General features: G+C 66.3%; 54 protein-coding genes and 2 pseudogenes (1 of these 56 only partly in view). 39 read left to right on the top strand and 17 right to left on the bottom strand.

The window, feature by feature from the left end; genetic code table 11:
• On the top strand, positions 1-634 hold the final stretch of the coding sequence (locus tag ACK41U_RS07950) for a Glu/Leu/Phe/Val family dehydrogenase (RefSeq protein WP_409678061.1). The gene continues 794 nt to the left of window position 1, outside the view; the window shows 634 of its 1,428 coding nt (coding positions 795-1,428); its start codon lies off the left edge, out of view; the stop codon is at positions 632-634.
• An 83-nt stretch (positions 635-717) separates the two neighbouring features.
• On the opposite strand, the gene ACK41U_RS07945 is transcribed toward ACK41U_RS07950, so the two are convergent.
• Entirely contained in the window at positions 718-1,680 is a 963-nt protein-coding gene (locus ACK41U_RS07945) for an L-threonylcarbamoyladenylate synthase (RefSeq protein ID WP_409678058.1), read from the bottom strand.
• Positions 1,681-1,792: 112 nt separating this feature from the next.
• On the opposite strand from ACK41U_RS07945, the gene ACK41U_RS07940 reads away from it, so the two are divergent.
• From ACK41U_RS07940 to ACK41U_RS07910, 7 genes and pseudogenes are all read left to right on the top strand, one after another.
• Entirely contained in the window at positions 1,793-3,490 is a 1,698-nt protein-coding gene (locus ACK41U_RS07940; protein WP_409678055.1) for an acyl-CoA dehydrogenase, read from the top strand.
• Complete coding sequence (locus ACK41U_RS07935; RefSeq protein WP_409678052.1) at positions 3,487-4,506, top strand: MBL fold metallo-hydrolase; 1,020 nt, start codon at positions 3,487-3,489, stop codon at positions 4,504-4,506. The genes ACK41U_RS07940 and ACK41U_RS07935 overlap by 4 nt, the downstream gene beginning before the upstream one ends.
• Before the next feature lie 52 nt (positions 4,507-4,558).
• Positions 4,559-4,711, top strand: a complete 153-nt coding sequence (locus ACK41U_RS07930; protein WP_409678049.1) for an aa3-type cytochrome c oxidase subunit IV — start codon at positions 4,559-4,561, stop codon at positions 4,709-4,711.
• A gap of 13 nt (positions 4,712-4,724) precedes the next feature.
• Positions 4,725-5,339 carry a hypothetical protein gene (locus ACK41U_RS07925; protein ID WP_409678047.1) on the top strand — a complete coding sequence of 205 codons (615 nt, stop codon included), beginning with the start codon at positions 4,725-4,727 and terminating at the stop codon, positions 5,337-5,339.
• 106 nt (positions 5,340-5,445) lie between these two features.
• Positions 5,446-5,781, top strand: a pseudogene (locus ACK41U_RS07920) (IS481 family transposase); the annotation flags it as partial.
• Between the two features lie 95 nt (positions 5,782-5,876).
• Positions 5,877-6,313 (top strand): annotated as a pseudogene (locus ACK41U_RS07915) (transposase); the annotation flags it as partial.
• A 10-nt stretch (positions 6,314-6,323) separates the two neighbouring features.
• Positions 6,324-6,710 carry a transposase gene (locus tag ACK41U_RS07910; protein ID WP_409678044.1) on the top strand — a complete coding sequence of 129 codons (387 nt, stop codon included), beginning with the start codon at positions 6,324-6,326 and terminating at the stop codon, positions 6,708-6,710.
• Between the two features lie 18 nt (positions 6,711-6,728).
• Here the strand turns inward: ACK41U_RS07910 and ACK41U_RS07905 are convergent, their stop codons facing one another.
• Positions 6,729-7,061 carry an AzlD domain-containing protein gene (locus tag ACK41U_RS07905; protein WP_409678042.1) on the bottom strand — a complete coding sequence of 111 codons (333 nt, stop codon included), beginning with the start codon at positions 7,059-7,061 and terminating at the stop codon, positions 6,729-6,731.
• Entirely contained in the window at positions 7,058-7,834 is a 777-nt protein-coding gene (locus ACK41U_RS07900; protein ID WP_409678039.1) for an AzlC family ABC transporter permease, read from the bottom strand. Before ACK41U_RS07900 ends, ACK41U_RS07905 begins: the two co-directional genes overlap by 4 nt.
• 69 nt (positions 7,835-7,903) lie before the next feature.
• On the opposite strand from ACK41U_RS07900, the gene ACK41U_RS07895 reads away from it, so the two are divergent.
• A complete protein-coding gene (locus ACK41U_RS07895; RefSeq protein ID WP_409678036.1) occupies positions 7,904-8,392 on the top strand; it encodes a GNAT family N-acetyltransferase in 489 nt (162 codons plus the stop codon).
• Here the strand turns inward: ACK41U_RS07895 and ACK41U_RS07890 are convergent.
• Positions 8,389-9,336, bottom strand: a complete 948-nt coding sequence (locus tag ACK41U_RS07890; protein ID WP_409678033.1) for a hypothetical protein — start codon at positions 9,334-9,336, stop codon at positions 8,389-8,391. The two genes, ACK41U_RS07895 and ACK41U_RS07890, sit on opposite strands and share 4 nt — an antisense overlap.
• Before the next feature lie 4 nt (positions 9,337-9,340).
• Positions 9,341-9,811 carry a transcription elongation factor GreA gene (greA, locus tag ACK41U_RS07885; RefSeq protein WP_409678030.1) on the bottom strand — a complete coding sequence of 157 codons (471 nt, stop codon included), beginning with the start codon at positions 9,809-9,811 and terminating at the stop codon, positions 9,341-9,343.
• A gap of 266 nt (positions 9,812-10,077) precedes the next feature.
• On the opposite strand from greA, the gene ACK41U_RS07880 reads away from it, so the two are divergent.
• From ACK41U_RS07880 to rarD, 10 genes are all read left to right on the top strand, one after another.
• Positions 10,078-11,748: a 4Fe-4S dicluster domain-containing protein gene (locus ACK41U_RS07880; protein WP_409678027.1), complete on the top strand. Its 1,671-nt coding sequence runs from the start codon at positions 10,078-10,080 to the stop codon at positions 11,746-11,748.
• Positions 11,749-11,840: 92 nt separating this feature from the next.
• A complete protein-coding gene (locus ACK41U_RS07875) occupies positions 11,841-13,721 on the top strand; it encodes a tetratricopeptide repeat protein (protein WP_409678104.1) in 1,881 nt (626 codons plus the stop codon).
• Positions 13,718-14,557, top strand: a complete 840-nt coding sequence (locus tag ACK41U_RS07870) for a 4-(cytidine 5'-diphospho)-2-C-methyl-D-erythritol kinase (RefSeq protein ID WP_409678024.1) — start codon at positions 13,718-13,720, stop codon at positions 14,555-14,557. The genes ACK41U_RS07875 and ACK41U_RS07870 overlap by 4 nt, the downstream gene beginning before the upstream one ends.
• Before the next feature lie 28 nt (positions 14,558-14,585).
• Positions 14,586-15,320, top strand: a complete 735-nt coding sequence (locus ACK41U_RS07865; protein ID WP_409678021.1) for a pyridoxine 5'-phosphate synthase — start codon at positions 14,586-14,588, stop codon at positions 15,318-15,320.
• A gap of 48 nt (positions 15,321-15,368) precedes the next feature.
• Positions 15,369-15,791 (top strand): holo-ACP synthase, encoded by a 423-nt coding sequence (acpS, locus tag ACK41U_RS07860; RefSeq protein WP_409678018.1) that lies wholly within the window; start codon positions 15,369-15,371, stop codon positions 15,789-15,791.
• A 75-nt stretch (positions 15,792-15,866) separates the two neighbouring features.
• Positions 15,867-16,661, top strand: coding sequence for a signal peptidase I (lepB, locus tag ACK41U_RS07855; RefSeq protein ID WP_409678015.1), 795 nt, complete (start codon positions 15,867-15,869; stop codon positions 16,659-16,661).
• Positions 16,658-17,347 (top strand): ribonuclease III, encoded by a 690-nt coding sequence (gene rnc, locus ACK41U_RS07850; RefSeq protein WP_409678012.1) that lies wholly within the window; start codon positions 16,658-16,660, stop codon positions 17,345-17,347. The genes lepB and rnc overlap by 4 nt, the downstream gene beginning before the upstream one ends.
• Positions 17,344-18,306: a GTPase Era gene (gene era / locus ACK41U_RS07845; RefSeq protein WP_409678009.1), complete on the top strand. Its 963-nt coding sequence runs from the start codon at positions 17,344-17,346 to the stop codon at positions 18,304-18,306. The genes rnc and era overlap by 4 nt, the downstream gene beginning before the upstream one ends.
• Positions 18,299-18,634 carry a DUF1491 family protein gene (locus tag ACK41U_RS07840; RefSeq protein WP_409678007.1) on the top strand — a complete coding sequence of 112 codons (336 nt, stop codon included), beginning with the start codon at positions 18,299-18,301 and terminating at the stop codon, positions 18,632-18,634. Before era ends, ACK41U_RS07840 begins: the two co-directional genes overlap by 8 nt.
• 39 nt (positions 18,635-18,673) lie before the next feature.
• Complete coding sequence (gene rarD, locus ACK41U_RS07835; RefSeq protein ID WP_409678004.1) at positions 18,674-19,630, top strand: EamA family transporter RarD; 957 nt, start codon at positions 18,674-18,676, stop codon at positions 19,628-19,630.
• Positions 19,631-19,680: 50 nt separating this feature from the next.
• Here rarD and ACK41U_RS07830 read toward each other — a convergent pair whose 3' ends face one another.
• Together ACK41U_RS07830 and ACK41U_RS07825 are read right to left on the bottom strand one after the other, a co-directional pair.
• Positions 19,681-21,237 carry an alanine/glycine:cation symporter family protein gene (locus tag ACK41U_RS07830; RefSeq protein WP_409678001.1) on the bottom strand — a complete coding sequence of 519 codons (1,557 nt, stop codon included), beginning with the start codon at positions 21,235-21,237 and terminating at the stop codon, positions 19,681-19,683.
• Between the two features lie 26 nt (positions 21,238-21,263).
• Positions 21,264-21,698 (bottom strand): universal stress protein, encoded by a 435-nt coding sequence (locus ACK41U_RS07825; RefSeq protein WP_409677998.1) that lies wholly within the window; start codon positions 21,696-21,698, stop codon positions 21,264-21,266.
• Between the two features lie 389 nt (positions 21,699-22,087).
• On the opposite strand from ACK41U_RS07825, the gene ACK41U_RS07820 reads away from it, so the two are divergent.
• The 7 genes from ACK41U_RS07820 (at position 22,088) to ACK41U_RS07790 (ending at position 30,358) form a co-directional block, all read left to right on the top strand.
• A complete protein-coding gene (locus ACK41U_RS07820) occupies positions 22,088-23,650 on the top strand; it encodes a 2-isopropylmalate synthase (protein ID WP_409677995.1) in 1,563 nt (520 codons plus the stop codon).
• Between the two features lie 192 nt (positions 23,651-23,842).
• A complete protein-coding gene (locus ACK41U_RS07815; protein WP_409677993.1) occupies positions 23,843-24,877 on the top strand; it encodes a rod shape-determining protein in 1,035 nt (344 codons plus the stop codon).
• A 24-nt stretch (positions 24,878-24,901) separates the two neighbouring features.
• The gene (mreC, locus tag ACK41U_RS07810) at positions 24,902-25,831 is read left to right on the top strand and encodes a rod shape-determining protein MreC (protein ID WP_409677990.1); all 930 of its coding nucleotides are present in this window, start codon (positions 24,902-24,904) and stop codon (positions 25,829-25,831) included.
• Positions 25,828-26,340, top strand: a complete 513-nt coding sequence (locus ACK41U_RS07805; protein ID WP_409677987.1) for a rod shape-determining protein MreD — start codon at positions 25,828-25,830, stop codon at positions 26,338-26,340. The genes mreC and ACK41U_RS07805 overlap by 4 nt, the downstream gene beginning before the upstream one ends.
• A gap of 20 nt (positions 26,341-26,360) precedes the next feature.
• Positions 26,361-28,310, top strand: a complete 1,950-nt coding sequence (gene mrdA / locus ACK41U_RS07800; RefSeq protein WP_409677984.1) for a penicillin-binding protein 2 — start codon at positions 26,361-26,363, stop codon at positions 28,308-28,310.
• A gap of 3 nt (positions 28,311-28,313) precedes the next feature.
• Positions 28,314-29,453, top strand: a complete 1,140-nt coding sequence (gene rodA, locus ACK41U_RS07795) for a rod shape-determining protein RodA (RefSeq protein WP_409677982.1) — start codon at positions 28,314-28,316, stop codon at positions 29,451-29,453.
• A gap of 2 nt (positions 29,454-29,455) precedes the next feature.
• Positions 29,456-30,358, top strand: coding sequence for a 2-hydroxyacid dehydrogenase (locus tag ACK41U_RS07790; RefSeq protein ID WP_409677979.1), 903 nt, complete (start codon positions 29,456-29,458; stop codon positions 30,356-30,358).
• On the opposite strand, the gene ACK41U_RS07785 is transcribed toward ACK41U_RS07790, so the two are convergent.
• From ACK41U_RS07785 to folK, 4 genes are all read right to left on the bottom strand, one after another.
• Complete coding sequence (locus ACK41U_RS07785) at positions 30,352-30,981, bottom strand: DUF2062 domain-containing protein (RefSeq protein WP_409677976.1); 630 nt, start codon at positions 30,979-30,981, stop codon at positions 30,352-30,354. The two genes, ACK41U_RS07790 and ACK41U_RS07785, sit on opposite strands and share 7 nt — an antisense overlap.
• Positions 30,982-31,075: 94 nt before the next feature.
• Positions 31,076-33,190, bottom strand: coding sequence for a RelA/SpoT family protein (locus ACK41U_RS07780; protein WP_409677974.1), 2,115 nt, complete (start codon positions 33,188-33,190; stop codon positions 31,076-31,078).
• Between the two features lie 41 nt (positions 33,191-33,231).
• Positions 33,232-33,588, bottom strand: a complete 357-nt coding sequence (rpoZ, locus tag ACK41U_RS07775) for a DNA-directed RNA polymerase subunit omega (protein WP_409677971.1) — start codon at positions 33,586-33,588, stop codon at positions 33,232-33,234.
• 72 nt (positions 33,589-33,660) lie between these two features.
• On the bottom strand, positions 33,661-34,260 hold the full coding sequence (folK, locus tag ACK41U_RS07770; RefSeq protein WP_409677968.1) for a 2-amino-4-hydroxy-6-hydroxymethyldihydropteridine diphosphokinase: 600 nt from the start codon (positions 34,258-34,260) through the stop codon (positions 33,661-33,663).
• 108 nt (positions 34,261-34,368) lie between these two features.
• On the opposite strand from folK, the gene ACK41U_RS07765 reads away from it, so the two are divergent.
• Together ACK41U_RS07765 and ACK41U_RS07760 are read left to right on the top strand one after the other, a co-directional pair.
• Entirely contained in the window at positions 34,369-34,920 is a 552-nt protein-coding gene (locus tag ACK41U_RS07765; protein WP_409677965.1) for an NYN domain-containing protein, read from the top strand.
• A gap of 524 nt (positions 34,921-35,444) precedes the next feature.
• On the top strand, positions 35,445-37,469 hold the full coding sequence (locus ACK41U_RS07760; RefSeq protein WP_409677962.1) for a catalase: 2,025 nt from the start codon (positions 35,445-35,447) through the stop codon (positions 37,467-37,469).
• 136 nt (positions 37,470-37,605) lie between these two features.
• On the opposite strand, the gene rocF is transcribed toward ACK41U_RS07760, so the two are convergent.
• The 3 genes from rocF to metG form a co-directional block, all read right to left on the bottom strand.
• On the bottom strand, positions 37,606-38,529 hold the full coding sequence (gene rocF / locus ACK41U_RS07755) for an arginase (protein WP_409677959.1): 924 nt from the start codon (positions 38,527-38,529) through the stop codon (positions 37,606-37,608).
• Positions 38,530-38,601: 72 nt separating this feature from the next.
• Positions 38,602-40,683: a TonB-dependent receptor domain-containing protein gene (locus tag ACK41U_RS07750; RefSeq protein WP_409677956.1), complete on the bottom strand. Its 2,082-nt coding sequence runs from the start codon at positions 40,681-40,683 to the stop codon at positions 38,602-38,604.
• Positions 40,684-40,948: 265 nt separating this feature from the next.
• Positions 40,949-42,667 carry a methionine--tRNA ligase gene (gene metG / locus ACK41U_RS07745; protein ID WP_409677953.1) on the bottom strand — a complete coding sequence of 573 codons (1,719 nt, stop codon included), beginning with the start codon at positions 42,665-42,667 and terminating at the stop codon, positions 40,949-40,951.
• A gap of 423 nt (positions 42,668-43,090) precedes the next feature.
• Between metG and ACK41U_RS07740 the strand changes: the two genes are divergently transcribed.
• Entirely contained in the window at positions 43,091-44,521 is a 1,431-nt protein-coding gene (locus ACK41U_RS07740) for an NCS1 family nucleobase:cation symporter-1 (RefSeq protein ID WP_409677950.1), read from the top strand.
• A gap of 71 nt (positions 44,522-44,592) precedes the next feature.
• Here ACK41U_RS07740 and ACK41U_RS07735 read toward each other — a convergent pair whose 3' ends face one another.
• Positions 44,593-45,237 (bottom strand): GcrA family cell cycle regulator, encoded by a 645-nt coding sequence (locus ACK41U_RS07735; RefSeq protein ID WP_409677947.1) that lies wholly within the window; start codon positions 45,235-45,237, stop codon positions 44,593-44,595.
• Positions 45,238-45,423: 186 nt separating this feature from the next.
• Here ACK41U_RS07735 and ACK41U_RS07730 point away from each other — a divergent pair, with 186 nt between their 5' ends.
• The 4 genes from ACK41U_RS07730 to argF all read left to right on the top strand — a co-directional run bounded on the left by ACK41U_RS07730 (position 45,424) and on the right by argF (position 49,117).
• Positions 45,424-46,209 carry an ABC transporter permease gene (locus ACK41U_RS07730; protein ID WP_409678101.1) on the top strand — a complete coding sequence of 262 codons (786 nt, stop codon included), beginning with the start codon at positions 45,424-45,426 and terminating at the stop codon, positions 46,207-46,209.
• 152 nt (positions 46,210-46,361) lie between these two features.
• On the top strand, positions 46,362-47,570 hold the full coding sequence (locus ACK41U_RS07725; protein WP_409677944.1) for an aspartate aminotransferase family protein: 1,209 nt from the start codon (positions 46,362-46,364) through the stop codon (positions 47,568-47,570).
• Positions 47,563-48,039, top strand: coding sequence for a GNAT family N-acetyltransferase (locus ACK41U_RS07720; protein ID WP_409677941.1), 477 nt, complete (start codon positions 47,563-47,565; stop codon positions 48,037-48,039). The genes ACK41U_RS07725 and ACK41U_RS07720 overlap by 8 nt, the downstream gene beginning before the upstream one ends.
• Positions 48,040-48,190: 151 nt before the next feature.
• A complete protein-coding gene (gene argF / locus ACK41U_RS07715) occupies positions 48,191-49,117 on the top strand; it encodes an ornithine carbamoyltransferase (protein ID WP_409677938.1) in 927 nt (308 codons plus the stop codon).
• Between the two features lie 89 nt (positions 49,118-49,206).
• On the opposite strand, the gene ACK41U_RS07710 is transcribed toward argF, so the two are convergent.
• Positions 49,207-50,802 (bottom strand): phosphoenolpyruvate carboxykinase, encoded by a 1,596-nt coding sequence (locus ACK41U_RS07710; RefSeq protein ID WP_409677935.1) that lies wholly within the window; start codon positions 50,800-50,802, stop codon positions 49,207-49,209.
• Positions 50,803-51,020: 218 nt separating this feature from the next.
• On the opposite strand from ACK41U_RS07710, the gene ACK41U_RS07705 reads away from it, so the two are divergent.
• The 6 genes from ACK41U_RS07705 (at position 51,021) to ACK41U_RS07680 (ending at position 54,362) form a co-directional block, all read left to right on the top strand.
• Positions 51,021-51,434: an HPr kinase/phosphorylase gene (locus tag ACK41U_RS07705; RefSeq protein ID WP_409677932.1), complete on the top strand. Its 414-nt coding sequence runs from the start codon at positions 51,021-51,023 to the stop codon at positions 51,432-51,434.
• 40 nt (positions 51,435-51,474) lie between these two features.
• Complete coding sequence (gene rapZ, locus ACK41U_RS07700) at positions 51,475-52,512, top strand: RNase adapter RapZ (protein ID WP_409677930.1); 1,038 nt, start codon at positions 51,475-51,477, stop codon at positions 52,510-52,512.
• A 28-nt stretch (positions 52,513-52,540) separates the two neighbouring features.
• Positions 52,541-52,963 (top strand): PTS sugar transporter subunit IIA, encoded by a 423-nt coding sequence (locus ACK41U_RS07695; protein WP_409677927.1) that lies wholly within the window; start codon positions 52,541-52,543, stop codon positions 52,961-52,963.
• Positions 52,960-53,238, top strand: coding sequence for an HPr family phosphocarrier protein (locus ACK41U_RS07690; RefSeq protein WP_409677925.1), 279 nt, complete (start codon positions 52,960-52,962; stop codon positions 53,236-53,238). Before ACK41U_RS07695 ends, ACK41U_RS07690 begins: the two co-directional genes overlap by 4 nt.
• A complete protein-coding gene (locus ACK41U_RS07685) occupies positions 53,238-53,867 on the top strand; it encodes a TetR/AcrR family transcriptional regulator (RefSeq protein WP_409677923.1) in 630 nt (209 codons plus the stop codon). The genes ACK41U_RS07690 and ACK41U_RS07685 overlap by 1 nt, the downstream gene beginning before the upstream one ends.
• An 84-nt stretch (positions 53,868-53,951) precedes the next feature.
• Entirely contained in the window at positions 53,952-54,362 is a 411-nt protein-coding gene (locus tag ACK41U_RS07680) for a DUF2852 domain-containing protein (RefSeq protein WP_409677920.1), read from the top strand.
• A 65-nt stretch (positions 54,363-54,427) separates the two neighbouring features.
• Here ACK41U_RS07680 and ACK41U_RS07675 read toward each other — a convergent pair whose 3' ends face one another.
• Positions 54,428-55,303, bottom strand: a complete 876-nt coding sequence (locus ACK41U_RS07675) for a 3-hydroxybutyryl-CoA dehydrogenase (protein ID WP_409677917.1) — start codon at positions 55,301-55,303, stop codon at positions 54,428-54,430.
• Between the last annotated feature and the right edge of the window lie 218 nt (positions 55,304-55,521).

Genomic DNA, 55,521 nt, shown 5'->3' with positions numbered 1-55,521 from the left:
CATCAATATCGACGCTTTGCGCGGCCATATCCGCGCGACCGGCGGCGTCAAGGGCTTTGCGGGCGGCGATTTCACCGAGGACGGGCTGCGCGCGCTGGAGGATGACTGCGACATCCTGATCCCGGCCGCCGTGGAAAGCGTCATTGATGCCGACAACGCCGCCCGCATCCGCTGCAAGCTGATCATCGAGGCCGCGAACGGTCCGGTGACGGCGGATGCGGATGAGATCCTGCGCGAGAACGGCATCGTGATTATTCCCGACATGTATGCCAACGCCGGCGGTGTGACCGTGTCCTATTTCGAATGGGTCAAGAACCTGTCGCAGATCAGTCTGGGCCGCCTGGAGCGCCGCCACGAAGAGGCACGCGCCCGCATGATCGTCGAGGAGCTGGAGCGTCTGTCGGCGGATACGGGTCTGAACTGGACCCTGTCCAAGGGTTTCAAGGAGAGTTTCCTGACCGGGGCGGACGAGCTGGAGCTGGTGCGCTCGGGTCTGGATGACACGATGCGGACCTCGTTCCAGAAGATGAAGGAGGTGTGGATGAACAATTCCAGGGTTCATGACATGCGTACTGCCGCCTATGTGGTGGCAATCCGGCGGATCTCGAACGTCTATAACTCGCTGGGGTTGTGAGGACGTCACCGGCGCAAAGAGGGGGGCGCTGCCCCCCATCCCGTGCCGGGATTCCCCCCGGGATATTTATGTGAAGAAGATGGTCAGGGCCGGGGGGCGGCGGCGCGGCGCAGGCGGTCGTTGATGGCGGCGCCGAGGCCGTGATCGGGGATCGGCGCCACCGAAATGGGGCGGTGTCGGGCATCGGCGCGGCGCAGGAGGTCAAAGAGGCGGGCGGCGGCCTGGGTCAGGTCGCCCGTGTCGGACAGGCTGAACGGGCCGGGCTGACCGAAGGTCAGATGTGTTTCGCCCGGCTGCGGGTCGGTCGCGTTCAGTCGCAAGGGGGCCGCGGGGGCGTAATGGCTGGTCAGCTGGCCCGGCGCATCGGGGGCTGAGGGGTCGGCCTGATGGTGCGCGAGGGGCTGGCCCAGGGCGGTCTCGATCGCCTCGGCGGGCAGGCCGCCGGGGCGCAGCAGGCAGGGCTGGCCGTCCTGCCAGCCGATGATGGTCGATTCGAGGCCGACGGCGCAGGGGCCCGCGTCGAGCACGGCGGCGATGCGGCCATTCAACCCGCCATCGGGCGACAGGACGTGATCGGCGCTGGTCGGGCTGATCCGGCCCGAGGCATTGGCCGAGGGCGCGGCCAGCGGGCCGCCAAAGCGGGTCAGCAGCGCGCGGGCCACCGGGTGGGCGGGCAGGCGCAGCGCGATCGTGGGCAGGCCCGCCGTCACCAGCGAGGCGATCCCCGCATCGGGTCTGAGCGGCAGCACCAGTGTCAGCGGCCCCGGCCAGAAGGCGCGCGCCAGCAGCAGGGCCTGATCCGAAAAGCGGGCGATGGTCTGCGCCGCGGCAAGGTCCGCGAGATGCACGATCAGCGGGTTGAAGCTGGGCCGCCCCTTGGCCTGATAGATCCGCGCCACCGCCTGACCGTTGCAGGCGTCAGCCGCGAGGCCATAGACCGTCTCGGTCGGCATTGCCACGCATTCGCCCTGCGCCAGCAGGTCGGCGGCGCGGGCCAGTCCGGGGGCATCGGGGGGGGCATCGGGTGTGAGGCGCAGGGTCTGCATTCGTGACGCGGGGTTTCGGTTGAGCCGGAGGGGGTTGCGGCCCAAGATGCCGCCTGAGACGGGTTGATAGTCGCGCCGGGCCCGGATGCCAAGGCGCATGGAGGAGGAACAGATGAGCTTCAGGGCGCCGGTCGCGCAGATCGACTTTATCCTTAATCACGTCGTGCCCTTCCGCGAGGTCTCGGCCACCGACCGCTTTGCCGAGGCCACGCCCGAGACGGCGGCGGCGATTCTGGACGAGGCGGGTAAGCTGACCCAGAACGTGCTGGCGCCGCTGAACGGGGCGGGGGACCGGACGCCCGCGCGGCTGGAAAACGGCGTGCTGCGGTCGTCGCCCGGCTTTGCCGAAGGGTTCCGGGCGATTGCCGATGGCGGCTGGGTCGGCGTCTCGGCCGATCCCGAATATGGCGGGATGGGGCTGCCGCAGGCGCTGAACATGGCCGTGGCCGAGATGATGTCGGGCGCCTGCCTGTCGCTGCAGCTGAACCCGCTGCTGACGCAGGGCCAGATCGAGGCGCTGGAGCATCATGCCAGCGACGCGCTGAAGGCGCTGTATCTGCCCCGGCTGATCAGCGGCGAATGGTCGGGCACGATGAACCTGACCGAACCGGGCGCGGGCAGCGATGTGGGCGCGTTGACCACCAAGGCCGAGCCGGTCGGCGATGGCACCTACAGGGTCAGCGGCCAGAAGATCTATATCACCTGGGGCGACAGCGACGTGACCTCGAACGTGTGCCATCTGGTGCTGGCGCGGTTGCCGGGTGCGCCCAGGGGCACGCGGGGGATCAGCCTGTTCATGGTGCCCAAGCTGATCCCCGACGATCAGGGCGAGCCGGGGGTGGCCAACGCCCTCAAGGTGGTCAGTCTGGAACACAAGCTGGGCATCCATGGCAGCCCGACCTGCGTCATGTCCTATGACGGCGCCACCGGCTGGCTGGTGGGCGAGGAACACAAGGGCATGGCCGCCATGTTCACCATGATGAACGTGGCCCGGCTGGGCGTCGGCATGCAGGGTGTCGGCGTGGCCGAGGCGGCGCTGCAAAAGGCGGTGGCCTATGCGGTGGACCGCAACCAGATGGGGCCGATCATCCAGCACCCCGATGTGCGCCGCATGCTGGCCACGGGCCGGGCCGAGGTGTTCGCCGCCCGCGCCATCGGGCTGGCCTGCGCCGTGGCCATCGACATGGAGCGCGCGACGGGCGATGCGGAACATGCGGCCCGCGCGGCTTTTCTGACGCCGATCGCCAAGGCTTACGGCACCGATGTCGGCATCCGGGTCGCGGATATGGGCGTGCAGGTCCATGGCGGCATGGGCTATGTCGAGGAAACCGGCGCGGCGCAGTATCTGCGCGATGTGCGTATCACCTCGATCTATGAGGGGACGAACGGCATTCAGGCAATGGATCTGGTCGGCCGCAAGCTGTCGGATGGTGGCGAGGCCGCGATGCGGCTGCTGGACGAGGTGCTGGACGGCGCCAAATCGGCGCAATCTGCGCATCCCGATCTGGCCCATGATCTGTGGCAGGCCGCCGAGACGCTGCGCGAGGCGACGCTGGCCCTGCTGGATCGCGCGATGCCGGAGCGGTTCGCGGGTGCCGTGCCTTACCTCACCGCCTTCGCGCGGGTGCTGGGCGGACATTTCCATCTGCGCGCCGCGATGGCGGGGGGCGCCTCGCATCAGGCGCTGGCGCGGGTCTTCATGCTGCGGGTGCTGCCCCATAACGCGGGCGATCTGGCCGAGGCGCTGGCGGGGCTGGACGATCTGACGGGGATCAGCGACGCGGCCCTTGCCGGCGATTTCGCCGCGTGATCCGCACCCCGTTCGACACCCCGCCTGCCGAGGGCGCGGCCATCACGGTCGCGCCGGGCATTCTGTGGCTGCGGCTGCCGCTGCCGATGAAGCTGGACCACGTCAATGTCTATGCGCTTGAGGATGGCGACGGCTGGACGCTGATCGACACCGGCATGGACAGCCGCCGCACCCGCGCCATCTGGGACGCGCTGCGGGCCGGGCCGTTGCAGGGGCGCCCGATCCGGCGCGTGATCGGCACCCATCACCACCCCGACCATATCGGGCTGGCGGGCTGGTTCATGGCCGAAGGCGCCACATTGGCGATGAGCCGCACGGCCTGGCTGATGGCGCGGATGCTGGTGCTGGACGAACAGGACCGCCCCTCACCCGAGGCGCTGGCCTTCTGGCGCCGCGCGGGCATGCCGCCCGAGCTGATGGACCGGCGCGCGTCTGAACGGCCGTTCAACTTTGCCGATACGGTGCACCCGCTGCCGCCCGGCTATACCCGCCTGACCGAGGGGCAGGTGCTGGCCATCGGGCCGCGCCGCTGGCGGGTCGCCATGGGGCACGGGCATGCGCCCTGTCATGTGACCCTGTGGTCGCTGGATGATCATCTTGTCATCGGGGGCGATCAGCTGCTGCCCTCGATCTCGCCCAATCTGGGGGTCTACCCGACCGAGCCCGAGGCCGATCCGGTGGGCGAGTGGCTGGAAAGCTGCACCCGGCTGGCGGCGCTGGCGCAGGGTGACCAGCTTGTCCTGCCGGGCCACAAGCTGCCCTTTACCGGCCTGCCCATGCGGCTGAACCAGCTGATCCAGAACCACCATTCCGCGCTGGAGCGACTGACGCAGGCCCTGCACGAGGCGCCGCGCACGGCGGTCGGCTGTTTCGACATTCTCTATCGCCGCCAGATCGGGGACGGCGAATTCGGGCTGGCGCTGGTCGAGGCGGTGGCGCATCTGAATCACCTCGCCCGCGCGGATGTGATCCGCCCGGTCGGCGAAACCGACGGTGCGGTACTGTGGGGGGCGTGACAGGCCCGGCGCTATGGGCTATCGCAATGCAAACATCTTCAGGAGGGCAGACATGGCCGATCTCGACAACAAACCCGGCGCCACTCAGGGCACGATGGACCTGACCGAGCACAAGAAGACTTTTTCCGGGTTCATCAGGGCGGCCACATGGGTGATCGGCCTGTCGCTGGCCGCGCTGATCTTTATGGCTCTGGCCAACGCATAAGGCGGGTTTGCTCATGAAGCGTCGTGTCTTTCTGGCCGCCTCGTTGCCGGTGGCGCTGGCCGCTTGCGGCGCGGACAATATCTGGGCTTCGGACGAAGAGGTCCGGCGCGCGCGCTATGTCTCGACCGAGCCTCCTTCGGTCACGCTGCTGACGGTGATCGGCATTCCGCGCGGCGAGGGCGGGCATTCAGCGCTGATGTTCAATGGCAGCCAGCGGGCGATTTATGATCCTGCGGGCAGCTGGCGGCATCCCCATATTCCCGAACGCCACGACGTGCTTTACGGTATTACCGACAATTTCAAGGCGTTCTACATAGATTACCACGCCCGCTCAACCTATTGGGTGGCCGAGGACCGGGTGCCGGTGACCAGGCAGGTCGCCGATCTGGCGCTGCGCAGCGCCGAGCAGAACGGCGCCGCCAAAAAGAGCTTTTGCGCGGTGGAATCAGGCAAGGTTCTGCGGCGCGTGCCGGGGTTCGAACAGGCGCCGGTCGGCTTTTCGCCGCTGCGGCTGCGCAACTGGTTCCTGACGCTGCCGGGTGTGCAGTCCAGGCGCCACCTGGACGGCGATCCGGCCAACAACCACGATGTGCTGATCCGTCAGAGCGCGCGTGCGATCGCCGAATAGGGCGTGTCGATCGAACTCTGGCTCCGTCATTTGTCAACGTGACTTAGGGGTGTTTGATCCCAGGTTTTGATGGTGCGATCCTTTCTCAGGAATGGAGGGAAGCATTATGGGCCAGTTTTGTCATGGGAGCGCCCTGACCACGCAGGCCGTCAGCGCTGCAATACAACGATCGCAAGCTTCGCTCGCAACGATGAGCCGGGAGCTTGGGATCAACCCAAAGACGGTGGCGAAATGGCGCAAGCGCCAGTCTGTCGGGGATCTCAAGGCCGGGCCGACGAAACCGCGATCAACGGTTTTAGCCGTGGTCGAGGCGGCGATGATCGTCGCCTTTAGGCGGCACACATAGCTGCTGCTGGACGACTGCCTTTACGCTCTGCAACCGACGATCCCGCATCTGAAGCGCTCGGCATTGCATCGGCGCCTACGGCGTCATGGTATCTCTCTGAGCTACCCCCCGAAAATCGGACAGTGACGGAAGCTACGATCTGAAGTTTGCTGGTCTCCGAGCACGAGGAGAACAGAGATGACGAAACGCAGGAATCGCCCCACACAAGCAAACCCGCGAAGGGGCACAAGACCTACCCCTATCTGCTGGGTGGGCTGCGGATCGACCGACCAAATCAGGTGTGGTGTGCGGACATCACCTACCTGCCGATGCGGAAAGGGTTTCTCTATCTGGTCGCCATCATGGACGGGTTCACCCGCAAGGTGCTGGCCTGGCGCATCTCGAACACGCTGGAGGCCGAGTTCTGCCTCGAGGCGTTGAACGAGGCCATCCACAAGTTCGGCGCACCCGAGATCATGAACACGAATCAGGGATCGCAGTTCACGTCCTTCGACTGGACCGACCGGCTGAAGCGGGCCAAAACAAGATCTCCATGGGCGGCAAAGCCCGCTATCCCGACAACATCTTTATCGAGCGTCTCTGGCGGTCGCTGAAGTATGAGTGCGTCTATCTGCGCGCTTGGGGGACACAGACGCTGATTGATTGCAGGGCTGACAGCGGATGCGCTGATAGCATCATGGGTCATCAAAGGCGCGATGGCTGATCCTGCTTTTGCCGCCTATATCGGCGAAGTGCTGGCTCCCGAGATCGCGCCCGGCACCGTCGTCATCCTCGACAACCTGGCCACATATCGTAACATCGAAGCAGCCCGGGCACTGCGTGGTCACGGCGGTTGGTTCCTCTATCTGCCGCTATGCCCGCCGGACCTGAACCCCATTGAGCAGGCCTTCTTAAAGCTCAGGTCCCATCTGCGGAGGATCGGCGCGAGGACCTTTCCCGCCGTGTTCACAGCTATCAGCGAAATCTGCGATCTCTATGACCCAAGCGAATGCTGGAATTACTTCAATGCTGTCGGGAATGTCTAAGGTTAAAAGCGAAACGCTCTACCGCAAAAGGTAAAGCAGCCCGAACAGGGTCAGCCCCCCGGCCAGAATCGCCAGCATCACATTGCGGGTCAGCACGCCCACGCCAAGCGTCGCCAGTGCGGCGGCCATGCGCGCGGGATCAAGCTGCCCGTCGGTGGCCGCGGGCCAGACGACCAGCGGCGCGACCAGCGCGGGCAGCACCGCCACCGGCGTATAGCGCAGCATCCGCAGCACCCATCCGGGCATGGGGCGGTTGCCAAGCGCGCCCAGAAACGACCAGCGAATCAGATAGGTGCCGATCCCCAGCACCGCGATCACTGTCCAGATCGCCAGATCCGATGCGCCGCTCATGCCGCTTTCCTTTCCGTCAGGGTCTCGACCACCGCGCCGGTCACCATGCCAAGCGGCGCCGCAATCAGCAGCCCCAGCCCCGAGGGCATCCCGGCCAGCAGCAGCGCCGCCAGCACCGCCACGAAACAGGCCGCCAGATGCGCCGCCGTGCGCAGCATCGGCGCGATCATCGCGATAAAGGTGATGGGCATGGCGAAATCCAGCGCGATGTCATCGGGGATGGCCTGACCGACCGTCGCGCCGATCCAGCTGCCCAGCATCCAGGGCAGGCACAGCACCAGCGCCGTGCCCCCGAAATAGGCGATCCGCTGCTGCATCGACAAGGCGGGGTGACGCTCGTAATGCTGGATGGACAGGGCATAGGTCTGGTCAATCAGCACATAGGCCAGACCGGCGCGTTGCGCGGGTGTTGCCCGGCCAAGCCATGGCACCAGCGAGGCCGAATACATCGCCATCCGCAGATTGACCGCCAGCCCCGACAGGATCACGATGATCACCGGCGCGTTGTCCGACAGCAGCTGCACGGCGGTAAACTGCGAGGCGCCCGCCAGAACCAGCACGGAAAAGCCCATGACCTGCGCGACATCCATCCCCGCCTCCAGCGCGACGACGCCGAACAGGACCGCAAAGGGCAGGATCACGATCAGGAAGGGCAGCGACTGCACCACGCCATGCCAGAAACATTGTGCCGGGCTGCGCGCCAGTGCGCGGCGCGATGCCGCATCGGCGGCCGCCTGCCGTGGCTCGGGCCGGGGTTCGGGAGAGGGTGACATATCGCTTTCGCCTGCACTGACGTTCGGGCATCTAGCTTGCATGATGCGCAACTGATGGCAAGCCGACCGATGCAGACTCTGACGCCGGTACCCGCGACCCTGATGCCCGACGCCGCGCGGCTGTGGTGCCGTCATTTCCGCCCGCCGGGCCGCGGGCAGATATGCGCCGCGCAGGGGGTCGTGGCGCTGGACACGGCGGGGCGGCTGGTCGGGGTGATGGGCCTGCGCGACGCGACGGGCGGGTTCTGGCAGCCTGCGCGCGCCTCGGGACTGATGTTGCTTTATCGTGCCTGCCCGCCGACATCGGATCTGGTGATCGACGGGATCGCGGCCCTGCAACCCCGGCGTGGGACCGGGCGCCGCCTGATCGCGGCCGGGCTGTCCGAGGCGCTGCGGCGCGGTCATCCAGGCCTGCGGGCCGAACTGCGGGCGGGCAACCACGCGGCGCTGGCCTTTTACAGCAGCCTGGGGTTTTGCGAGGTCACGCGGGGCCGCTATGGCTGGCCATGGGGTGGGCAGGTCATCGTCATGCGCCTGCCCGTGGCGATGGCAGCCTAGCCAAAGCTGCCCGCAAGCCGCCCCAGCACCATGAACGCACGGGCCGAGCGGCTGTCGGCCAGCACGGCAATCTGGGTGTCGTCCAGTTCCGGCACCAGCCGCGTCAGCAGCCCGTCGAAATGGCGCAGGAAGTGATGCGCGGTGTCGCGGAAAATCTCGTCCTGACGCAGCATTTCGGCCACGACGTCCAGGGTCGCGTCGTCATCAATGCCGCCCAGTGCGGCCACGGCGCTGCCGCGCTGGCCGTCGGCAAAGCGGCGCCAGACAGCCGCCGGGGCGGGCGAGGGGGGCAGCATATCCATATAGATGTCGCGCCCGGCCAGCAGCGTGACGACATCCTGCGCGGCCCGCAGCACGCGCGAGTTCTCGTGATCCTTCAGCGCCGCCCGCAGCGCCTCGATCGCGTCGTGATCGTCAGGGCCGTCGGGAAAATTCAGCGCCCGGACCAGCGTGGCCGCATCGACCGGGACCGAGCCGGGGGCGTCGAACCGCAAGGCCGCCTGACGCTGATCGCCCGGTGTGCGGGGCCGGGCCGGGGGTGGCGCGGTCGGTGGCAGCGGGCGGGGGGCTGCAGCCTCTGTCCGGTCGCGCAAGGCGGGTGCGTGCTCAGGCGCATCGTCGGCGGGTTCATCCTCGGCATCGTCGTCGGCCCCACCGGGCAGCGCCTTGCGCATCCGGTCCAGACGGCGGCGCAGATCCTCGGCCTCGGCGCGCAGCAACGCGATCGAGCGGGCCATGGACACGGCCAGCCAGACCAGCACCACCGGCAACACGACGCCCATGGCCACGACAAGGTGCGTGACACCGCCGCGCGCGCCGTCGCTGCCGGGCGCAACAACCCAGAACAGCAGCAGCAGCAGCGCCCATGCGCCGGTCAGCGCCAGCCCGACGGTGGTCAGCGCATCGCGCCGTGCGAGGCTTTGGATACGTGCGGCGAGGGACATGGGATCACTCGTACCGGATCGCCAGGATTTCGTAGCTGCGCAACCCGCCGGGGGTGGTGACATCGACGCTGTCGCCCTCATCCTTGCCGATCAGCGCGCGCGCCAGCGGCGAGCGGATGTTCAGCAGCCCGCGTTCGATATCGGCCTCGGCCTCGCCCACGATCTGATAGGTGCGCTTTTCGTCGGTATCCTCGTCGATCAGATCGACCGTGGCGCCGAACTTGATGCTGCCCGACAGCCGCGCGGGATCGAACTGTTCGGCCCGCGACAGCAGCGATTCCAGCTCCTTGATCCGGCCTTCGATAAAGCCCTGCTTTTCGCGGGCGGCGTGATATTCGGCGTTTTCCGACAGGTCGCCATGCTCGCGCGCCTCGGCAATGGCGCGGATGATGGCGGGGCGTTCCTTTGATTTCAACGCGCCCAGTTCCAGTTCCAGTGCCTGAAACCCCTTGCGGGTCATCGGTATCTTTTCCATCGCTGCCCAATCCTTATGCGGGATGTGCCCTTTACGGGTTGCGGTTGTCATCCGGGTGGTAAGGCAACGCCCCCGCCATTCGGGATGGCAGGGGCGCTGAACCTTTTAGTCGGTGGTATCGTGACCCCAAATCCGGCGCCAATGCAAGCCTGCGCCGCGGAGCAGTGGCGAAATTCGGCGGATTTCGTCCCCGCGTCACGATTGCCCCCCGCGCCTGCGCGTATTACCTCTGTCCCAGGCCAGAAGCCATGGGAGGGCGCCAGCACATGACCGACGAAAGCCAGATCGAGCGCGAGTCGATGGAATACGATGTCGTGATCGTCGGCGCGGGGCCTGCGGGCCTGTCGGCTGCGATCCGGCTGAAGCAGATCGACCCCGACCTGTCTGTCGTGGTGCTGGAAAAGGGCTCCGAGGTCGGCGCGCATATCCTGTCGGGCGCGGTGCTGGACCCGTCGGGGCTGACGCGGCTGCTGCCCGACTGGCGCGCGCAGGGCGCCCCGGTCACGACCGAGGTGACCGACGACAACTTTTATGTGCTGGGCGAGGCGGGGCAGGTGCGCGTGCCGAACTGGCCGATGCCGCCGCTGATGTCGAACCACGGCAATTACATCGTCAGCATGGGCAACGTCTGCCGCTGGATGGCGGAGCAGGCCGAGGCGATGGGCGTCGAGATTTTCCCCGGCATGGCCGCCAGTCAGGTCGTCTGGGACGGCAACCGCGTGCGCGGCGTCGTGGCGGGGGAATTCGGGCGCAACCCCGATGGCAGCATCGGCGAGGGCTATGAGCCGGGGATGGAGCTGCACGGCAAATACGTCTTTATCGCCGAGGGCGTGCGCGGGTCGCTGGCCAAGGACATCATGGCGCGGCTGAACCTGTCCGAGGGCCATGACCCGCAGAAATTCGGCCTTGGCATGAAGGAAATCTGGGAGGTCGCGCCCGAAAACTTCCACAAGGGCCGCGTCGTGCATACGATGGGCTGGCCGCTTGGCAAGAATGCGGGCGGTGGCAGCTTTATCTATCACCTTGAGAACAATCAGGTTCTGGTCGGCTTTGTTGTCCACCTGAACTATGCCAACCCGCATCTGTACCCCTATATGGAATTCCAGCGCTTCAAGCATCACCCGATGGTGGCCGCGCTGCTGGAGGGGGGCAAGCGGATCAGCTATGGCGCCCGCGCGATCAGCGAGGGCGGCTGGCAGTCGCTGCCGCAGCTGTCCTTTGACGGCGGCGTGCTGCTGGGCTGCTCGGCGGGCATGGTCAATGTGCCGCGCATCAAGGGCAACCACAACGCCATGCATTCGGGCATCGAGGCTGCCGAGGCCGCAGACGCCGCCCTGAAAGCAGGCCGCGAGGGCGACCGCCTGACCGCCTATGACGATGCCGTGCGCGGCGGCGAGATTGGAAAGGATCTGAAAAAGGTCCGCAATGTCAAACCGATGTGGTCCAGGCTGGGCCTGACCGCCAGCCTGATGCTGGGCGGCATCGACATGTGGGTGGCCAATGTGACCGGCTGGAACCCGTTCGGCACCTGGACGCACGGCAAGACCGACGCCGCTGCCACCGGCAAGGCCGCCGATCACACGCCGCTGAACTATCCGCGCCCCGACGGCAAGCTGTCCTTTGACCGGCTGACCAACGTGGCCTTCAGCTTTACCAATCACGAGGAAAGCCAGCCCAGCCATCTGAGGTTGCGCGATCCGTCGGTGCCGATCGCGGTGAACCTGCCCGACTATGCCGAACCGGCGCAGCGCTATTGCCCCGCCGGGGTCTATGAGGTGGTCGAGGATGCGGCCAGTCAGAACGGGGGCGGCCCGCGCTTTGTCATCAACTTCCAGAACTGCGTTCACTGCAAGACCTGCGACATCAAGGATCCCAGCCAGAACATCGTCTGGACCACCCCGCAGGGCGGCGACGGGCCGAACTACCCGAATATGTGATAGCACTTCTGCGTGTCGGGGCGTTGCGGCGCGCGGGGCCGAGGTCTAGGCTTGCAGCGATTTTTCGTGAACGCCGGAACCCTGTTGTGACCATGACCCGCCCCGACCGCCTCTGGCCCGACCGCCTCTGGATCGCTGCTGCCCTTGTGGCATTCGCGGCAGGGGGGCTTTCGCCCGCCTTTGCGGATGACAGTGCGCGGCCCGTCGCCAGACCGGCCCAGGCCGGAACTGCGGTTGAGACGGTCACCGAAACCGAAACCGAAGCCGAGACCGAAACCGAGGCGCCGCTGACCCGCGGGCTGGCCGGTCCTTATCTGGCGGCGCGCATGGCGACGGTCGAGAACGACTTTCAGGCCGCCGCCCGCTATTTTGTCCGCGCCCTCGCCCAGGATCCGGCCGACCCCTATCTGCAGGACAGTGCACTGGTCGCGCTGGCCTCGGCCGGCGATGTCGAACGTGCGGTCGTGTTCGCGGAACGGATCCTCGGCAGTGGCGAAGGCACGACCGAATTCGCCGCGCTCATGCGGCGCAGCCAGTTGATCAAGAATGCCGACTGGGACGAACTGCTGACCTACCTTGAGACGCGGCACGACACGGACATGCCGATTTCGGCGGACCTGATGGACGGCACGATCCGGGCCTGGGCGCTGCTGGGCGCCGGGCGCGCGTCCGAGGCGTTGGCGGCGTTTGAAGAGATGGCCGCCTCGGAAAGCATTGCGCCGATCGTGAACTATCACCTCGCGCTGGCCCGCGCACTGGTCGGCGATTACGAAACCGCCGATGCACTGCTGGAACAGGCCGATGCGGGCGGGCATCTGCTGGGCGTCGTGGCCCGCGCGCAGATCATGGCGCAGCTTGACCGCCGGGACGATGCGATCGCGATGCTGGATTCGCTGCCGGGGGTCGAGGCCGAGCCGCAGCTTCTGGCGCTGCGCGCGGCGCTGGCCTCGGACGAGCCGGTTGCCTTCGATGTGGTGACCGGCCCCGCCGACGCGATTGCCCAGCTGTTTCTGGCCTTCGCCAGTGCCCTGTCGGGCAGCCCCGATCCCGAACCCCTGTCGCTGATCCATGCCCGACTTGCCGCATGGCTGGCGCCCGCCAATACCGAGGCCCGCCTGCTGGTCGCGCAATTGCTGCAGGAACGCCAGCAATATGATCTGGCCGAACAGGAATACGAGGCCGTCCGCGCGCAGGGCCAGATCCGCCCCGCCGCCGAACTGTTGCGCATTGACGCCCTGTCGCGCGCCGACCGCCGCCCCGACGCGGAAAAGGCCGCGCTGGCGCTGACTGCGGCCTATCCAGACCTGCCACAGGCGTGGATCGCGCTTGGCGACGTGCTGCGCCAGCAGGAAAAGCACGACACGGCGGTGCCCGCCTATGACAAGGCCCTGTCCCTGCTGGCAGATGCCCCCCCGGCGGCGCGCTGGTTCGCGCTCTATGCACGCGGTATCGCGCTGGAACGCGCGGGCCGGTTCGACCGTGCCGAGGCCGACCTTCTGGCCGCCATCGAGATCCGCCCGGACAATGCCAGCCTGCTGAACTATCTTGGCTATTCCTGGATCGACCGGAATATGGAGCTGGAGCGCGGGCTGGACCTGATCAAGCAGGCGGTCGAGCTGTCGCCCGAGGATGGCTATATCCTCGACTCGCTGGCCTGGGCCTATTTCCGGCTTGGCCGCTATCAGGATGCAGTCGCCCCGATGGAGCGCGCGATCGTGTCCATGGCCACCGATCCGCTGGTGAACGACCATCTGGGCGACATCTACTGGATGGTGGGCCGACATCGCGAGGCGCAGATCCAGTGGCGCCGCGCCCTGTCGCTGGAGCCGACCGACAGCGGCGAGGTCGATCCCGCCCGCATCCGCGACAAGCTGGACCGGGGCCTCGATGCCGTGCTGGCCGATGAGGCTGCGGCTACGGACACAACCAAGGCGCGCGCGCCCCAACTCCCCGAGACCACCGCCACGGAATGACCTCACCCGTTGCGCCCGTCACCGAATTCGCCCCGGCCAAGCTGAACCTCGCGTTGCATGTGACGGGGCGGCGCGCGGATGGCTATCACCTGCTGGATTCGCTGGTCTGTTTCGCGGCGGTGGGGGACCGGATCGGGGTCAGCCCCGGCCCGTCGTCGCTGGTGATCGACGGGCCGTTTGCCCCGGGGCTGGATGCCGGGCCGGACAACCTGTGCCTGCGCGCGGCGCAGTTGGCCGGGGCCTCGGTGGCGATCGCGCTGACCAAGAACCTCCCCGTCGCCTCGGGCATCGGCGGTGGCTCGGCCGATGCGGCGGCGGTGCTGCGGGCGCTGGCGCGGATGGGCCACCCGCTGCCCGCCCGGTCGCAGGATCTGGGCGCCGATGTCCCGGTCTGCCTGCCCTCGACCCCAGCCCGGATGCAGGGGGTGGGCGAGGTGCTGACCCCGCTGCGCGCCCTGCCGCCCCTGCATCTGGTGCTGGTCAATCCCGGCATCGCCCTGTCCACGCCGCAGGTCTTCGCGGGCCTCACTCGGCGCGACAATCCGCCCCTGCCACAGATCCCGGACTTTGCCGACGCAAGCGCACTGATCCACTGGCTGCGCACCACCCGCAATGATCTTGAAGGTCCCGCAATCGCAGCCGCCCCGGTGATCGCCGATCTTCTGTCCGCGCTGACCGGGCAGGGGGCTCTGTTCGCGCGCATGTCCGGCTCGGGCGCGACCTGCTTCGGGATCTTCGCCGACGCCGCCTCGGCCCACAGGGCGGCGGCGGCGCTTGGGCAAAATCGCTGCTGGGCGGTCGCGACCCAACTGGCGCCCGCCGCCATGCCCGGCTAAAGTGCCGCCGAACATCGCGGAGAAGCCCATGCTGCGCCTTGGCGTCAATATCGACCACGTTGCCACGATCCGGAACGCGCGGGGCACGCCCTGGCCCGACCCGATGCGCGCCGCCCGTCTGGCCGAGGCGGCGGGCGCCGACGGCATCACCGCCCATCTGCGCGAGGATCGCCGCCATATCAGCGATGCCGATATCGACGCGCTGATGGCGAACCTGACCCTGCCGCTGAACCTGGAAATGGCGGCGACGCCGGAAATGCAGGCCATCGCCCTGCGCCACCGCCCGCGTGCGGTCTGCATCGTCCCCGAACGTCGCGAGGAACGCACGACCGAGGGCGGCCTTGATGTCGCGGGCAACGAGGCCCATCTGACCGCGTTCGTCGCCCCCCTGCGCGAGGCGGGCTGCCGCGTGTCGCTGTTCATCGGCCATCAGCCCGCCCAGATCGAGGCCGCCGCCCGGATCGGCGCCGCCGTGGTCGAGCTGCATACCGGCGCCTATTGCGATCTGGACACCGAGGGGCGCCACGCGGAACGCGACGCCGAACTTGCCGCCCTGCAAACCGGCGCCCGCCTCGCCCATGAACTGGGCCTCGAAGTGCATGCCGGTCACGGCCTGACCTTCGGCACAGTGGGGCCCGTTGCCGCGATCCCGGAACTGGCCGAACTGAATATCGGGCATTTCCTGATCGCGGAATCCGTCTTTACCGGCCTCGCTGACGCGATCCGCGAGATGCGTCGCCACATGGATGCCGCCCGCGCCTGATTTCTTCTTCACTCAAATATCCATGATCCCCCGGATGCGCCCCAGACCATGATCCTCGGCATCGGCACCGACCTCGCGAATATCGACCGGATCCAGGGCACGCTGAACCGTTTCGGTGACCGCTTTCGCAACCGCGTTTTCACCGATCGCGAACTGGCCCGCGCCTCCAGCCGCGCGCATGAGGCCGCGACGCTCGCCAAAAGATGGGCGGCAAAAGAGGCGTGCTCCAAGGCGCTCGGCACCGGGCTGGCGATGGGGATCAGCTGGCGCGACATGGCGGTCAGCAATCTGGCGACCGGGCAGCCGGTGATGGAACTGACCGGATGGGCCGCCGACCGTCTGGCCGCGATGACGCCCCCCGGCCACAGCGCCACCGTCCATGTCACGCTGACCGATGATCACCCCTGGGCGCAGGCCTTCGTGGTGATCGAGGCGCGGCCGATGACCGTGCCCGGTGCCGCCACAGCTTGACTTTGCCCCCCGCCGGGGACCATGAACGCCCGGACGCGGCCCGGCTCCGCAGGACATCACGAAGGATCACGCAGAATGGCAGACAAGGCGAGCGGCGCAAAGAAAGACGGCATCTGGGAAACGGTCAAAACCGTGTTCTGGGCGCTGGTCATTGCGGGCCTGTTCCGTACGCTGTTCTTCCAGCCGTTCTGGATCCCCTCGGGCAGCATGAAGGACACGCTGCTGATCGGCGATTTCCTGTTCGTGAACAAGATGGCCTATGGCTATTCCGCCCATTCCTGCCCCTTCTCGCTCTGCCCGATCTCGGGCCGCATTCTGGACAGCGCACCCGAGCGCGGCGATGTCGCCGTCTTCCGCCACCCCACCCGCGACGTCGATTTCATCAAGCGGGTGATCGGCCTGCCGGGCGACACGGTGCAGATGCGCAGTGGCCGTCTGTGGCTGAACGGCGAAGAGGTGGCCACCGCCCCGGCTGGTCAGTTCATCGAGGCCAAGGAACAGCAAGGTCCGCAGGGCCTGATCCCGCGCTGCATCAACGATCCGGTCCCGCAGGGCGGCGAATGCATCAAGGATCGCTATACCGAGACCTTCCCCGGCGGCAGCAGCCATGACATCCTGAACATCACCGATGGCTGGCTGGCCGATGACACGCCGACCTTCACCGTCCCCGAAGGCAATTACTTCTTCATGGGCGACAACCGCGACAATTCCGAAGACTCGCGCTTTCCGGCGGAAATCGGCGGGCTTGGCTTTGTCCCGGCGGAATTCCTGATCGGCCGTGCCGACCGGATCATGTTCTCGTCCGCCGGACGCTCGTTGCTGTATTTCTGGACCTGGCGCGCCGACCGCTTCTTCAAGGCGGTTCATTGACACCCTCTGCCGAGATCCGGGCCTTCATGGCCCGCCTGGGCCACGAGTTTCAGCGCCCGGACCTGCTGCTGCGCGCGCTGACGCATGGCTCGATCGGCTCGCCGACCCGGCCCGACAATCAACGGCTGGAGTTTCTGGGTGACCGGGTTCTGGGCCTTGTCATCTCCGAGGCGCTGTTTTCCGCCGACATGCAGGCCAGCGAGGGCCAGCTTGCCCCGCGCTATAATTCGCTGGTGCGCGGCGAGACCTGCGCCGACATCGCCCGCCAGATCGGGCTGGGCGATGTGCTGAAACTGGGGCGGTCCGAGATGCTGTCGGGGGGGCGCCGCAAAGAGGCGCTGCTGGCCGACGCGATGGAGGCCGTGCTTGCCGCGATCTATCTGGATGCAGGGCTGGATGCCGCGCGCCGGGTGATCCTGACCCATTGGGCGGTGCGTCTGGCCTCGGTCGCCCATGACGCCCGCGACGCCAAGACCGCGTTGCAGGAATGGTCGCAGGCGCAGGGCATGCCGCCCCCCGCCTATGAACAGACCGAACGCAGCGGACCGGATCATGCCCCGGTCTTTCTGATCACCGTGCGACTGGCTGACGGACGCGAGGCACAGGCCCGCGGCGCAGGCACCAAGCGCAGCATAGAACAGGCGGCGGCACAGGCCCTGCTGGACCGGCTGGAGATAACACCATGAACGCTGACACCCCCCAGGACGACCGGATGCCCGAAGCGCTTCCTGACGGCACCCCCACCCGCGCAGGCTTTGTCGCCCTGATCGGCGAGCCGAATGCAGGCAAGTCCACGCTGCTGAACCAGATGGTCGGCGCCAAGGTGTCGATCGTGACCCACAAGGTGCAGACGACCCGCGCCCGCATCCGCGGCATCGCGATCCAAGGCCCGGCACAGATCGTCTTTGTTGACACGCCCGGCATCTTTCGCCCCCGCCGCCGCCTTGACCGCAGCATGGTCGCGGCGGCTTGGGGCGGGGCCTCCGACGCCGATCTGGTGCTGCTGCTGATCGAGGCGCATCGCGGCCTGACCGAGGGCACGGAATCGATCCTTGGTCAGCTGAAAGAACTGGGCGACAGCGTGCAGGTCGCGCTGGTCATCAACAAGATCGACCGGGTCAAGGCCGAGGTGCTGCTGGCCCTGTCGCAACAGATGAATGCGGCATTCCCGTTCAGCCAGACCTTCATGATCTCGGCTGAAAAGGGCTATGGCTGCGCCGATCTGCGCTCGTGGCTGGCATCAGAGCTGCCCGCAGGACCGTGGCTTTACCCCGAGGATCAGATCGCGGACCTGCCCATGCGCATGATCGCCGCCGAGATCACCCGCGAAAAGCTGACCCTGCGCCTGCACGAGGAAATCCCCTATCAGCTGACGGTCGAGACCGAACAGTGGGAGGAAAAACCCGATGGCAGCGCGCGGGTCGAACAGGTCGTCTATGTCGCCCGCCAAGGCCACAAGGGCATCGTTCTGGGCAAGGGCGGTGAGACGATCAAGGCTGTCGGACAGGCCGCCCGCGTCGAGCTGGAGGAATTCATGGGCCGCCGCGTCCACCTGTTCCTGCAGGTCCGCCTGCGCGAGAACTGGCAGAACGAGGCCGAGCGCTATGAGGAAATCGGCCTGAACTTCAAGGACGGGAATGAGTGAGGCGCGGCTGGCCGCGGGCCTGTGGGTCTCGGCCTATCTGGCGCGTCTGGCGCAGGCCAATATCCCCGCCTACGTGATGGCGCGCGGCGATGATACGGCCGGGTCGGTGGCGGTCAAATGCGCGCATCTGGACGGGCAGGCGGTGCTGTGGTCGCGCGAATGGGACATGGACACCGACACAAGGCCATGGATCGCCACCCTGACCGGGTCTGAACGCGACATCGACGCCGCCATCGCCCGCCAGCGCGCCCGCGACCCCGATCTGTGGGTGATCGAGATCGAAAGCCGCGAGGGGCGCACCCTGCTGACGGATGAGGGGCTTGCGTGACCTCTGGCGCGGTTGTGATTTGCAGCCTATGCAATCCGCATGAGCGCACCTGTCACCGATTCGCCCCCGCAGACTGACACCCCTCAGACCGACACCCCGCGCGGGCTGGCCTATGCCATCTCGGCCTATGTGCTGTGGGGGTTTCTGCCGCTGTACATGAAGCTGCTGGACCATGTTCCCCCGGCCGAGATCATCGCCCACCGGATCCTGTGGTCGCTGCCCATCGTCGGCGCGGTACTGATCTTTCAGCGGCGTCAGGACGATCTGCTGGCAGCCCTGCGTCGCCCGCGTCTGCTGGCGATGGCGGCGCTGACGGCGGCTCTGATCTCGCTCAACTGGCTGATCTATGTCTGGGCCATCGTGAACGATCACGCGCTGGATGCGGCGCTTGGATATTACATCAACCCGCTGCTCAGCGTTTTTCTGGGCGCGACGCTGCTGAAAGAACGCCTGACGCGCTGGCAGATTGTCGCGGTGGCGCTGGCGGCGGCGGCGGTGGTTTTGCTGACGGTGCAGGCGGGCCGCCTGCCTTTGGTGGCGATTGGCCTGACCCTCAGCTGGGGGCTGTATGCGCTGTGCAAAAAGCAGCTGCCGCTTGGCCCCAATCAGGGGTTCACGCTGGAGGTGCTGCTGCTGCTGCCCTTCGCCGTCGGGCTGGTGATCTGGCTCAGCGTGACCGGGCAGGGGCATTTCGGCGGCGCCGACTGGCAGACGATGCTGCTGCTGGGCGCCGGCCCCGTCACCGCGATTCCGCTGCTGTTTTACGCCAACGGGGCCAAGCTGACGCGGCTGTCCACCATCGGCATCCTGCAATATATCGCGCCCACGATGATCTTTCTGTGCGCGGTGCTGGTCTTTGGCGAGGTGCTGGACCCGGCGCGGATGATCGCCTTCCCGATGATCTGGGCGGCGCTGGCGATCTATTCGGCGACGCTGATCGGTCAGGCGGGCCAGCGGCGCCGTGACCGCCGCAATGCGACCAAGCGGATGCAATAAGGGGCGGATGCCTGCGCACCCGCCCCCCGTCGTGATCCCCGTGACAGGGCTTATTTGTGCTTGCGGATCTCGCCCGATTTCAGCCGCGCCAGATAGCTGTTCATCTCGGCCTTGACGATCGGCATCAGCAGATACAGCGCGATGATGTTGACCACCGCCATTGCAAAGATCGCCGCATCCGAAAAGTCGATGACCGCGCCCAGACCCGAAGCCGCGCCGACAATCACGAAGAAGCAGAACAGCAGCTTGAAGATCAGCTCTTTCGTCTGGCCCTCGCCGAACAGGAAGGTCCATGCCTTGAGGCCATAATAGCTCCACGAGATCATGGTCGAGAAGGCAAACAGCACCACCGCCAGAACAAGAATATAGCGGAACCAGCTGAAGGCGCTGCTGAACGCATCCGAGGTCAGCGCGACGCCCGTGTTGCCGGTTGCGGTCTGGATCTGCGTGCCCGCCTCGTTCAGCACGAAGAGGCCGGTTTCGGGGTCACTGACCAACTGGCCGGTGATGATGATGACCAGCGCCGTCATGGTGCAGATCACGACCGTGTCGATGAAGGGTTCCAGCAGCGACACGAAACCCTCGGTCGTGGGCTCCTTGGTGCGCACGGCGCTGTGGGCGATGGCGGCCGAGCCGACGCCCGCCTCGTTCGAGAATGCCGCGCGGCGGAAGCCCTGGATCAGCGCGCCGATCATGCCGCCGACCACACCGTCATTGGTGAAGGCGCCGGTGATGATCTGTCCGAACGCGGTGCCGATCATGTCATAGTTCATGCCGATGATGATCAGCGCCGTGGCGACATAGATGGCGGCCATGAAGGGCACGACTTTCTCGGTCACGCTGGCGATGGATTTCAGACCCCCGACGATGACCAGAAACACGATGACCGCCATGACGATGCCGGTGATCCAGCCCGGATAGACGCCCACGACATTGGTGATCTGGGCATGGGCCTGATTGGCCTGGAACATGTTGCCGCCGCCAAAGCTGCCCAGAATGCAGAAGATGGCGAACAGCACGGCCAGAAACTTGCCGCCGGGCAGGCCCCGTTCGGCAAAACCCTTGGTCATGTAATACATCGGCCCGCCCGAGACGGTGCCATCGGCATATTCATTGCGGTATTTCACGCCCAGGGTGCATTCGGTGAATTTGGATGCCATGCCCAGCAGGCCCGCAAGGATCATCCAGAACGTCGCCCCCGGCCCGCCGATGCTGATGGCCACGGCGACGCCCGCGATATTGCCCAGACCCACGGTGCCCGACAGGGCCGTGGTCAGCGCCTGAAAGTGGCTGACCTCGCCCGCGTCATTGGGGTCGGAATAATCGCCCCGCACCAGTTGCAGCGAATGGCGGAAGGCGCGGAACTGGATAAAGCCGAAATAGATCGTAAAGACCGAGGCGCCCACGACCAGCCATGCCACGATCCACGGAAATGTCGTGCCCGGAAAGTTCGAAAAGATAATGTTGACGAACCAGCCGGTGGTGGCCGCGAAAAAGCTGTCGATGGCGGTGTCGAGGCCCTGTGCGCGGGCGGGCAGGGCCGCCAGCGCGGCGATCAGGCCAGCCGCGGGAAGCGCGCGGGCCAGTGTTGCAAAATGTCGGTTCATGTTCCTGTTCTCCCTGTCCCGGCGGTTCACGGCACGATGACCACGGGCACCGGCGCGGCCTGCGCCAGCGTCGCCGCGACCGAGCCGAAAACGCGCGCCGCAAAGCCCGAATGCCCCATCCGCCCGATGATCAGCATCGACGCCTTTTCATCCTTGGCGATGGCGCACATGGTCTCGGCGATGTGGCCATAGCGCAGCACGGCGGTGACGGGAATCCCCGCCTGTTCGACCTTGGACAGAACCGGGCCGATAATCGCGGTTTCTGCGCGTTGCAATTCTTCCTTGCGGCGGCGGTGGCGCTCTTCGACCTCGCTCGGGGTCAGAAAGCTGTAGGGTGACCACTCCAGCACATGCGCGATGACGAGGCTGTCGCCCTCGACCTGTGCGCGCGTGATCGCGAAATCCAGCGCGCGCTGCGCCGTTTCGCTGCCGTCGTAGCCGACGACGATCTTGCGTGTCATTGTTCCCTCATCTGTTGATTTTCGTTTTTTGGGTTCGTGCTGAAAGGATAGGCACGGCAGGCCGGATGCGGCCAGTGAAAATGTAACGGACGCGTGAAATCGGCGGGTCAGGACCCAGCGATGCGCGTGACCGGGGCAGGGATGCGTGCATCATGGCTCACTTTGGGTCTTTTCAAGTGCCTCGCGGAACGTCATATTTCGCCCATGACACGGATGCGCCACATCGCCTCGGCCCCTGCCGCCCCCACTGGGGCGCGATTCGCCGTGAACCTCCGCGGTCTGCTGCTGCTTACGCTGCGCTGAGCGGGTCTTCCGGGCCGCCGCTCAGTCAGGTCAGTGCCCGGTTCCCCCCCACAGCACACCAAGCGAACCAAGCGAGAGACAGCACAATGACCGACCAGAACCGCGTTTTGATTTTTGACACCACCTTGCGCGATGGCGAACAATCGCCCGGCGCCACCATGTCCCATGCCGAAAAGCTGGAAATAGCAGGGATGCTGGACGAGATGGGCGTCGATGTGATCGAGGCAGGCTTTCCCATCGCCTCCGAGGGTGATTTTGCCGCCGTGTCGGAAATCGCCCGGCAGGCGCAAAACGCCCAGATCTGCGGGCTGGCCCGCGCCCAGATCCCCGACATCGACCGCTGCTGGGAGGCGGTGCGCCACGCGAAACGCCCGCGCATCCACACCTTCATCGGCACCTCGCCGCTGCATCGCGCGATCCCCAATCTGGACATGGACCAGATGGCCGAGCGCATCCACCAGACCGTGACCCATGCCCGCAACCTGTGCGACAATGTGCAATGGTCGCCGATGGACGCCACCCGGACCGAACATGACTATCTCTGCCGCGTGGTCGAGATTGCCATCAAGGCGGGCGCCACCACGATCAACATCCCCGACACGGTCGGCTATACCGCGCCGCGCGAAAGCGCCGCCCTGATCGCCATGCTGCTGGAGCGTGTGCCGGGTGCCGACCAGATCATCTTTGCCACCCACTGCCACAACGATCTGGGCATGGCGACCGCCAACGCGCTGGCGGCGGTCGAGGCCGGTGCGCGCCAGATCGAATGCACGATCAACGGTCTGGGCGAGCGGGCGGGCAATACCGCGCTGGAAGAGGTGGTGATGGCCATGCGCGTGCGCCATGACATCATGCCCTATGACACGGCCATCGACACGACAAAGATCATCGGCATCTCGCGCCGTGTCGCCGCCGTTTCGGGCTTTGCGGTCCAGTTCAACAAGGCGATCGTCGGCAAGAACGCCTTTCTGCACGAGTCGGGCATCCATCAGGACGGCGTGCTGAAGAACGTTGAAACCTTCGAGATCATGCGCCCCGCCGATATCGGCCTGACCGAGAACAACATCGCCATGGGCAAGCATTCGGGTCGCGCGGCCTTGCGCGCCAAGCTGGCCGATCTGGGCTATGAGGTGGGCGACAACCAGCTGAAAGACATCTTCGTGCGGTTCAAGGCTTTGGCCGACCGCAAGAAAGAGGTCTATGACGACGATCTTGTGGCGCTGGTGCAGGATGCGGCGGCCAATACCGATGCCGATCACCTTCAGGTGAAACACCTGCGCGTCATCTGCGGCAGCGATGGCCAGTCTGCGGACCTGACCCTGCTGGTCGACGGGCAGGAAATCCGCGCCGAAACCACCGGCGACGGCCCGGTCGATGCCTGCTTCAACGCGGTGCGCCAGATCGTCCCGCATGAGGCGCGGCTGCTGCTGTATCAGGTCCATGCCGTGACCGAGGGCACGGATGCACAGGCCACCGTCAGCGTGCGCATGGAAGAGGATGGCCGCATCGTCACCGGGCAGGCCGCCGATACCGACACGATTCTGGCCTCGGTCAAGGCCTATGTCGGCGCGCTGAACCGTCTGATCCTGCGCCGCGCGGCCACCGCACCCGACAGCGATACCAGACATATCACCATGTATTCGCACTAGGGGCGGCTTCACCGCCAAAAAACGGCGCGCGGGAAGCTGCCCGCGCGTCGTTTGTCCTGTATCGGGGCTTTTCGGGTGGCCTGTGGGAGACTATACGGGGCCACACCGCGCAGGCGAGTCACGGGGTTTCGTCCGCGGCGCGCGGGTCAGCAAAAGGCAGGCCGGGACAAACCGGCGCGAAAGGATACGGGCATGGCATTCGGCGGTTTGTTTTCGACCGACATCGCAATTGACCTTGGGACGGCGAATACGCTGATCTATGTCAAGGGCAAGGGCATCATCCTGAATGAGCCCTCGGTCGTGGCCTATCACGTCAAGGACGGCAAGCGCGTCGTGCTGGCCGTGGGCGAGGACGCGAAGCTGATGCTGGGCCGCACGCCCGGCAGCATCGAGGCGATCCGGCCCATGCGCGAAGGCGTCATCGCCGATTTCGACAGCGCCGAGCAGATGATCAAGCATTTCATCAAGAAGGTGTTCAAGCGCACGACCTTCTCGAAGCCCAAGATCATCGTCTGCGTGCCCCATGGCGCCACGCCCGTTGAAAAACGCGCGATCCGCCAGTCGGTCCTGTCCGCAGGCGCCCGCAAGGCCGGCCTGATCGCCGAACCGATCGCCGCGGCCATCGGCGCGGGCATGCCCATCACCGAACCCACCGGCTCCATGGTCGTCGACATCGGCGGCGGCACGACCGAGGTGGCGGTGCTGTCGCTGGGTGACGTGGTCTATGCACGCTCGGTCCGCATCGGCGGCGACCGCATGGACGAGGCGATCATCAACTATCTGCGCCGCAACCAGAACATGCTGATCGGCGAATCGACCGCTGAACGCATCAAGACCAGCATCGGCACCGCCCGCATGCCCGATGACGGGCGCGGCGCCACGCTGATGGTGCGCGGCCGCGATCTGCTGAACGGCATCCCCAAGGAAATCGAGATCAGCCAGGCGATGGTGGCCGAGGCGCTGGCCGAGCCGGTGCAGGCCATCTGCGAGGCCGTGATGGTCGCGCTGGAAGCCACGCCGCCGGATCTGGCCGCCGATATCGTCGACCGGGGCGTGATGCTGACCGGCGGCGGCGCGATGCTGGGCGAGCTGGATCTGGCGCTGCGCGAGCAGACCGGCCTGTCGATCAGCCTTGCCGATCAGCCGATGAGCTGCGTGGCGCTTGGCACCGGCAAGGCGCTGGAATTCGAGAAACAGCTGCGCCACGTCATCGACTTCGACAGCTGATCGCCCGCGCAAGGGGGCCCGGCCATGGCGCGCAAGGGACCAGATTACGCAACCCCCGTCCGGCGCGTGCTGATCGCCGTGCTGGCGCTTGCGCTGCTGGTCCTGTTCCTGTTCTGGCGCATCGACAGCCCGCGCGCCGAGCAGATGCGCACGGCGATCATCGACCGCATCGTGCCGCAATTCGAATGGGCGCTGGTGCCGGTGACGCGGGTCAGCCAGATGGTCGCGGGCTTTCAGAGCTATGCGCGGCTTTACGAGCAAAATCAGGAACTGCGCCGCGAATTGCAGCGGATGACGGCGTGGAAAGAGGCCGCCGTCCAGCTTGAGCAGGAAAACTCCAAGCTGCTGGCGCTGAACAATGTCCGCATCGACCCGGCGCTGACCGGGCTGACCGGCATGGTGCTGATGGACAGCGGCACGGCGTTCCGCCAGTCAGTGCTGCTGAATGTCGGCGCGCAGGATGGCGTGATCGAGGGCTGGGCCACGATGGACGGGCTGGGCCTTGTGGGCCGCATCGCGGGGGTCGGGCGTTCGACCAGCCGGGTGGTGCTGCTGACCGATCCCTCGTCGCGCATTCCGGTGACGGTGCAGCCCACGGGTGAACGCGCGCTGATGACGGGCGACAACACGCCGCTGCCGCTGCTGGAATTCATCGAAAACGCCGACAATGTCCGCCCCGGCGACCGGGTGGTGACCTCGGGTGACGGCGGCATGTTCCCCTCGGGGCTGCTGGTCGGGCAGGTCGCGCAGGGCACCGACGGGCGGATGCGTATCCTGATGGCGGCGGATTACGGGCGGCTGGAATTCCTGCGCGTGCTGCGCAGCCACCCGGCGGAAGCGGTGGCCGATGCCGATGCGATCATTCGCGGCGCAAACCGTGGCCCGATCGGTCCTGAACTGCCTCTGGAACTGTCCGGGGCAGGGGACGCCCCGGCTCCCGGCACCGCACCATGATCGAGTGGCCGCGCCGGTCCTTTGTCAGGGACAGCCTGCTGTTCCTGCTGGCGACATGGGCGCTGTTGTTCGTGCGCCTGCTGCCCCTGTCCGGGGCGGCCCTGTGGCCGGGTCCCGACGCGGTGCTGGCGCTGATCATGGCATGGGTGCTGCGCCGACCCGACCAGCTGGCCGCGCCGGTGATCGTGCTGGCGCTGCTGGTCGAGGATCTGCTGCTGATGCGGCCGCTGGGGCTGTGGCCGGTGATCGTGCTTTTGGGAACCGAGGCCGCACGTCTGCGAGAGGCCCGTTGGCGCGACCAGACATTCATGGTTGAATGGCTGCGCGTGGCGATGCTGATGGCGGCGATGATCCTGGGATACCGGCTGGTGCAGGTGCTGTTCATGCTGCCTGTCCCGGCCCTGGGGCAGGTGATCCTGCAGCTGCTGGCGACGGTGGCGGCCTATCCGGCTGTCGTGCTTGCTGCGCGCTGGCTGCTGGGGCTGCGCCGCGACAGCCGCTCTGACTAGATCCGGGACGAGACACGCCGATGAAAAAGTCGCCACGCGAGATTCAGGACAGCACCCGCCGCATCACCCGGCGCGGCCTTATGCTGGGCGGCATCCAGATCGCAACCGCCACGACGCTGGCGCTGAAGATGCGGTCGATGCAGCTGGACCATGCCGAGGAATACCGGATGCTGTCCGACGGCAACTCGATCAAGATCCGGCTGCTGCCGCCGGCGCGCGGGTTGATCCTGGACCGCAACGGGCTGATCATTGCGGGCAATGAACAGAATTACCGCGTCACCCTGACTCGCGAAGAGGCGGGCGGCGATGTCGGGATGGTCCTGCGCCGGCTGGCCGAACTGATCCCCTTGACCGAGGACCGGATTGCCGAATTGCTTGAGGAATTCTCGCGCCGCAGCGCCATTACCCCCATCGTGCTGGCCGACCGTCTGTCATGGGAGCAGTTCAGCGCCATTGCGGTCAACGCCCCCTCACTGCCCGGTGTCACACCGGAATCGGCACTGTCGCGGGCCTATCCGCGCCGGGGCGATTTCGCGCATGTCATGGGCTATGTCGGCCCGGTCAGCGACTATGACCTGTCACGCATCGAAGAGCCCGACCCGGTCCTGCGCCTGCCCGATTTTCAGTTGGGCAAGATCGGGGTCGAGGGTCGGCTGGAAACCGTGCTGCGCGGCAAGGCGGGCGCGCGACGGGTCGAGGTGAACAGCACTGGCCGCGAGATGCGCGAGCTGTCGCGGCAAGAGGGTGAGCAGGGCTCGACCCTGCAGCTGACGGTCGACTCCGCGCTTCAGAACTATGCAGCGCAGCGTCTGGGCGAGGAAAGCGCCGCCGCCGTGGTGATGGATTGTCAGACCGGCGAGCTGGCGGCGATCTGTTCCTCGCCCAGTTTTGATCCCAATTCCTTTGTGCGCGGCATTTCCAGCCGGGACTACCGGGCGCTGATGGATCACGATCACAGGCCGCTGGCCGACAAGACGGTGCAGGGGGTCTATCCGCCCGGCTCGACCTTCAAGATGGTCACGCTGATGGCGGGGCTGGAGGCGGGCGTGATCAACGCGGGCACGCGGTTCTATTGCCCCGGCCATACCGAACTGGGCGGGCGACGCTTTCACTGCTGGAGCCGGGGCGGGCATGGCTCGGTCGATGCGATCAAAAGCCTCGAAGAAAGCTGTGACGTTTACTATTACGAGCTGGCGCAGCGGGTGGGGATCGACCGGATCGCGATCATGGCCCGCAAGCTGGGGCTGGGGGTCCGCCACGACCTGCCGATGTCCGCCGTGGCCGAGGGGATTGCGCCGGACCGCGAATGGAAGATGAACCGCTACGGACAGTCGTGGCAGATCGGGGACAGCCTGAATGCCTCGATCGGGCAGGGCTTTGTGCTGGCCTCGCCGCTGCAACTGGCGGTGATGACGGCGCGCATCGCCAGCGGTCGCGCGGTCGAGCCGCGCCTGGTGCGCGCCATTGACGGTGTGCGCCAGCCGGTGCCCGACTGGCCGGAACTGGAGGGTATCAGCGCGGCCTCGCTGCGCATCGCGCGTGTCGGCATGGAGGCGGTGATGTATGGCAACCGCGGCACCGCGCGGGGCAGCCGCATCCTGCGCGACGAATGGCATATGGCGGGCAAGACCGGCACCAGCCAGGTCCGCAACATCACGGTCGCCGAACGGGCGCGGGGGGTGATCTCGAACGCGCAACTGCCATGGAACCGGCGTGACCACGCGCTGTTCGTGGCCTATGCGCCCTATGAGGCGCCGCGCTATGCCATCTCGCTGGTGGTCGAACATGGCGGCGGCGGCTCGACCGTTGCGGCACCGCTGGCGCGCGACATTTTGCTGTTTGCACTGAATGGCGGGCTGCCGCCGCTGGACGCGATCCTGTCGGATCAGCGCGCCGCGATGGAGGCCCGCCACGAGGCGATGGACCTGTACACCCCCGAACCGCCGCGCAACGGCCGCACGAGAGTCTGACCGATGGCTTATCTCGACTACAAGGTCACTCAGGTTCCGACGGGGTGGCGCAAGGTCTTTCACATCAGCTGGCCGCTGGTGGTGCTGATCACGGCGGTCTGCTGCATCGGGTTTCTGATGCTGTATTCCGTGGCCGGTGGCCGGGTCGAGATCTGGGCCGAGCCGCAGATGTACCGCTTTGCCGTCGGCATGGTGCTGATGCTGGGGCTGGCCTTCGTGCCGATGTGGTTCTGGCGCGGCATCTCGGTGGCGGCCTATGTGGTCTGCTTTCTGATGCTGGTGGCGGTCGATCTGGTGGGCGTGATCGGCATGGGCGCGCGGCGCTGGATTGATATCGGGCCGATCCGCATCCAGCCGTCAGAGCTGATGAAGATCTCGCTCGTGCTGCTGCTGGCGGCCTATTACGACTGGCTGGACATCCGCCGCGTGTCGCGCCCGCTCTGGGTGATGATTCCGGTGCTGCTGATCCTGGCGCCGACGGGGCTGGTGCTGCTGCAGCCCGATCTGGGCACCTCGATCATGCTGGTGGCGGGGGGCGGCATCGTGATGTTCGCGGCGGGCGTGTCGCTGTGGTATTTCGTGGTCGTGCTGGGCGCGGGCGCGGGGCTGGTCGTGACGGTGCTGAACAGTCGCGGCACCGACTGGCAGTTGCTGAAGGACTATCAGTTCCGCCGCATCGACACCTTCCTTGATCCGGGCGCCGACCCGCTGGGTGCGGGCTATAACATCATCCAGAGCCAGATCGCGCTGGGGTCAGGGGGGTGGGCCGGGCGTGGCTTCATGCAGGGCACGCAGTCGCGGCTGAACTTCCTGCCCGAAAAGCACACCGATTTCATCTTTACCGTGCTGGCCGAGGAATTCGGCTTTGTCGGCGCGATCTCGCTGCTGACGCTGTATATGCTGATCCTCGGCTTCTGCCTCTATTCGGCGCTGTCCAACCGCGACCGCTTTGCCAGCCTGATCACCATCGGCATTTCGGGCACGTTCTTTCTGTATTTCTCGATCAATATGGCGACCGTCATGGGGCTGCTGCCGGCCAAAGGCTCGCCCCTGCCGCTGGTCAGCTACGGAGGCACCTCGCTGATGATCCTGATGCTGGGCTTCGGCCTTGTGCAATCCGCCCATGTCCACAGGCCGCGTTAGCGATGCGGGTGCGTTTTTCCGCGCGCGCGGGGGCATGGGACGAATGGGCGCCGGCCCTGACCGCCGCCTGCCCCGGGATGCAGCTGTTGCGGGCGGGCGATCCGGCCAGCTTTGACGCCATCATCTATGCGCCGGGCGGCGACATCGAGGATTTCGCCCCCTATACCCGCGCGCGGCTGGTCCACAGTCTCTGGGCCGGGGTCGAGCGGATCGTGACCAACCCGACGCTGACCCAGCCGCTGGCACGGATGGTCGATCCGGGGCTGGCGGCGGGGATGGCGGAATATTGCACGGGCTGGGTGATGCGGGCGCATCTGGGCATGGACCGCTACCGGCAGGACGGGCAGTGGCGCAACGGCCAGATCCCGCCGCTGGCCGCCGAGCGCCCCGTCACCATTCTTGGCATGGGCGAGCTGGGCCGCGCCACCGCCCGCCTGCTGACCGGCATCGGCTTTCCGGTCACGGGCTTCAGCCGCTCAGGTGCGCCGGTGCCGGGCGTCACGGTGACCCCGGATCTGCACAGCGCCCTGTCGCGGGCCGAGGTTCTTGTGACGCTGCTGCCCGACACGCCGGAGACGCGCGATCTGCTGGATGCCACAGGGCTGGCGCAGCTGCCGCAGGGGGCGTGGCTGATCAATCCGGGGCGCGGCACGCTGATCGACGATGATGCCCTGCTGGCGGCGCTGGATGATGGGTGCCTGTCCCACGCCGTGCTGGATGTCTTCCGGTCAGAGCCGCTGCCGCCCACCCACCCGTTCTGGGCGCATCCCGCTGTGACCGTCACCCCGCATATCGCCGCCGAGACCCGCCCCGGGACCGCCGCGCCGGTGGTGGCGCAAAACCTGCGTGATGCCATGGCGGGCCGCCCTGTCGCGCATCTGGTGGACCGCAGCCGGGGCTACTGATCCCCGGGCTTGCGCAGGGCTGCGGCCTCGTCCGCCTCGTGCAGGGCGCGGGCTGCGGCGATCTCGGCGGCGCGGGAGATGCGGTCGGCCATCTTCTTCTCTCGCCGCCGCTGATAGGCCTTGAACACCGGCACCGTCAGGTAATGCGTGCCCACCGACACGATCAGCCCCAGAATCACCCCGCCCACCCAATAGGGCAGGAAGATCTGCTGGTGAAACTCCAGCAGGCGGTCCCAATGCGCGGTCTCGGGGCCAAAGATCGAGCGGATATTGTGCCACACCTCGCCCGAGGCGCGGGTGAATTCGCGAAAGATCAGATGCGCCGACAGCTCACCCGGCAGACCCAGAATCCGCCGCCCCAGGCCGACCGAGGCCAGTGCGATGAAGGGCAGCGTCACCGGGTTGCCCACGAAGGTCGCCAGCAGTGCGGCCAGAACATTGCCGCGGATGATCCAGGCGACGGCGGCGCCGGACAGGAAGTGGAACCCGAACAGCGGCGTGAACGAGACGAACACCCCCGCCGCCACGCCGCGCCCGATCCGGTGCGGGCGGTCGGGCAGGCGGCGCAGCCGGTGCAGGACATAGGTGCCCGCCCGCCGCCAGCCGCCGCGCGGATAGATCATCTGACCGGCGATCTGGCCATAACTGCGAGGTTTTCTGCGCTTGAACAAAACTCACCCGGTCGGTTGTCAAAGGTCCGGCCCGGGGCGGGCCGGATCAGGGTTTCAGCGCCGGGTCGCGGATCCGCGCCACCTGCGCCACATCGCTTTCCGCCTCAAGTGCGGTCAGCAGCTTGTGCAGATGTTCGTGATCGCGCAGCTCGACCTCGACCTCGATACGGTAGAAGTCGGGCTTGCGATCAATGAACTCAAGGTTCGAGATATTCGCGCCTTGCCCGCCGATCAAGCCACAGATGCGCCCCAGCACCCCGGCATCGTGCCGGATCGTCAGGCTGAGCACCGTCGAATAGGCCGCCGGATGGCGCCCGTCGCGCCATTGCAGGTCGACCCAGCGGTTGGGCATATCCTCGAACTCGGCCAGAACCGGGCAGTCGATGGCATGGATGACCACGCCCGCGCCGCGATAGGTGATGCCCACGATCCGCTCGCCCGGCAGGGGGTTGCAGCAGGGCGCGCGCTTGAAGCGGTCATCGGCCTCCAGCCCCGCGATGGGGCGGCGGCTGTCGATCTCGTCCTGGTGATCGGCCAGTTCGGGATAGAGGATCTCCAGCACTTCCTTGGCGGAATTCTCGGCGCTGCCGATGCGGGCCAGCAGATCCTCGGCCGAGGGCAGGCCCATCTGCCGCGCCGCCGTGCGCAGGGCCTTGTCGGTGGGTTTGCGGCCCACATGTTCGAAACTGACGCGCACCAGCTCGCGGCCCAGCCGCATGAAGCGGTCGCGGTCCTCTTCGCGCAGGCTGCGCCGGATCGCGGCCTTGGCCCGGCCGGTGACGACAATATCCAGCCAGGTCGATTGCGGCCGCTGACCCGAGGCTGCGATGATGTCGACCGACTGCCCGTTCTTCAGCCGCGTCCACAGCGGCACGCGGATGCCATCGACCTTGGCGCCGACGCAGGAATTGCCCAGCCGCGTGTGGATCGCATAGGCGAAATCGACCGGGGTCGCGCCTTTGGGCAGCTGCATCACATCGCCCTTGGGCGTGAAGCAGAAGACCTGATCCTGATACATCTCAAGTTTCACATGTTCGAGAAACTCGTCGTGATCCTCGCTGTCAAAGCGGTCGGTCAGGCTGGCCACCCATTCGGCGGGATCGACCGCGAACGGGTTCTTGGCCAGCACCCCGTCGCGATAGGACCAATGCGCGGCCACGCCCGCCTCGGCCACCTCGTGCATCTGGCGGGTGCGGATCTGCACCTCGACCCGCTTGCCGTCGCGCCCCGATACGGTGGTGTGGATCGAGCGGTAGCCGTTCGATTTCGGCTGGCTGATATAGTCCTTGAACCGCCCCGGCACCGCGCGCCAGCGGTGATGGATCACGCCAAGCGCGCGGTAACAGTCCATTTCGGACCGGGTGATGATGCGGAACCCGTAGATGTCGGAGAGGCGCGAGAAGGCCAGCTGTTTCTCCTGCATCTTGCGCCAGACGCTGAAGGGCTTTTTCGCGCGGCCAAAGACATCCGCCTCGATCCCCTCGCGTTCCAGCTCGGCCCGGATGTCGGCAGTGATCTGGCCGATGATGTCGCCCGATTCGCGCTGCATCCCCACGAAACGGCGGATGATCGAGTTGCGCGCCTCGGGGTTGATGACCTTGAAGGCCAGGTCTTCCAGCTCTTCGCGCATCCACTGCATGCCCATCCGGCCCGCAAGGGGGGCGTAGATGTCCATGGTTTCGCGGGCCTTCTTGACCTGCTTGTCAGGCCGCATCGACCGGATCGTGCGCATATTGTGCAGCCGGTCGGCCAGCTTGACCAGAATGACGCGCAGGTCGCGCGACATGGCCATGAACAGCTTGCGGAAATTCTCGGCCTGCTTGGACTGGGCGCTGGCCAGTTCCAGATTGGTCAGCTTGGTCACGCCATCGACCAGACCGGCGATTTCCTCGCCGAACATCGCGCCCACCTCGGATTTGGTGGACCGCGTGTCCTCGATCGTGTCGTGCAGCAGGGCGGTGACAAGGGTCGCATCGTCCAGCCGCATCTCGGTCAGGATGGCGGCGACGGCGATGGGATGGGTGAAATAGGGCTCGCCCGAGTGGCGGAACTGCCCCTCATGCATGCGCATGCCATATTCATAGGCATCGCGGATCAACTGTGCGTTACAGCGCGGATTGTAGTTCCGCACCAAAGCCAACAGGTCTTCGACGTCAATCATGCTGCCGAAGACCTCTCTGCCTGTGTCTTGAACGTGCCGGGTCAGCCGCGCTGATTGGCTTCCAGCATCATCCGCAGCATCCGCTCTTCCGATTCCTCGTCGGCGGGCTTGGGACGATCCACCTCGGCGCCCAGCAGCAGGGCCATGGCGTCTTCTTCGGGCTCATCGACCTCGATCTGGGTCTGGGTCGATTCGATCATCCGCTCGCGCAGATCGTCGACGGGCTGGGTTTCCTCGGCGATTTCGCGCAGGGCGACGACCGGGTTCTTGTCGTTGTCGCGGTCCACGGTGACCGGGCTTCCTGCCGCAATCTCACGAGACCGGTGTGCAGCCAGCATCACCAGATCAAAGCGGTTGGGAACCTTGTCGACGCAGTCTTCGACCGTTACGCGGGCCATGGGATCACCTGTGCAGTTGCGAATCGGACATTCGGGGCGAAACCGGACTAGTGGTCAGCATTGGGGTGATTGTCAAGCAAAAGGCCGGAATTCCTGCTCTTGCATCGGCGCCATTCCGGCCAGCGCGTCCGGACCCAGCGCGTCCAGCATCTGCGTGACGCTGCGGCCGGTCAGCGGGTGGCGCCAGTCCGGGGCGATTTCGGCCAGAGGGGCCAGCACAAAGGCGCGGTCCTGCATCCGGGGATGGGGCAGCAGCAGGCGGTCCGGTGTCGCCTGTCGCTGTGCCTCGGGTGGCAGGTCGATCCAGTGACGCAACGTCGTGTCATCGGGCAGAACAGCCTGGTCCAGCGCGATCAGATCCAGATCCAGCACACGCGCCGACCAGCGCCCCGTGCTGCGGTCGCGGCCCAACTGTGCCTCAACCGCATGCAACCGTGCCAGAATTGCGTCGGGCGTCAACGGCGACCGGATCAGCGCCACCGCATTGAGAAAGTCCGGCCCCGCGCCCGCCGGAACCGCCGGGGTCCGCCAGAAACGGCTGACAGCCGATATTGAAATGTTCGGTTCACTATGCAGAATGCCCACGGTCTGCCGCAGAGTCTGCCACAGGCTGTGCGTGGATGCGGGAAGGTTCGCCCCTAGCGCGACTATACCAGAAGACAGGTTAAACATCATCTACTTCCCGTTCTACAAGGATTGACATGGGACATTGGCGTCAGGCCCCTCACCCCGGCGCGTCCTTTGTCTGCAAAGCAGCAAGACTTATTGAAGGCAACACCGATGTTCTACAAGGATGACCGTCTGGCGATATTCATTGACGGCGCAAACCTTTACGCCGCCGCCAAGGCCCTGGGGTTCGAGATCGACTATAAACTGCTGCGACAAGAGTTCGACCGTCGCGGCAAACTGATGCGCGCCTATTACTACACCGCGCTGATGGACGGGGATGATTATTCGCCGATCCGCCCGCTGGTGGACTGGCTGCATTACAACGGCTTCTGCGTCGTCAGCAAATCCGCCAAGGAGTACACCGATGGCATGGGGAGGCGGAAGGTCAAGGGCAATATGGACATCGAACTGGCCGTGACCGCCATGGAACTGGCGCCGCGTCTGGATCATGCCGTGCTGTTTTCCGGCGATGGTGATTTCCGGCCTCTGGTCGAGGCGCTGCAGCGGCAGGGGGTGCGGGTCTCGGTCGTCTCGACGATCCGCAGCCAGCCGCCGATGATCGCCGATGACCTGCGCCGTCAGGCCGACAACTTCATCGAACTGGACGCCCTGCGCGAGATTATCGGCCGCCCCCCGCGCGAGAACGGGCCACAGGAAACCTGAAACCGACCGCCGCCCCCCCCCGGCGGGGGGCGGCGGCGGGATGGTGCGGACGGCGGGACTTGAACCCGCACTTCCTTACGGAAAACAGATTTTCATACCACTTCGGCTTTCGCCGCCGCAGGGCGCGACGCGCCCCCCGTTCGTGGTCTGGACTATCCCTTCGCCATGGCCGTCAGGCTGTAGGCGCCGCCCGTCTAGTCTCTACACCTTCCCCGTCTTTGGGGGGCTTGGCTCGGGATTGGCACGGGCCTTGCGACCCAGAGCTTTCCCCGAATTTGAGCGGTTCTGCACCGGGGGTTTCCCCAGACCGGGCACTCCAATCGTCAAAGTCTGCTGCGTCTACCGATTTCGCCACGTCCGCATGGCAGGCGTCATGCCATATCGCCGCGCCCGATGCGACAGGAAATTGGTGATGCCGCGCAGGGGTTTGGCCCCGTCTCGCCGACTGCCCGCATGGCAGGCCGGAACATCGGCCGCAGCCGGGGGTTGGGCCCCAGCAAATCCAGCGAATGACAGGACATCACATGACCCGGTTCAGCGAGACGCAAGGCAAGGGGGGAGAGCTGCATCAGCGCGGTGGCCAGCCCCTGACCACCAATCAGGGCATCCCGGTTTCGGACAATCAGAACAGCCTGACGGCGGGGCCACGCGGCCCGGCCCTGCTGGAAGATTTCATGCTGCGGGAAAAGATTTTCCACTTTGACCATGAGCGCATCCCGGAACGGATCGTCCACGCCCGCGGCTCGGGCGCGCATGGCTATTTCGAATGCACCGACCCGATCCCCGAACTGTCGCGCGCCAGCCTGTTTGCCAGCAAGGGCCGGGTGCCGGTCTTCACGCGGTTCTCTACCGTTGCGGGCGGGGCGGGCAGCGTCGACACGCCCCGCGATGTGCGCGGCTTCTCCGTCAAGTTCTACACCGAGGAAGGCAACTGGGATCTGGTCGGCAATGACATCCCGGTGTTCTTCATTCAGGACGCGCTGAAGTTCCCCGACCTGATCCACGCGGTGAAGATGGAGGCCGATCGCGGCTATCCGCAGGCCGCCAGCGCGCATGACACCTTCTGGGATTTCGTGTCGCTGATGCCGGAATCCATGCATATGATCATGTGGGCCATGTCGGATCGCGGCATTCCGCGCAGCTATCGCATGATCGAGGGGTTTGGCGTCCACACCTTCCGGCTGGTCAATGCCGGGGGCAGATCCAGCTTTGTGAAATTCCACTGGAAGCCGCGCCTGGGCCTGCAGTCTCAGGTCTGGAACGAGGCGGTCAAGACGGCGGGCGCCGATCAGGACTATCACCGCCGCGACCTGTGGGAGGCGATTGCCGCAGGCGATTTCCCCGAATGGGATCTGGGAATTCAGGTGTTCGACGCGGAATGGGCGGCGGCGCAGCCCTATGACGTGCTGGACGCGACCAAGCTGATCCCTGAAGAGGAGATTCCCGTCCGCATCATCGGCCACATGGTGCTGGACCGTAATCCCGACAACTTCTTTGCCGAGACCGAGCAGGTGGCCTTTTGCCCCGCCAATATCGTGCCCGGCATCGACTTTACCGATGATCCGCTGCTGCAGGGGCGGCTGTTCAGCTATCTGGATACGCAGAAATCACGGCTTGGCACTGCGAATTTCCATCAGCTGCCGATCAATGCGCCCAAATGCCCGATGCACAATTTTCAGCGCGACGGGATGATGCAGATGGCCGTGCCGCGGGGCCGCGCGAATTACGAGCCCAACAGCCTGAACGAGGCGGGCGAAGATCCCGGTCCGCGCGCCAGTGAAGATGGCTATACGACGCACCGGACCATGACCGATCTGGGCAACCAGCCCGATCAGAAGCTGCGGGTGCGGCCAGAACTGTTCGGCGACCACTACAGCCAGGCGCGGTTGTTCTATCGCAGCCAGACCGAGACCGAGCAGCACCATATCGCGGATGCGCTGGTCTTCGAGCTGTCCAAGGTCGGGCTGGGCCATGTGATCCAGCGCGTGCTGGGCCATCTGCGCGTGATCGACGAGGATCTGGCCGCCGCCGTGGCCGAGGAACTGGCCGAGGACATGCCCGCCCGCGCCGTACCCTTCCGCGAACCCATCGACATGGCGCCCTCGGACGCGCTGTCGATCGCAAAGCGCGCCAAGCCGACGCTGAAGGGGCGTCAGGTCGGTATCCTGCTGGGCGATGGTGCCGACGAGGCCCAGGTCGAGGCGCTGACAGAGGCGATCAAGGCCGAAGGCGGCAAGGCGGTGCTGATCCATCGCCAGCGCGGCCGGGCTGACGCGCAGCTGGCGGGGCAGCCCTCGGTGCTGTTTGACGCGGTGGCGCTGGTGCTGGGAGAGGGTGACGCGGCGGTGCTGGCAAAATACAAGCCGGCGATTGATTTCGTCTCCGACGCCTTCGCGCATCTGAAGGCCATCGGCGCGGATGAGGCGGCAGGTCCGCTGCTGAAAGCGGCAGGGGTCGAGCCGGACGAGGGCGTCACCGGGCTGGAGCCCGAGGCGTTCGTTCAGGCCGCAGCGCGCCGGTTCCATGCGCGCGAGCCGCGGCTCTGGTAGGGAGAGGCCGGGGGCTTCGCGCCCCCCAGCCCGGCGCCAAGCGCCGGGCGTTCGCCGCTGAACAAGGTCCACCGGACCTTGTTCCGGGCGCGGCTCACCCCGCGGGATATTTTTCCCAAGGCAAAACTGGCGCGGGTCAGCCGTAGCTGCGGGTGGGGCGGTCAAAGACCTTGCGGCCCATCAGGCTGCCGACCAGATCGACCATCAGTTTCGCCGTGCGGCCGCGTTCATCCAGGAAGGGGTTCAGCTCGACCAGATCCAGCGAGGTGACCAGCCCCGATTCGTGCAGCAGCTCCATCACCAGATGCGCCTCGCGGAAGGTGGCGCCGCCGGGGACGGTGGTGCCGACCGCAGGCGCGATCGAGGGGTCGAGGAAGTCCACGTCCAGACTGACATGCAGCAGCCCGCCCGCCGCCCGGACCCGGTCCAGAAAACCGCGCAGGGGCGCCACGATCCCCTGTTCGTCCAGCACCCGCATGTCATTGACCGTGATCTCGGTCGGCTGCATGGCGGCATATTCGGCGGGATCAACACTGCGGATGCCGAACATGCAGATATTCTCGCCGGGGATCGGGGCGGGGAAGGGCGGGAATGGATCAAAGCCCGGCAAGCCGCTGGCATAGGCCATCGGCGTGCCGTGCAGATTGCCCGAGGTGGTCGAGGCGACCGTGTGGAAATCGCTGTGCGCGTCCAGCCAGATCACGAACAGCGGGCGGCCCACCGAGGCCGCATGGGCCGCCACCCCCGCCACCGTGCCAAGCGCCAGCGAATGATCGCCGCCCATGATCATGGGCATGCCGTCCGCCATGGCCGCCTGCGTGGCCTCAAGCAGGGCGCGCGTCCAGGCGATGGTTTCGGGCAGGTGGTGGACGGCGGGATTGGCGCAGGTCTCGGCGCCGATGCCGGTGGGGGCCACATCGCCGCGATCCTCGACCCCGTGGCCAAGCGCGCTGAGCGTCGTGGCCAGCCCCGCCGTGCGATAGGCCGCCGGGCCCATCAGGCAGCCGGGGCGGCGCTGGCCCTCATCCACCGGGGCGCCAATCAGGATGCAATGGGTCATCCGGGTCTCCTTGCTTGATGGACCGGATGAAAGCCGCCCGGCGGGGGAATGTCCACCGCCGGGCGCATGTCGTCAGAATTCGGCGGTCAGGCCCAGCCACAACCGGCGGCCTTCGCCGACCGTGTTGTTGTCGGACATGGTGATGTCGCGGTCCAGCACGTTATAGACCGCGCCATTGACCACGGCATTCTCTGACAGCCGGTAGGACGCGCCCAGATCGACGGTCAGATAGTCGCCATATTCATAGGCGATCACCGCGCCGCTGGCATCGGTGGCATGGGGGCGCCCGTTGGTGCCCACACGCGCGCCTGCCGCGACCTCGTGGCCGTGATAGTTGACCGCGCCCCAGGCCTCCAGCCCATCGACCGGCGTGCGCCAGTCCGCCGTCACGCTGGCCGAGTGGCGCGGCGTGCGCGCCAGCGGCAGGCCCGCATAACTGCCGGTCTGCTGTTCGGAATCGACAAAGCTGTAAGAGGCGCGCAGCGTCACATCGGCGGTCGCGTCCCAGTCTGCGGTCAGTTCGACCCCTTGCAGCCGCGCCTCGCCGATGTTGAACCACTCCCACCGGTTATAGCCCTGTCCGCCGACCTCGACCCGCCCGTCGGTCTTGGCGCTTTCGATCTTGTTGCGGAAATCGGTGCGGAACATCGTCGCGCCCAGATTATAGCCCGCCCCGGCATACAGCGCGGCCAGCTCGTAGCTGGTGCTTTTCTCGGGTTGCAGGCCGGGGTTCGACACGATCACGCCCGCGCCACGCTCGGTCGTGTAGAAATAGCCCGGCACGATCGAGCGCACATCCGGCGCCCGGAACCCGGTCGAGACGCCGCCCTTGAGCGTCAGGTCCGGCGTCGCATTCCAGACCCCGTAGAGGCGCGGTGTGACATGGCTGCCGAATTCCTTGTGGTCGTTATAGCGCGCGCCAAGGGTCAGGGCGACATCCTCGGCCGGTTTCCATTCATCCTCGGCGAACAGCGCCCATTGCGAGGTGCGGAAGCGATAGGTCACGCCGTCACCCAGACCGGGATTCTGGTCCGTCACCGAGGCGCGGTCATATTGCCCGCCGAACGTCACCATATGCTGGCCCTGCCAGGACAGCGGGGTCGAGAATTTGGCGTCATAGACCGTGTTCGTGACCTTGGGCGCGCGCGGCGCCGCCGACAGCCCCACCGCGCCATTGCCCGAGGCGGTCGTGCGCTGCCCGGTCTCGCGCTGGACCGACAGGTCGGCCCGCGTCGCGCCCCATTGGCCTTCATAGCCAAGGCGCCCGTGTTTGCGGGTGTTTTCCTGCAGGCTGTCATTCTGGGGCGTGCCGCGGAAATCGGTCTCGGGGATGGTGCGGCCCACGCGGCCCAGATCCTCGATCACGCTGCGCCCGCCCTGCAGGCTGATCTGATGGTCCGGGGCCGGGGTCCAGGTCAGGCGCGCCGACAGATCGGTCAGGTCGCGGTCGCGGGCCCCGTCGATGACGCGCGCCTCGCTGCGGTCCAGCTTGCGGCCCCAGAGTTGCAGGCCCAGCTGATCGGCCACGATCGGGCCGCTGGCATAGAAGGACAGCTGCCGGGTCGAGCCGTCCTCGCGCCGTTCGGGCAGGGTCGCCTCGGCGGTGACCGAGCCGGTCCAGCGGTCGGCCACCGGCTTGGTGATGATGTTGATGACCCCGCCCATCGCGTCCGACCCATAGAGCGAGGACATCGGCCCGCGCACGACCTCGATCCGCTCGATGGCGGCGGCCGGGGGGGTAAAGCTCTGCTCAAAGCCGGCATCGCCATTGGTGCGTGACTGGCGGGTGGACTGGCGTTTGCCGTCCACAAGGATCAGCGTGTACTGGCCCGGAAGGCCGCGGATATTGATGTCCTGCTCATTGGCGATGCCGGTGGTGGACACGCCCTGCACCTCGCGCAGCGCATCCGACAGGCTGGTGATATTGCGCCGTGCCAGATCCTCGCCCGAGATGACGGTGATGCTGGCGGGGGCGTCGGCCACGTTCTGCTCAAAGCCCGATGCGGTGATGACGATCTCGTCCAGCAGCAGGGGCTGGCTGTCCTGCGCCAGCGCGGAGGGCGCCGTTGCGGTCAGCGTCAGGGCCAGCGCGGTCGAGGTCAGGAACAGCGGCTTGCGCAAGGCATGGGTGCGCGATGCAGCGGGGTGCGGCATGGGAACAGTCTCCGGCGATGAGGGATCACATGCCTGGGGTCGCGACAGAGGGAACGGGCCGCATACCTGGGTAAGTTTGTCGGGAATAAGCCTGTGGTTTTCGGACGACAACCGCGCCGGGCGGGGAGCCGGGGCGGCTGTGGCTGAAATGACACGGTGGGCGCGATGCCGGCATCCCGGTCGCGCGGCCCAGGGGGGTGCGGGGGGCAGGATGCCCCCCGTGCTGTCGCGGGACGCAAAGACGCGGGCGATCAGGTGGCGGGGATCAGGCGCGCACGCCCTTGAAGCGCTCGGCCCATGCGGCGCGGTCCTCGTCGCTGATCTTGGCGAAGAGGACATCGGGCACGGTAAAGGCGTGGCCTGCGGGCAGGGCCTCCAGCGCCGCGCTGACATCGTCGGGCCAGTCCGCGTCGGGGGCGTTCATCGCCGCCAGCGTGGACTGCGCGGCAAAGGGGATGAAGGGCTGCGACAGGATCGCGTAAAGCCGGATCAGGTTCAGCCCCATGCGGACCTGCATCGCCGCCTGCGCGGGGTCGGTCTTGAAGACAGTCCAAGGGGCGGCCGATTGCAGATATTCGTTGCCCAGCACCCAGATGGCGCGCAGCTCGGACGCGGCCTTGCGCACCTCCATCGCGGCCATATTGCCTTCATAGGCGCGGATGCGGGTGGTCAGCGCGGCGATAAGGGCCAGTTCCTCGGGGCCGTAGGCGGGGCCTTCGGGGACGGCCTCGCCGAATTTGGCGCGGCAGAACTTGGTGATGCGGCTGACGAAATTGCCCAGCACATCGGCCAGATCCTTGTTCACGGATTGCTGGAAATTCTCCCATGTGAACTCGCTGTCGCCGGATTCGGGGGCGTGCGACAAGAGCCACCAGCGCCAGTAATCGGCAGGCAAAATCTCCAGCGCGTGGTCCATGAAGACGCCGCGCCCCTGGCTGGTCGAGAACTGGCCACCGTCATAGGTCAGGTAGTTGAACGACTTGATATAGTCGACCATCTTCCACGGCTCGCCCGATCCGATCAGCGTTGCCGGAAAGCTAAGTGTATGAAAGGGAACGTTATCCTTGCCCATGAACTGGGTGTAGGTGACGTCTTCTGCGCCCTCGTCCAGACGCCACCAGCGGCGCCATGCGGCGTCGCCCTCGCCCTGCGCGTCGGCCCATTCGGCGGTCGCGCCGATATATTCGATCGGGGCGTCGAACCAGACGTAGAAGACCTTGCCCTCCATCCCCGGCCAGTCCTGATCGCCGCGCCGCACCGGCACGCCCCAGTCCAGATCTCGGGTGATGCCCCGGTCGCGCAGACCGTCGCCGTCGTTCAGCCATTTGCGCGCGATCGAGGTGGTCAGGATCGGCCAACCGGCCTTGCCGTCGATCCATGCGGCGATCTGATCCTTCAGCGCGGACTGGCGCAGATAGAGGTGCTTGGTCTCGCGCACCTCAAGATCGGTGCTGCCCGAAATCGCGCTGCGCGGGTCGATCAGATCGGTCGGGTCCAGCTGCTTGGTGCAGTTCTCGCACTGGTCGCCGCGCGCCTTGTCATAGCCGCAATTGGGGCAGGTGCCCTCGATGTAACGGTCGGGCAGAAAGCGGCCGTCGGCGTGGGAATAGACCTGTTTTTCAGAGACTTCGCGGATATAGCCCTGATCGGCCAGACGCCCCGCAAAGTGCTGGGTCAGGCGCCGGTTGCGGTCGCTGGAGGACCGCCCGTAGTGGTCAAAAGACAGCCCGAACCCATCGGCCAGCGCCTGCTGTTCAGCGTGCATGCGGGCGCAGTAATCGGCCACCGCCTCGCCGGTTTTCGCGGCGGCCAGTTCCGCGGGCGTGCCGTGTTCGTCGGTGGCGCAGATGAACATGACCTCGTGCCCGCGCGCCCGCAGATAGCGGGCATAAAGGTCCGCCGGAAGCTGTGAGCCGACGAGATTTCCCAGATGCTTGATGCCGTTGATATAGGGCAGGGCGGAGGTGATGAGGTGGCGGGCCATGGCATGCGTCCTTTCGGGGTCGCGCATCTCTAGCCCCGTTGCGGGGTGAATGAAAGTCTGCGTGCGTTGCGCGGGCTGTGCCGCGCAACACCCGGCGGGGCGGGGGCGCGGCGGGGCCAGCAAATGCTGGGGATCGGGCCTCACAGGGCGTGCACAGGGGCGGCACAGGAGAGGCACAGGGCGTACACCGCTTGCGGGCGGGGGGTTAAGGGGGTGTTAAGGAATGGGCGCCGACCGCTGGCGCCGGTGTCATGGTCGCGCGTCCTGGGGCCGGGTGCGACGAAACTGCCTGCAAACGCGCCAGTTTCTGAACATTGTTAACTTTCTGCAGAAAACTGTGCGACAATTCCTGATAATGAGTCAATCTGTCCGAAAACAATGACGGTTTTTCGATTCCGTCCATAATCAAGGGACATGTTAACAATGCAAGACATCACCATGGAGGGCGCCCTGTCACCGGGCGACGACGACACGCTGGAGCCGGTCGGCAAGGACGAAAAGACCTGGGGCTGGTTTGCCATCTTCAACATCTGGGCCAACGACATCCAGTCGCTGTTCGGCTACACGCTGGTGGCCTCGCTGTTCATCTCTTACGGGGTCAGCGGCTGGACGGCGTTTGCGGCGCTGATCGCGGCGGGGCTGCTGGTCATGCTGCTGGTCAACCTGTCGGGCGATGCGGGCGAGCGTTATGGTATCCCCTATCCGGTCTTTGCCCGCGCCAGCATGGGCACGCAGGGCGCCAAGCTGCCTGCGCTGCTGCGCGCGACGGTGGCGGTGTTCTGGTACGGGGTGCAGGTCTTCTTTGCCTCGACCGCGATGGCGCTGCTGGTGCGGTCGCTGACCGGTGCCACCGGCGGGGCAGAGTTTCTGGGCCTGACGGCGATCGACTGGCTGTCGTTTCTGGTGGTCTGGGCGCTGCATATCGTCATCTTCTGGCGCGGCATGAACTGGGTCGAGACCTTCCTGAACATCGCCGGGCCATTCGTCTATCTGGTGATGATCGCGCTGGTCGTGGTGCTGTGGGTCAAGGCCGACGGGCAGCTGCTGAGCCAGGCGCAGACGATCTTTGCCAATCCGGAAGGCACATGGGGCACCGAGATCAGCGGCTTTGTGGCCATCGTCGGCACCATGGTCGCCTATTTCGCTGCCGTGATGATCAATTTCAGCGATTTTTCGCGCTATTCCCGTGACCGGCGGTCGATGGTTCTGGGCAATCTTGCGGGGCTGCCGCTGAACATGATCCTGTTCTCGGCGCTGGCGCTGCTGACCACGGCGGGCGCGGCGGTCGTCTATGGCGAGGCGCTGATCAACCCGACCGAGATCGTCGAACGGACCGACAGCGTGCTGCTGGCCGTGATTGCGGCGATCACCTTTTTTGCCGCGACGGTCGGGATCAATCTGGTCGCCAATTTCATCCCCGCCGTGAATGGCATTGCCAACCTTGCGCCCGGCAAGATCAGTTTCCGCAAGGCCGGGCTGATTACCTCGGGCTTTGCGCTGGTGATCGGCGGGTTCTGGACCAGCTTTATCAGCGAGTTTGGCATCGGCGGTTTTGTCAACACTCTGGGGGCCACTCTGGCGCCGCTCTACGGTATCCTGATCGTGGATTACTACATGCTGCGGAAAAAGGTTCTGAACCGCGCCGATCTGTACAACATGCAGGGCGGGACCTATCACTATCGGGACGGCTGGCATGACAATGCGCTGGTTGCATTCGGGCTGGCGGCCGTGTTCTCGGTCGCGGCGGTCTGGGTGCCGTTCCTCAGCGCGCTGTCGGGTTATGCCTGGCTGATCGGGGCGCTGCTGGGCGGGGCCATCTATTACAAGCGCTGCCGTCCGAATTTTCCCGCCTGATCGCGGCAGCAGACAGGTGTACGAAAAAGGCCGCCCCGAGGGGCGGCCTTTGTCATGCAGAGTAGCCGGGCCTAGCGACGGCGGTCGCGGCGCGAGCTCATGGGTTGGAAGGCGACGCCGACATGGGCCTCGCAATAGGGTTTGCCCGCGACCGAGGGCAGGCCGCAGAACCAGAATTTCTCGGTGGCCGGATCGCCGATGGGCCATTTGCAGGTCCGCTCGGTCAGTTCCATCAGCGTCAGCTTGCGGGCCTTTTTCTCGACCTCGCGCACCGAGGCCAGCGCCTCGGGCGAGATTTCATTGGCCGAGGGCTGGGGCGGCAGCGGCTGGCCCGCGGGCACGATCGGGCGGCGCGGGACGGGCGTAAAGACTGCCGGTGCGGGCTGCTCGGCCGGTTCGGGCGCGCGGGGGGCTGCGGCGGCCTCGGCGCGGCGGGGCGCCTCGGCCACGGTTTCGGCCACAGGCTCGGGGCGCACGGGGGCTGCGGGTTTCTTTTCGGGCCTTTTCTCGGCCGCGGGGGCGGGGGCCGGTTCGGGGGCAGGCTCGGGCGCGGGGGCCTCGGCCTCTTCGGTGCGGTTCGACAGGCCAAGGCGGTGCACCTTGCCGATCACGGCGTTGCGGGTCACGCCGCCCAGTTCCTTGGCGATGGCGCTGGCCGACTGGCCCTCGGACCACATGCGTTTCAGCGTCTCGACACGATCATCCGTCCAGGACATGGCAGCCTTTCCGGGCGGGTCTGACCTGCCGCCCCATCTTGTAACCTGCGATTGGTCCCGTCACAAACGGGATGCCGAGATTTAGCCGCCGAAGCGCCCGAATTCAAGGACTGCCGCATGACCATGTCACCGATCCCCCCGCGCACAGGCGCCGACAGCCTCGCCGACCGCATCCCTGACCGCGCCATGGGGGTGCGCCGCTTTGGCCGCGTCAACTGGCTGGGGCTGCGCACGCTGGCCCGGCGCGAGGTCATGCGCTTCATGGCGGTCTGGCAGCAGACGGTGTTCGCGCCGCTGATGACGGCGGGGCTGTTCGTGCTGGTCTTTGCGCTGGCGCTGGGCGGGAACCGGGGCGAGGTGATGGGCCTGCCCTATCTGGTCTTTCTGGGGCCGGGCATCCTGATGATGACGGTGATCCAGAACGCGTTCGCCAACAGCTCCAGCTCGATCACGGCGGCCAAGGTGCAGGGAAATATCGTGGACACGCTGATGCCGCCGCTGTCGGGGGCGGAACTGCTGGCGGGCTATCTGGCGGGCTCGGTGGTGCGCGCGGCGCTGGTGGCGGTGGTGATCGGGACCGGCATGGTGCTGGTCACCGGGCGGGGGGTCGAACATCCGCTGTGGCTGCTGGCCTTCGTGCTGATGGCGGCCTGCCTGATGGGGGCTTTGGGGATTCTGGCCGGGATCATGGCGCAGAAATTCGACCAGATGGCCGCGATCAGCAACTTTATCGTCACCCCGCTGAGCTTTCTGTCGGGCACCTTCTATTCGGTGCAGGCCCTGCCCGAGCCGTTCAACACCATCTCGCACTGGAACCCGATCTTTTATCTGATCGACGGGGCGCGGTACGGCGTCACCGGGGTCAGTGATTCGTCGCCGGTTCAGGGGCTGATCGTCTGCACGCTGGTGCTGGCGGGGGTGCTGGTGCTGGCCTGGCACTGGCTGCGCATCGGATACCGGATGAAGCCCTGAGGCCGCGATTTCCTCTTGCGTGTCGGGGCAAGCGCGCGCATCCTGCCGCCCATGAACAAGCGATGCGCCCTGTCCAACCGACGCTGATGCGACCCCTGACGGTCCGCGTCCCTGCTTGTCTGCCCCCCATCCCCTGATCCGAGGCCCTGCCCATGATCCCGCATGTCCTGCCGACCTATAACCGTGCCCCTCTGGCGTTCGAACGGGGCGAAGGCTCCTGGGCCATCACCGCTGACGGGACGCGATACCTGGATCTGGGCGCGGGGATCGCGGTCAATGTGCTGGGGCATGCCAACCCCGATCTGGTCGCGGCGCTGACGGCGCAGGCGGGGCGGATCTGGCATGTCTCGAACCTCTATCAGATCCCGGAACAGGAGCGGCTGGCCGATCTGCTGACCGACAGGACCTTTGCCGAGACGGTGTTTTTCACCAATTCGGGCACCGAGGCCGCCGAACTGGCGATCAAGATGGTGCGCAAATACTGGGACCATGCGGGCGATCCCGACCGCATCGAGATCATCACCTTTGAAGGCGCGTTCCACGGACGCTCCACCGGCGCCATCGCGGCCTCGGGGTCGGACAAGATGACCAGGGGCTTCGGCCCGCTGATGCCGGGGTTCCGCACCCTGCCATGGGACGCGCTGACGGGGGATATGGCGGCGGTGACGGCCGCGATCACCGGGCGCACGGCGGCGGTGATGCTGGAGCCGGTGCAGGGCGAGGGCGGCATCCGCCCGGTGCCCGATGAGGTCCTGCGCCAGATCCGGGCGCTGTGCGACGCGACCGGCGCGCTGCTGGTGCTGGACGAGGTGCAATGCGGCATGGGCCGGACGGGGCGGCTGTTCGCGCATGAATATGCGGGGATCACGCCCGACATCATGATGGTCGCCAAGGGCATTGGCGGCGGCTTTCCGCTGGGGGCGCTGCTGGCGACCGGAGCGGCGGCGGCGGGCATGGTGGCGGGCACGCATGGCTCCACCTATGGCGGCAACCCGCTGGCCTGCGCGGTCGGCACGCGGGTGATGGAGATCGTGGCCGATGACGCCTTTCTGGCCGAGGTGAACCGCAAGAGCGCCCTGTTCCGGCAAAAGCTGGAGGGGTTGGTGGCCAGCCATCCCGAGATCTTCGAGGGCGTGCGCGGTCAGGGGCTGATGCTGGGGCTGAAATGCAGGCCCGCCCCGGTCGATCTGGTCCGGGCGGGCTATGCCCAGCACCTGCTGACGGTGCCCGCCGCCGACAATGTGCTGCGCCTGCTGCCGCCGCTGAACATCACCGAGGATGAGATCGCCGAGGCGGTGGCCCGCCTCGACCGGGCGGCATCCGAGGTGGCGGCGGAGCTCAGGGCGGATCAGAATGCCTGACTACAGCTTCCGGCCGGTGACCCGCGACGACCTGCCGATGCTGGCGGGCTGGCTGGCCGCACCCGAGGTGGCAGCCTGGTGGGAGGGGGTCGATCGCCAGATCGCGCTCGTGTCCGGGGATCTGGACCACCCGGCGATGACGCAGGTGATCGCCCTGCTGGACGGTCAGCCCATCGCCTATGCCCAGCACTATCCGGTGCAGGCATGGCCCGCGCCCCATTTCGCCCATCTGCCCGCCGATGCCATCGCCATCGACCTGTTCTCGGGGCCTGCGGGGCGCGGCCATGGCAGCCGCTGGCTGCGCGCGCTTGGCGATCTGCTGCTGCGCCAGTCCCCGGTGCTGGCCATCGACCCCGACCCCGAAAACGCGCGCGCGATCCGCGCCTATGAAAATGCCGGATTTTCCGGCAGCGACATCCGCATCGACGGCGAGGGCCATCCCGTCCGCGTCATGACCCGCCTCCGATGAGGCAGGCCCCGGCTTCTTCTTCACGCAAATATCCCGGGGAGTCGCGCGGAACGCGCGGCGGGGCAGCGCCCCTCTTTTTTTTCACGGCCTCGCCCCTTGACCCGGCCCGCCCTGCAGGGCTTGCTTGCCCAAATCGCCGAAAGCCAGACAAATGACGCATTTTCTAGACATTCATACCACCGACAAGGCCGCGCTGCGCTCGATCATCGACACTGCCCGCGCGATGAAGACCGCCCGCAACGACCGCCCCAAGGGCACGCCCGATGACGACCAGCCGCTGGCGGGCCGCATGGTGGCGCTGATCTTTGAAAAGCCCTCGACCCGCACAAGGGTCAGCTTTGACGTGGGCGTGCGGCAGATGGGCGGGCAGACCATGGTGCTGTCAGGCTCCGAGATGCAGCTGGGCCATGGCGAGACGATTGCCGACACCGCCCGCGTGCTGTCGCGCTATGTCGATCTGATCATGATCCGCACCTTCGAGGAGGCCACGCTGCAGGAGATGGCCGAATATGCGACCGTGCCGGTCATCAACGGGCTGACCAACCGCACCCATCCCTGCCAGATCATGGCTGACATCATGACCTTCGAGGAACATCGCGGCCCGATCGCGGGCAAGAAGGTGGTCTGGTCGGGCGATGGCAACAATGTCTTTGCCAGCTTTGCCCATGCGGCGGGGCAGTTCGGGTTCGACCTGACCTTTACCGGCCCGCCGCCTTTGGACCCCGAACGCGAATGGCTGGACTATGCCGCAGCGCAGGGCCACCCGGTCACGATCGAGCGTGATCCGAACAAGGCGGTGATCGGCGCCGATCTGGTCGTCACCGACACCTGGGTCAGCATGCATGATCCGCAATCGGCCAAGGAACGCCGCCACAACCAGCTGCGCGGCTATCAGATCAACGAGGCGCTGATGGCGCGGGCGCGGCCGGATGCGCTGTTCATGCATTGCCTGCCCGCGCATCGCGAGGATGAGGTGACCAGCGCGGTGATGGACGGCCCGGCCTCGGTCATCTGGGACGAGGCCGAGAACCGGCTGCATGCGCAAAAGGCGGTCATGCGCTATTGCCTCGGCGTGTGACCTTGCGGACGGGGGGCTGACGCCCCCCGGCGAGATGAGAAAAACCCGCGCCCAAGGGCGCGGGTTTTCCGGTTTTCTGGGCTGGCCTCTCAGCCGATGGCGGCGGCGCGGACCTCGTCGTCGATGGCGTCCAGATATTGTGCGAAGTTGTCGCAGAACATCTGCACCAGCTTGCGGGCCTGCGCGTCATAGGCGGCAGGATCGGCCCAGGTCTGGCGCGGGTCCAGCAGCACGGCGCTGACGCCGGGCACGCTGACCGGCACCTCGAAGCCGAAATTCGGATCGCGGCGGAATTCGGCATCGTTCAGGCTGCCATCCAGGGCTGCGGCCAGCAGCGCGCGGGTCGCGGCGATGGGCATGCGCGCGCCGGTGCCGAAGGCGCCGCCGGTCCAGCCGGTGTTCACCAGCCAGCAGCTTGCCCCGTGCTGGGCGATCTTGGCTTGCAGCAGCTTGCCATAGACCTCGGGGCGGCGGGGCATGAAGGGGGCGCCGAAACAGGTCGAGAAGGTGGGCAGCGGCTCGGTCACGCCGACCTCGGTGCCCGGCGTTTTCGAGGTGAAGCCCGACAGGAAGTGATACATGGCCTGCGCAGGCGTCAGCCGTGCGATGGGTGGCAGCACGCCGTAAGCGTCGCAGGTCAGCATGATGACATTGCGGGGATGGCCGCCGAGGCTGGTGGGCGAGGCGTTCGAGATGGCGTCCAGCGGATAGGCGCAGCGCATGTTGTCGGTGATCGAGTTATCCTCGAAATCCAGCTCGAGGCTGTCGGGATCGAACACCATGTTTTCGACCACGGTGCCGAAACGCGAGGTGGTGGCGTAGATTTCCGGCTCGGCCTTGGCCGACAGGTTGATGGTCTTGGCGTAGCAGCCGCCCTCGAAGTTGAAGATGCCGGTGTCGGACCAGCCATGTTCATCGTCGCCGATCAGCACGCGCGAGGGATCGGCCGACAGCGTCGTCTTGCCGGTGCCCGAGAGGCCGAAGAACACCGCCGAATCGTCGGGATTGCCGGGCGCGTGGTTGGCGCTGCAATGCATCGGCATGATGCCGCGGGCGGGCAGCAGGTAGTTCAGCAGGGTGAAGACGGATTTCTTGTTCTCGCCCGCATAGGCGGTGTTGGCGATCAGGATCAGTTTCTTCTCGAAGTTCAGCGCGATCACGGTTTCGCTGCGGCAGCCGTGGCGGGCCGGATCGGCCTTGAAGCCGGGGCAGTTGATGATGGTGAATTCGGGGGTGAAGGTCGCCAGCTCGGCCGCCTCGGGGCGGCGCAGCAGGTGGCGGATGAACAGACCGTGCCAGGCCATTTCGGTGATGACGCGCACATCGAGGCGGTTGTCGGCATCGGCGCCGCCGAACAGGTCCTGCACGAAATAGTCGCGGCCCTTCATATGGGCCAGCATGTCGGCATGCAGCAGATCGAAGGCCTCGGGGGTCATCGGGCGGTTGTTGTCCCACCAGATGCTGTCTTCGACGGCAGGGGTGCGGACGACGAATTTATCCTTGGGCGAGCGGCCGGTATGGGCGCCGGTCGTCACCAGAAAGGCGCCGCCAAGCCCCAACCTGCCTTCGCCGCGCGCGACCGCTTCGGTCATCAGAGCCGGTTCCAGCAGGTTGTAATAGACCTGGCCCAGCCCCTCGATGCCCTGATCTTCAAGCCGGCAGTTGGGGTTTACGCGCATCGTCATCTTCCTCTGGCTCCGTAACTGTTGGGACGGCTGCGACGGTTTCGTGACGCAACAATCGCGGCTATAGCACGGGTCCGAACTGTGGGAACAAGACAGCGCAAACGGTTAGCGCAAACAATAAATGTTATCGCAAACACGCTGTCTGAAGGGCCGTGAGGGGATGCGATTGGTGCAAAATTTACCGAAACGTCGACGAAATGGCGCAAGAGGTGATTCGCATGATCCAGCTGCATGGCAGCACTGTTGCATTGGGTGGGGTGGGGCTGATGATTCTGGGGCCGTCGGGCGCGGGCAAGTCCAGTCTGGCGCTGGAGATGATGGCCGCGGGTGCGATGCTGGTGGCCGATGACCGCACGGATCTGAGGCGCGACGGTGGCGCGCTGATCGCGTCGGCGCCCCAGCCCCTGCTGGGCCGGATCGAGGCGCGGGGGGTCGGTATTCTGGCGGCCGACCCGTCGCCGCCGGTGCCGCTGGCGCTGGTCTGCGATCTGGGACGCCCTGAGGATCAGCGACTGCCTCCGCGTCGGGCGGCAGAGTGGCTGGGGGTGACACTGCCTCTTGTGTTGGGGCCGTATCGCCCGCATCTTTATTCTGCACTGCGGCAGATGCTGCTGGCGGGGCGACTGGACTGAGGCGCGGTGACCGAAGCCTGTGACCGAAAAGGGGTTCGCAATGAGCGGGCAGAACCGGGACGACGACGGGCCAGACCCGCAGGGGACCAACCCGCAGGGGACCGGCCCGCAGGGGCCAAACACGCTGGGACCCGGCGGGCACGGGCAGGCCGTGCAGCGGCTGGTGCTGGTGACCGGGCCATCGGGGGCCGGACGCGCGACCGCGATCAATGTGCTGGAGGATCTGGGGTTCGAGGCGATCGACAACCTGCCGCTGTCGCTGATCCCGCGTCTGCTGGACGGGCCGCCGCGGCCGGTGCCGCTGGCTCTGGGTCTGGATGTCAGGAACCGCGACTTCTCGGCCGCCAACCTGATCGAACTGATCGACCGGCTGACCCGGCAGCCCGAATTCTCGCCCGAGGTCCTGTTTCTGGACTGCGATGCCGATGTGCTGGTGCGCCGCTATAACGAGACGCGCCGCCGCCATCCGCTGTCGCCCGACCGTGCGCCGCTGGCCGGGGTCACAGCCGAGCTTGACCTGCTGGCGCCGATCCGGGCGCGGGCCGATGTGCTGGTCGATACCAGTGAGCTGTCGCCCCATGATCTGCGCGACGAGCTGACGCGCTGGTTCGACAGCCGCGCGACGACGCGGCTGAGCGTGTCGCTGCACAGCTTCAGCTACAAGCGGGGCGTGCCACGCGGGCTGGACCTGATGTTCGACTGCCGGTTCCTGTCGAATCCCCACTGGCAGGCCGGGCTGCGATCCATGACCGGGCTGGACCCGGCGGTACAGAATCATGTGACCGCAGACCCACGCTTTGCGGAATTCTTTGCCAAAACACGCGATCTGGTCGAATTTCTGTTGCCTGCACATATGGATGAGGGCAAATCCCACCTGTCGGTCGGCTTTGGATGTACCGGCGGGCAACACCGTTCTGTCACTTTGGTGGAAAAGATGGCCGTCGCGCTTGCAGATGCTGGCTGGCCGGTGTCAATAAGACACAGGGAACTTGAGCGGCGGATTGCCGCGCTGCCCCCCGATACTGAGACGGCGCATGTCAGCAAGGCATTGCTGGACAAAAAACGGGCGCCGGCATGATGTGGCCTGCAGGACGTGGTGGAACGCGTTGATTGGAATTGTGATCGTAGCCCATGGCGGATTGGCGAGGGAATATCTCTCGGCGGTCGAGCATGTGGTCGGGCCGCAGGCGGGCATCGCCGCCGTGGCGATCGAGGATGACCACGACCGCGCCGCCAAGACGGCCGAGATCAAGGCCGCCGCAAACTCGGTCGACCGGGGCGAGGGCGTTGTGGTGGTGACCGATCTGTTCGGCGGCTCGCCCTCGAACCTGTCGCTGCCGGCCTGTGCGGTGCAGGGGCGCGCGATCCTGTATGGCGCGAACCTGCCGATGCTGGTCAAGCTGGCCAAATCGCGCCACCTGTCGGTGCCCGATGCCGTCACCTTTGCCAAGGAGGCCGGGCGGAAATACATCAACTCGTACAACGTGCCGCCCGAGGCGGGGCTGGACAGCGGACCCCATCTGAGATGAGCGGTCCGGTCACCCGTGAACTGACCATCATCAATATCAAGGGCCTGCACGCGCGGGCCAGTGCGAAATTCGTCGATGTGGTCGAGCAGTTCGACGCGCAGGCGCAGGTCGCGAAAGATGGCGTGGAGGTGTCGGGCGATTCGATCATGGGGCTGCTGATGCTGACCGCGCCGCGGGGCAGCCAGATCACCGTGACCACGCGCGGCCCGGATGCGCTTGCGCTGGCCGATGCGCTGGAGGCCCTGATCGGGGACTACTTCGGCGAAGGCATGTAGTGCCCGACACACCGCCCAACGAGCGCAAATCCTATCACCACGGCAACCTGCGGCAGGCGCTGGTCGAGGCGACCGCCGCGCTGATCGAGGAACAGGGGCCGCAGGCCTTTACCCTGACCGAGGCCGCGCGCCGCGCGGGCGTGTCGGCAGCCGCGCCCTATCGCCATTTCAAGGGCCGCGAAGAGCTGCTGGAAGAGGTCGCGCGGCAGGGGTTTGTCGAATTTTCGGGGCGGCTGGAGGCGGCATTCGACGCGGGGCGACCGCGCGCGCTGACCGCCTTTCTGCGCATGGGGCAGGCCTATCTGGATTTCGCCGCCGAGCGGCCCGGCTATTACATGGCGATGTTCGAATCGGGCCTGTCGATCGCCGGGAATGCCGATCTGTCTGCCGCCTCGGGCCGGGCGCAGGGCATGCTGGTCAATGGCGCCGAGGCGCTGGCCGCGCGGCTGCCGCCCGATCGCCGCCCGCCCGCGCGCATGGTCGCCAACCATATCTGGGCGCTGAGCCATGGCGTGGTCGAGCTGTTCAGCCGTGGCAAGCCCGGCAGCCGCAGCCCCGTCGCGCCCTCGGAAATGCTGGAGAGCGGCGTCATCGTCTATCTGCGCGGGCTGGGCCTGATCCCCGAGTGAATTTTTCGGCCGGATTGTCTTGACGGCGGGAGAATCCTGCCCATCTATGTAAATGTGATTAACATTAACATTGGGAGATGACGGATGACCACTGGTTCACAGGTGCTGCCCCCGGCCCCGGCCGGGTCGCGGGTGACCGATTTTCTGACCCGCTGCCGGGACTGGCTGGACGGACATGGCCGGATGGCCTGGATCGCGGCCATGGTGCTGGGTTTCATCGCGTTCTGGCCGGTCGGCCTGGCGCTTCTCGCTTACATGATCTGGAGCAATCGCATGTTCGGATGCAGCAACCGTACCAAACGCAGCCACGCGCCGCGCTATAGCGCGCCCACCACCGGCAATGCCGCCTTTGACGCCTATCGCGAGCAGACGCTGAAGCGTCTGGAGGATGAGCATCGCGAGTTCATGGATTTTCTGGAGAAACTGCGCGAGGCCAAGGACAAGGCCGAGTTCGACCAGTTCATGGACAGGCGCGGCGCGAAGGCCGATGCCTGACGACATGCGGGGCCGGGATGACCGGCCCCGCGCAAAGATCTGTGCAACCGCCCGAGGGCTGATGATCAGCGGGTCGGAACGGGCGTGTCGCCGCGATAATCGTAAAAGCCGCGACCGGTCTTGCGGCCCAGCCATCCGGCCTCGACATATTTCGTCAGCAGCGGGCAGGGGCGGTATTTGGTATCGGCCAGCCCGTCATGCAGCACGTTCATGATCGCGAGGCAGGTGTCCAGACCGATGAAATCGGCCAGTTCCAGCGGCCCCATCGGATGGTTGGTGCCCAGCTTCATCGCGCTGTCGATCGAACTGACCGAGCCCACACCCTCGTAAAGCGTATAGACCGCCTCGTTTATCATCGGCATCAGGATGCGGTTCACGATAAAGGCGGGGAAATCCTCGGCGGTGGCCGGGGTCTTGCCCAGTTTCGCGACCACGGCCAGCATCGCCTGATAGGTCGGATCGTCGGTGGCGATGCCGCGGATCAGCTCGACCAGTTGCATGACCGGGACCGGGTTCATGAAGTGAAAGCCCATGAATTTCTCGGGGCGGTCGGTGCGCGAGGCCAGACGGGTGATCGAGATCGACGAGGTGTTCGAGGTCAGGATCGTTTCCGGTTTCAGATGCGGCAGCAGGTCGGCAAAGATCGCCTGCTTGACCGTCTCGCGTTCGGTGGCGGCCTCGATCACCAGATCGCTTTGGCCCAGATCGGCAAGCTGCATCGTGGTGCGGATGCGGGCCATGGCGGCGGCCTTGTCCCCGGCCGAAATCTTGTCGCGGCTGACCTGACGTTCAAGGTTGCGGTCGATCAGGGCCACCGCCTTGTCGAGCGAGTCCTGGCTGATATCGGTCAGCAGCACGTCATAGCCCGCGACCGCGAAGACATGCGCGATGCCGTTGCCCATCTGGCCTGCGCCGATCACGCCGACTGTCTGAATTGTCATGTGACACCCCCCGGTTCCTGTCGGCGCGACGATAGGCGGCGGGCGGTCATGCTGCAATGCAAAACCGCCCCCGGTCGGGGGGCGGCGCCTGTGTCTTTGGCGTGGGTTGGGGGGCGCTGCCCCCCATCGCGCTTTGCGCGATTCCCCCCGGGATATTTTTGTGAAGAAGAAGCGGTTACAGCTTTCCGGTCAGTTCGGGGAGGATCTGGAACAGATCG

The organism is Paracoccus sp. (in: a-proteobacteria), assembly GCF_046289755.1.
Taxonomy (GTDB): Bacteria; Pseudomonadota; Alphaproteobacteria; order Rhodobacterales; family Rhodobacteraceae; genus Paracoccus.
Note: the sequence above shows the minus strand (reverse complement) of the source record. Positions and strands in the feature narration are given on the sequence as shown.

Excerpts from the sequence above, each read along its gene's own strand:
- ACK41U_RS07945 (WP_409678058.1), bottom strand. The coding sequence starts at position 1,680 with ATGCAGACCCTGCGCCTCACACCCGATGCCCCCCCCGATGCCCCCGGA.
- ACK41U_RS07940 (WP_409678055.1), top strand. The coding sequence starts at position 1,793 with ATGAGCTTCAGGGCGCCGGTCGCGCAGATCGACTTTATCCTTAATCAC.
- ACK41U_RS07930 (WP_409678049.1), top strand. The coding sequence starts at position 4,559 with ATGGCCGATCTCGACAACAAACCCGGCGCCACTCAGGGCACGATGGAC.
- ACK41U_RS07925 (WP_409678047.1), top strand. The coding sequence starts at position 4,725 with ATGAAGCGTCGTGTCTTTCTGGCCGCCTCGTTGCCGGTGGCGCTGGCC.
- ACK41U_RS07905 (WP_409678042.1), bottom strand. The coding sequence starts at position 7,061 with ATGAGCGGCGCATCGGATCTGGCGATCTGGACAGTGATCGCGGTGCTG.
- ACK41U_RS07900 (WP_409678039.1), bottom strand. The coding sequence starts at position 7,834 with ATGTCACCCTCTCCCGAACCCCGGCCCGAGCCACGGCAGGCGGCCGCC.
- ACK41U_RS07895 (WP_409678036.1), top strand. The coding sequence starts at position 7,904 with ATGCAGACTCTGACGCCGGTACCCGCGACCCTGATGCCCGACGCCGCG.
- ACK41U_RS07890 (WP_409678033.1), bottom strand. The coding sequence starts at position 9,336 with ATGTCCCTCGCCGCACGTATCCAAAGCCTCGCACGGCGCGATGCGCTG.
- greA (WP_409678030.1), bottom strand. The coding sequence starts at position 9,811 with ATGGAAAAGATACCGATGACCCGCAAGGGGTTTCAGGCACTGGAACTG.
- ACK41U_RS07880 (WP_409678027.1), top strand. The coding sequence starts at position 10,078 with ATGACCGACGAAAGCCAGATCGAGCGCGAGTCGATGGAATACGATGTC.
- ACK41U_RS07875 (WP_409678104.1), top strand. The coding sequence starts at position 11,841 with ATGACCCGCCCCGACCGCCTCTGGCCCGACCGCCTCTGGATCGCTGCT.
- ACK41U_RS07870 (WP_409678024.1), top strand. The coding sequence starts at position 13,718 with ATGACCTCACCCGTTGCGCCCGTCACCGAATTCGCCCCGGCCAAGCTG.
- ACK41U_RS07865 (WP_409678021.1), top strand. The coding sequence starts at position 14,586 with ATGCTGCGCCTTGGCGTCAATATCGACCACGTTGCCACGATCCGGAAC.
- acpS (WP_409678018.1), top strand. The coding sequence starts at position 15,369 with ATGATCCTCGGCATCGGCACCGACCTCGCGAATATCGACCGGATCCAG.
- lepB (WP_409678015.1), top strand. The coding sequence starts at position 15,867 with ATGGCAGACAAGGCGAGCGGCGCAAAGAAAGACGGCATCTGGGAAACG.
- era (WP_409678009.1), top strand. The coding sequence starts at position 17,344 with ATGAACGCTGACACCCCCCAGGACGACCGGATGCCCGAAGCGCTTCCT.
- ACK41U_RS07840 (WP_409678007.1), top strand. The coding sequence starts at position 18,299 with ATGAGTGAGGCGCGGCTGGCCGCGGGCCTGTGGGTCTCGGCCTATCTG.
- rarD (WP_409678004.1), top strand. The coding sequence starts at position 18,674 with ATGAGCGCACCTGTCACCGATTCGCCCCCGCAGACTGACACCCCTCAG.
- ACK41U_RS07830 (WP_409678001.1), bottom strand. The coding sequence starts at position 21,237 with ATGAACCGACATTTTGCAACACTGGCCCGCGCGCTTCCCGCGGCTGGC.
- ACK41U_RS07825 (WP_409677998.1), bottom strand. The coding sequence starts at position 21,698 with ATGACACGCAAGATCGTCGTCGGCTACGACGGCAGCGAAACGGCGCAG.
- ACK41U_RS07820 (WP_409677995.1), top strand. The coding sequence starts at position 22,088 with ATGACCGACCAGAACCGCGTTTTGATTTTTGACACCACCTTGCGCGAT.
- ACK41U_RS07815 (WP_409677993.1), top strand. The coding sequence starts at position 23,843 with ATGGCATTCGGCGGTTTGTTTTCGACCGACATCGCAATTGACCTTGGG.
- mreC (WP_409677990.1), top strand. The coding sequence starts at position 24,902 with ATGGCGCGCAAGGGACCAGATTACGCAACCCCCGTCCGGCGCGTGCTG.
- ACK41U_RS07805 (WP_409677987.1), top strand. The coding sequence starts at position 25,828 with ATGATCGAGTGGCCGCGCCGGTCCTTTGTCAGGGACAGCCTGCTGTTC.
- mrdA (WP_409677984.1), top strand. The coding sequence starts at position 26,361 with ATGAAAAAGTCGCCACGCGAGATTCAGGACAGCACCCGCCGCATCACC.
- rodA (WP_409677982.1), top strand. The coding sequence starts at position 28,314 with ATGGCTTATCTCGACTACAAGGTCACTCAGGTTCCGACGGGGTGGCGC.
- ACK41U_RS07790 (WP_409677979.1), top strand. The coding sequence starts at position 29,456 with ATGCGGGTGCGTTTTTCCGCGCGCGCGGGGGCATGGGACGAATGGGCG.
- ACK41U_RS07785 (WP_409677976.1), bottom strand. The coding sequence starts at position 30,981 with ATGATCTATCCGCGCGGCGGCTGGCGGCGGGCGGGCACCTATGTCCTG.
- ACK41U_RS07780 (WP_409677974.1), bottom strand. The coding sequence starts at position 33,190 with ATGATTGACGTCGAAGACCTGTTGGCTTTGGTGCGGAACTACAATCCG.
- rpoZ (WP_409677971.1), bottom strand. The coding sequence starts at position 33,588 with ATGGCCCGCGTAACGGTCGAAGACTGCGTCGACAAGGTTCCCAACCGC.
- folK (WP_409677968.1), bottom strand. The coding sequence starts at position 34,260 with ATGTTTAACCTGTCTTCTGGTATAGTCGCGCTAGGGGCGAACCTTCCC.
- ACK41U_RS07765 (WP_409677965.1), top strand. The coding sequence starts at position 34,369 with ATGTTCTACAAGGATGACCGTCTGGCGATATTCATTGACGGCGCAAAC.
- ACK41U_RS07760 (WP_409677962.1), top strand. The coding sequence starts at position 35,445 with ATGACCCGGTTCAGCGAGACGCAAGGCAAGGGGGGAGAGCTGCATCAG.
- rocF (WP_409677959.1), bottom strand. The coding sequence starts at position 38,529 with ATGACCCATTGCATCCTGATTGGCGCCCCGGTGGATGAGGGCCAGCGC.
- ACK41U_RS07750 (WP_409677956.1), bottom strand. The coding sequence starts at position 40,683 with ATGCCGCACCCCGCTGCATCGCGCACCCATGCCTTGCGCAAGCCGCTG.
- metG (WP_409677953.1), bottom strand. The coding sequence starts at position 42,667 with ATGGCCCGCCACCTCATCACCTCCGCCCTGCCCTATATCAACGGCATC.
- ACK41U_RS07740 (WP_409677950.1), top strand. The coding sequence starts at position 43,091 with ATGCAAGACATCACCATGGAGGGCGCCCTGTCACCGGGCGACGACGAC.
- ACK41U_RS07735 (WP_409677947.1), bottom strand. The coding sequence starts at position 45,237 with ATGTCCTGGACGGATGATCGTGTCGAGACGCTGAAACGCATGTGGTCC.
- ACK41U_RS07730 (WP_409678101.1), top strand. The coding sequence starts at position 45,424 with ATGGGGGTGCGCCGCTTTGGCCGCGTCAACTGGCTGGGGCTGCGCACG.
- ACK41U_RS07725 (WP_409677944.1), top strand. The coding sequence starts at position 46,362 with ATGATCCCGCATGTCCTGCCGACCTATAACCGTGCCCCTCTGGCGTTC.
- ACK41U_RS07720 (WP_409677941.1), top strand. The coding sequence starts at position 47,563 with ATGCCTGACTACAGCTTCCGGCCGGTGACCCGCGACGACCTGCCGATG.
- argF (WP_409677938.1), top strand. The coding sequence starts at position 48,191 with ATGACGCATTTTCTAGACATTCATACCACCGACAAGGCCGCGCTGCGC.
- ACK41U_RS07710 (WP_409677935.1), bottom strand. The coding sequence starts at position 50,802 with ATGACGATGCGCGTAAACCCCAACTGCCGGCTTGAAGATCAGGGCATC.
- ACK41U_RS07705 (WP_409677932.1), top strand. The coding sequence starts at position 51,021 with ATGATCCAGCTGCATGGCAGCACTGTTGCATTGGGTGGGGTGGGGCTG.
- rapZ (WP_409677930.1), top strand. The coding sequence starts at position 51,475 with ATGAGCGGGCAGAACCGGGACGACGACGGGCCAGACCCGCAGGGGACC.
- ACK41U_RS07690 (WP_409677925.1), top strand. The coding sequence starts at position 52,960 with ATGAGCGGTCCGGTCACCCGTGAACTGACCATCATCAATATCAAGGGC.
- ACK41U_RS07680 (WP_409677920.1), top strand. The coding sequence starts at position 53,952 with ATGACCACTGGTTCACAGGTGCTGCCCCCGGCCCCGGCCGGGTCGCGG.
- ACK41U_RS07675 (WP_409677917.1), bottom strand. The coding sequence starts at position 55,303 with ATGACAATTCAGACAGTCGGCGTGATCGGCGCAGGCCAGATGGGCAAC.